The 46,212-nt window shown below is 65.6% G+C and carries 45 protein-coding genes and 1 pseudogene (1 of these 46 running past the window's edge); 24 read left to right on the top strand and 22 right to left on the bottom strand.

What is annotated here, in order from left to right:
* Nucleotides 1–98: 98 nt before the first annotated feature.
* The 4 genes from NG696_RS09545 to NG696_RS09530 all read right to left on the bottom strand — a co-directional run bounded on the left by NG696_RS09545 (nucleotide 99) and on the right by NG696_RS09530 (nucleotide 3,219).
* The gene (locus NG696_RS09545) at nucleotides 99–977 is read right to left on the bottom strand and encodes a 2-hydroxy-3-oxopropionate reductase (protein WP_252568407.1); all 879 of its coding nucleotides are present in this window, start codon (nucleotides 975–977) and stop codon (nucleotides 99–101) included.
* A 66-nt stretch (nucleotides 978–1,043) separates the two neighbouring features.
* Nucleotides 1,044–1,844: a hydroxypyruvate isomerase family protein gene (locus NG696_RS09540; RefSeq protein ID WP_252575277.1), complete on the bottom strand. Its 801-nt coding sequence runs from the start codon at nucleotides 1,842–1,844 to the stop codon at nucleotides 1,044–1,046.
* A gap of 120 nt (nucleotides 1,845–1,964) precedes the next feature.
* Nucleotides 1,965–2,441, bottom strand: coding sequence for a hypothetical protein (locus tag NG696_RS09535; protein WP_252575276.1), 477 nt, complete (start codon nucleotides 2,439–2,441; stop codon nucleotides 1,965–1,967).
* 136 nt (nucleotides 2,442–2,577) lie between these two features.
* Nucleotides 2,578–3,219, bottom strand: a complete 642-nt coding sequence (locus NG696_RS09530; protein WP_252575275.1) for an NADPH-dependent F420 reductase — start codon at nucleotides 3,217–3,219, stop codon at nucleotides 2,578–2,580.
* 65 nt (nucleotides 3,220–3,284) lie between these two features.
* On the opposite strand from NG696_RS09530, the gene NG696_RS09525 reads away from it, so the two are divergent.
* Both NG696_RS09525 and NG696_RS09520 read left to right on the top strand, forming a co-directional pair.
* Nucleotides 3,285–3,590 carry a DUF1905 domain-containing protein gene (locus tag NG696_RS09525; protein ID WP_252568403.1) on the top strand — a complete coding sequence of 102 codons (306 nt, stop codon included), beginning with the start codon at nucleotides 3,285–3,287 and terminating at the stop codon, nucleotides 3,588–3,590.
* Between the two features lie 70 nt (nucleotides 3,591–3,660).
* Nucleotides 3,661–4,761, top strand: a complete 1,101-nt coding sequence (locus NG696_RS09520) for an ATP-binding protein (RefSeq protein ID WP_252575274.1) — start codon at nucleotides 3,661–3,663, stop codon at nucleotides 4,759–4,761.
* Nucleotides 4,762–4,781: 20 nt separating this feature from the next.
* On the opposite strand, the gene NG696_RS09515 is transcribed toward NG696_RS09520, so the two are convergent.
* Nucleotides 4,782–5,357 carry an RDD family protein gene (locus tag NG696_RS09515; RefSeq protein WP_252575273.1) on the bottom strand — a complete coding sequence of 192 codons (576 nt, stop codon included), beginning with the start codon at nucleotides 5,355–5,357 and terminating at the stop codon, nucleotides 4,782–4,784.
* Between the two features lie 122 nt (nucleotides 5,358–5,479).
* Here NG696_RS09515 and NG696_RS09510 point away from each other — a divergent pair, with 122 nt between their 5' ends.
* Entirely contained in the window at nucleotides 5,480–6,412 is a 933-nt protein-coding gene (locus NG696_RS09510) for a threonine/serine dehydratase (RefSeq protein ID WP_252575272.1), read from the top strand.
* 4 nt (nucleotides 6,413–6,416) lie between these two features.
* On the opposite strand, the gene NG696_RS09505 is transcribed toward NG696_RS09510, so the two are convergent.
* Both NG696_RS09505 and NG696_RS09500 read right to left on the bottom strand, forming a co-directional pair.
* Entirely contained in the window at nucleotides 6,417–7,226 is an 810-nt protein-coding gene (locus tag NG696_RS09505) for a carbonic anhydrase (protein WP_252575271.1), read from the bottom strand.
* Nucleotides 7,227–7,342: 116 nt separating this feature from the next.
* On the bottom strand, nucleotides 7,343–8,248 hold the full coding sequence (locus NG696_RS09500) for a helix-turn-helix transcriptional regulator (RefSeq protein WP_252568398.1): 906 nt from the start codon (nucleotides 8,246–8,248) through the stop codon (nucleotides 7,343–7,345).
* Between the two features lie 182 nt (nucleotides 8,249–8,430).
* On the opposite strand from NG696_RS09500, the gene NG696_RS09495 reads away from it, so the two are divergent.
* Entirely contained in the window at nucleotides 8,431–9,276 is an 846-nt protein-coding gene (locus NG696_RS09495) for an aldo/keto reductase (RefSeq protein ID WP_252568684.1), read from the top strand.
* Nucleotides 9,277–9,621: 345 nt separating this feature from the next.
* On the opposite strand, the gene hutG is transcribed toward NG696_RS09495, so the two are convergent.
* From hutG to NG696_RS09465, 6 genes are all read right to left on the bottom strand, one after another.
* Nucleotides 9,622–10,572 carry a formimidoylglutamase gene (gene hutG / locus NG696_RS09490; RefSeq protein WP_252575270.1) on the bottom strand — a complete coding sequence of 317 codons (951 nt, stop codon included), beginning with the start codon at nucleotides 10,570–10,572 and terminating at the stop codon, nucleotides 9,622–9,624.
* The gene (locus NG696_RS09485; protein WP_252575269.1) at nucleotides 10,569–11,324 is read right to left on the bottom strand and encodes an IclR family transcriptional regulator; all 756 of its coding nucleotides are present in this window, start codon (nucleotides 11,322–11,324) and stop codon (nucleotides 10,569–10,571) included. The genes hutG and NG696_RS09485 overlap by 4 nt, the downstream gene beginning before the upstream one ends.
* Nucleotides 11,325–11,577: 253 nt before the next feature.
* Nucleotides 11,578–12,390 (bottom strand): bifunctional allantoicase/(S)-ureidoglycine aminohydrolase, encoded by an 813-nt coding sequence (locus NG696_RS09480; protein WP_252568683.1) that lies wholly within the window; start codon nucleotides 12,388–12,390, stop codon nucleotides 11,578–11,580.
* A 10-nt stretch (nucleotides 12,391–12,400) separates the two neighbouring features.
* Nucleotides 12,401–13,693: a DUF6986 family protein gene (locus NG696_RS09475; RefSeq protein WP_252575268.1), complete on the bottom strand. Its 1,293-nt coding sequence runs from the start codon at nucleotides 13,691–13,693 to the stop codon at nucleotides 12,401–12,403.
* Nucleotides 13,694–13,696: 3 nt separating this feature from the next.
* Nucleotides 13,697–15,295 (bottom strand): malate synthase A, encoded by a 1,599-nt coding sequence (aceB, locus tag NG696_RS09470; RefSeq protein WP_252568390.1) that lies wholly within the window; start codon nucleotides 15,293–15,295, stop codon nucleotides 13,697–13,699.
* Between the two features lie 16 nt (nucleotides 15,296–15,311).
* Nucleotides 15,312–16,712: an NAD-dependent malic enzyme gene (locus tag NG696_RS09465; RefSeq protein ID WP_252575267.1), complete on the bottom strand. Its 1,401-nt coding sequence runs from the start codon at nucleotides 16,710–16,712 to the stop codon at nucleotides 15,312–15,314.
* Between the two features lie 220 nt (nucleotides 16,713–16,932).
* Here NG696_RS09465 and NG696_RS09460 point away from each other — a divergent pair, with 220 nt between their 5' ends.
* The gene (locus NG696_RS09460; RefSeq protein WP_252568388.1) at nucleotides 16,933–17,688 is read left to right on the top strand and encodes an IclR family transcriptional regulator; all 756 of its coding nucleotides are present in this window, start codon (nucleotides 16,933–16,935) and stop codon (nucleotides 17,686–17,688) included.
* A gap of 137 nt (nucleotides 17,689–17,825) precedes the next feature.
* Here the strand turns inward: NG696_RS09460 and NG696_RS09455 are convergent, their stop codons facing one another.
* Both NG696_RS09455 and pucL read right to left on the bottom strand, forming a co-directional pair.
* On the bottom strand, nucleotides 17,826–19,319 hold the full coding sequence (locus NG696_RS09455; RefSeq protein WP_252575266.1) for a nucleobase:cation symporter-2 family protein: 1,494 nt from the start codon (nucleotides 19,317–19,319) through the stop codon (nucleotides 17,826–17,828).
* 175 nt (nucleotides 19,320–19,494) lie between these two features.
* Nucleotides 19,495–20,409 carry a factor-independent urate hydroxylase gene (gene pucL, locus NG696_RS09450; RefSeq protein ID WP_181037298.1) on the bottom strand — a complete coding sequence of 305 codons (915 nt, stop codon included), beginning with the start codon at nucleotides 20,407–20,409 and terminating at the stop codon, nucleotides 19,495–19,497.
* 371 nt (nucleotides 20,410–20,780) lie between these two features.
* On the opposite strand from pucL, the gene NG696_RS09445 reads away from it, so the two are divergent.
* Nucleotides 20,781–20,954 carry a hypothetical protein gene (locus tag NG696_RS09445; RefSeq protein WP_252568385.1) on the top strand — a complete coding sequence of 58 codons (174 nt, stop codon included), beginning with the start codon at nucleotides 20,781–20,783 and terminating at the stop codon, nucleotides 20,952–20,954.
* Between the two features lie 260 nt (nucleotides 20,955–21,214).
* Here the strand turns inward: NG696_RS09445 and NG696_RS09440 are convergent, their stop codons facing one another.
* Nucleotides 21,215–22,597: an 8-oxoguanine deaminase gene (locus tag NG696_RS09440; RefSeq protein ID WP_252575265.1), complete on the bottom strand. Its 1,383-nt coding sequence runs from the start codon at nucleotides 22,595–22,597 to the stop codon at nucleotides 21,215–21,217.
* Between the two features lie 363 nt (nucleotides 22,598–22,960).
* On the opposite strand from NG696_RS09440, the gene NG696_RS09435 reads away from it, so the two are divergent.
* From NG696_RS09435 to NG696_RS09400, 8 genes are all read left to right on the top strand, one after another.
* The gene (locus NG696_RS09435; RefSeq protein WP_252568382.1) at nucleotides 22,961–23,455 is read left to right on the top strand and encodes a nucleoside deaminase; all 495 of its coding nucleotides are present in this window, start codon (nucleotides 22,961–22,963) and stop codon (nucleotides 23,453–23,455) included.
* Between the two features lie 14 nt (nucleotides 23,456–23,469).
* Nucleotides 23,470–24,996 carry an NCS2 family permease gene (locus NG696_RS09430; protein ID WP_256472081.1) on the top strand — a complete coding sequence of 509 codons (1,527 nt, stop codon included), beginning with the start codon at nucleotides 23,470–23,472 and terminating at the stop codon, nucleotides 24,994–24,996.
* Nucleotides 24,997–25,292: 296 nt separating this feature from the next.
* Complete coding sequence (locus NG696_RS09425) at nucleotides 25,293–26,558, top strand: XdhC family protein (protein WP_252575263.1); 1,266 nt, start codon at nucleotides 25,293–25,295, stop codon at nucleotides 26,556–26,558.
* The gene (locus tag NG696_RS09420; RefSeq protein ID WP_252568379.1) at nucleotides 26,549–27,484 is read left to right on the top strand and encodes an FAD binding domain-containing protein; all 936 of its coding nucleotides are present in this window, start codon (nucleotides 26,549–26,551) and stop codon (nucleotides 27,482–27,484) included. Before NG696_RS09425 ends, NG696_RS09420 begins: the two co-directional genes overlap by 10 nt.
* 2 nt (nucleotides 27,485–27,486) lie before the next feature.
* The gene (locus tag NG696_RS09415; protein ID WP_252575262.1) at nucleotides 27,487–30,351 is read left to right on the top strand and encodes a molybdopterin-dependent oxidoreductase; all 2,865 of its coding nucleotides are present in this window, start codon (nucleotides 27,487–27,489) and stop codon (nucleotides 30,349–30,351) included.
* A gap of 197 nt (nucleotides 30,352–30,548) precedes the next feature.
* Nucleotides 30,549–32,117, top strand: a complete 1,569-nt coding sequence (locus NG696_RS09410) for an NCS1 family nucleobase:cation symporter-1 (protein WP_252575261.1) — start codon at nucleotides 30,549–30,551, stop codon at nucleotides 32,115–32,117.
* Nucleotides 32,118–32,144: 27 nt separating this feature from the next.
* Complete coding sequence (locus tag NG696_RS09405) at nucleotides 32,145–32,888, top strand: aspartate/glutamate racemase family protein (RefSeq protein WP_252575260.1); 744 nt, start codon at nucleotides 32,145–32,147, stop codon at nucleotides 32,886–32,888.
* Between the two features lie 27 nt (nucleotides 32,889–32,915).
* Complete coding sequence (locus NG696_RS09400; protein WP_252575259.1) at nucleotides 32,916–33,695, top strand: SDR family oxidoreductase; 780 nt, start codon at nucleotides 32,916–32,918, stop codon at nucleotides 33,693–33,695.
* Here the strand turns inward: NG696_RS09400 and NG696_RS09395 are convergent.
* A pseudogene (locus tag NG696_RS09395) lies at nucleotides 33,696–34,681 on the bottom strand (IS481 family transposase). It lies immediately after the preceding gene.
* Between the two features lie 114 nt (nucleotides 34,682–34,795).
* Complete coding sequence (locus NG696_RS09390; protein ID WP_104063510.1) at nucleotides 34,796–35,800, bottom strand: TerC/Alx family metal homeostasis membrane protein; 1,005 nt, start codon at nucleotides 35,798–35,800, stop codon at nucleotides 34,796–34,798.
* A gap of 102 nt (nucleotides 35,801–35,902) precedes the next feature.
* Here NG696_RS09390 and NG696_RS09385 point away from each other — a divergent pair, with 102 nt between their 5' ends.
* From NG696_RS09385 to NG696_RS09375, 3 genes are all read left to right on the top strand, one after another.
* Nucleotides 35,903–36,241: a helix-turn-helix transcriptional regulator gene (locus NG696_RS09385; RefSeq protein ID WP_104063511.1), complete on the top strand. Its 339-nt coding sequence runs from the start codon at nucleotides 35,903–35,905 to the stop codon at nucleotides 36,239–36,241.
* A 130-nt stretch (nucleotides 36,242–36,371) separates the two neighbouring features.
* Entirely contained in the window at nucleotides 36,372–36,842 is a 471-nt protein-coding gene (locus NG696_RS09380; RefSeq protein ID WP_252575258.1) for a hypothetical protein, read from the top strand.
* Nucleotides 36,832–37,314, top strand: a complete 483-nt coding sequence (locus NG696_RS09375) for a universal stress protein (protein WP_252568373.1) — start codon at nucleotides 36,832–36,834, stop codon at nucleotides 37,312–37,314. Before NG696_RS09380 ends, NG696_RS09375 begins: the two co-directional genes overlap by 11 nt.
* A 65-nt stretch (nucleotides 37,315–37,379) precedes the next feature.
* On the opposite strand, the gene NG696_RS09370 is transcribed toward NG696_RS09375, so the two are convergent.
* Both NG696_RS09370 and NG696_RS09365 read right to left on the bottom strand, forming a co-directional pair.
* On the bottom strand, nucleotides 37,380–37,682 hold the full coding sequence (locus tag NG696_RS09370; RefSeq protein ID WP_069952889.1) for a P-II family nitrogen regulator: 303 nt from the start codon (nucleotides 37,680–37,682) through the stop codon (nucleotides 37,380–37,382).
* 5 nt (nucleotides 37,683–37,687) lie between these two features.
* Nucleotides 37,688–38,632, bottom strand: a complete 945-nt coding sequence (locus NG696_RS09365) for a sodium-dependent bicarbonate transport family permease (protein WP_069952888.1) — start codon at nucleotides 38,630–38,632, stop codon at nucleotides 37,688–37,690.
* A gap of 352 nt (nucleotides 38,633–38,984) precedes the next feature.
* Here NG696_RS09365 and NG696_RS09360 point away from each other — a divergent pair, with 352 nt between their 5' ends.
* The 6 genes from NG696_RS09360 to NG696_RS09335 all read left to right on the top strand — a co-directional run bounded on the left by NG696_RS09360 (nucleotide 38,985) and on the right by NG696_RS09335 (nucleotide 44,247).
* Nucleotides 38,985–39,860 carry a DUF6671 family protein gene (locus tag NG696_RS09360; RefSeq protein WP_252568372.1) on the top strand — a complete coding sequence of 292 codons (876 nt, stop codon included), beginning with the start codon at nucleotides 38,985–38,987 and terminating at the stop codon, nucleotides 39,858–39,860.
* An 82-nt stretch (nucleotides 39,861–39,942) separates the two neighbouring features.
* Complete coding sequence (gene ilvD, locus NG696_RS09355) at nucleotides 39,943–41,646, top strand: dihydroxy-acid dehydratase (protein ID WP_069952887.1); 1,704 nt, start codon at nucleotides 39,943–39,945, stop codon at nucleotides 41,644–41,646.
* 436 nt (nucleotides 41,647–42,082) lie between these two features.
* Nucleotides 42,083–42,535 (top strand): hypothetical protein, encoded by a 453-nt coding sequence (locus NG696_RS09350; RefSeq protein ID WP_252575257.1) that lies wholly within the window; start codon nucleotides 42,083–42,085, stop codon nucleotides 42,533–42,535.
* On the top strand, nucleotides 42,532–43,320 hold the full coding sequence (locus tag NG696_RS09345; protein WP_252575256.1) for a Crp/Fnr family transcriptional regulator: 789 nt from the start codon (nucleotides 42,532–42,534) through the stop codon (nucleotides 43,318–43,320). The genes NG696_RS09350 and NG696_RS09345 overlap by 4 nt, the downstream gene beginning before the upstream one ends.
* Complete coding sequence (locus NG696_RS09340) at nucleotides 43,317–43,616, top strand: DUF427 domain-containing protein (protein ID WP_252570540.1); 300 nt, start codon at nucleotides 43,317–43,319, stop codon at nucleotides 43,614–43,616. The genes NG696_RS09345 and NG696_RS09340 overlap by 4 nt, the downstream gene beginning before the upstream one ends.
* Nucleotides 43,617–43,698: 82 nt before the next feature.
* The gene (locus NG696_RS09335) at nucleotides 43,699–44,247 is read left to right on the top strand and encodes a carboxymuconolactone decarboxylase family protein (protein WP_104060623.1); all 549 of its coding nucleotides are present in this window, start codon (nucleotides 43,699–43,701) and stop codon (nucleotides 44,245–44,247) included.
* A gap of 130 nt (nucleotides 44,248–44,377) precedes the next feature.
* On the opposite strand, the gene NG696_RS09330 is transcribed toward NG696_RS09335, so the two are convergent.
* Nucleotides 44,378–45,058 carry a haloacid dehalogenase type II gene (locus NG696_RS09330; protein ID WP_252570536.1) on the bottom strand — a complete coding sequence of 227 codons (681 nt, stop codon included), beginning with the start codon at nucleotides 45,056–45,058 and terminating at the stop codon, nucleotides 44,378–44,380.
* A gap of 269 nt (nucleotides 45,059–45,327) precedes the next feature.
* Nucleotides 45,328–45,717 (bottom strand): heavy metal-responsive transcriptional regulator, encoded by a 390-nt coding sequence (locus NG696_RS09325; protein ID WP_252570607.1) that lies wholly within the window; start codon nucleotides 45,715–45,717, stop codon nucleotides 45,328–45,330.
* A gap of 275 nt (nucleotides 45,718–45,992) precedes the next feature.
* On the opposite strand from NG696_RS09325, the gene merA reads away from it, so the two are divergent.
* Nucleotides 45,993–46,212, top strand: partial view of a mercury(II) reductase gene (merA, locus tag NG696_RS09320; protein ID WP_252575255.1) — the start only. 1,223 nt of this gene lie beyond the right edge of the window; the window shows 220 of its 1,443 coding nt (coding positions 1–220); the start codon lies at nucleotides 45,993–45,995; its stop codon lies off the right edge, out of view.

Here is a 46,212-nt window from a genome sequence, read left to right as displayed (position 1 = left end):
GCTACGTCTGCCGCGAAATTCATCCCATCCTCATCAAGATCCAACAACGCCACCAAACCCTTCAACAAGCCGCTTGACAACCATAGGAGCATCGAAACCTACTTGCGGCCGGAAAGCTGCAGGACCTGCTTGAAGAGGCCGGAGTGGTCGAGGCCGCCGTCGCCCTGGTTGACGGTGGCGGCGACGAGCTGTGCGACGACGGCGCCAAGCGGGACGGCGACGTTCGCTTCGCGGGCTGCGGAGGTGACGATGCCGAGGTCCTTGTGGTGGAGGGCCAGGCGGAAGCCGGGGTCGAAGTTGCGGTCCAGCATCTTCTGGCCCTTCTGGTCGAGGACCTTGGAACCGGCCAGGCCGCCGCCGAGGACCTTGAGGGCTGCGTCGGTGTCCACGCCGTAGGCCTCAAGGAAGGCGATCGCTTCGCCGAGGACCTGGATGTTGACGGCCACGATCAGCTGGTTGGCTGCCTTGACGGTCTGGCCGGAGCCGGAGGGGCCAACGTGGACGATGGTCTTGCCGACGGCGGTGAGGACCGGCTGTGCTGCCTCGAAGTCGGCTGCCTCGCCGCCCACCATGATGGAGAGAACGGCGTTGATGGCGCCCTGTTCGCCGCCGGAGACCGGGGCGTCGAGGGGGCGGATGCCGGCTTCTTTAGCATCGTCGGCGAGGCGCTTGGCAACGTCCGGGCGGATGCTGGACGCGTCGATCCAGAGGGTGCCCTTCTTCGCGTTGGCGAAGACGCCGTCCTTGCCGCTGACTACGCCCTCGACGTCGGGGGAATCCGGCACCATGGTGATGACGACGTCGGCGTCCTTGACGGCGTCGGCGATGCTCGTGGCACCCTGGCCGCCCTCGGAGACGAGCTTGTCGATCTTGTCCTGGCTGCGGTTGAAGCCGGTGACGGTGTGGCCGGCCTTGACGAGGTTGATGGCCATGGGCAGGCCCATGATTCCGAGTCCGATGACTGCAACGTTGCTCATTGTGGTTCCTTTACTGAAAGTCTGTGTGGTGAATCCGGGTGGGCCGGTGGTTGAGCTTGTCGAAACCTAGCGGCTGGCCCGCTGGCGGATGGCCCAGGCGAACGCGGTTTCTGCCGGTTCCTTGTATTCGAGGCCGATGTAGCCGTCGTAGCCGAGTTCGCGGCTGCGGGCGATCCATTCGCCGAGGGGAAGCTCGCCGGTTCCGGGAGCCCCGCGGCCGGGGTTGTCGGCAATCTGGATGTGGCCGAAGTCCTTGGCGTGGTTTTCGATGACGGCTGCGACGTCGTCCCCGTTGACTGCCAGGTGGTAGAAGTCTGCGAGGAGCTTGATGTTCTCTGCGCCGGATTCAGCCTTGACGCGGGCGATCACCTTGAGGGCGTCCGCTGCCGTGAGGAGCGGGTACTTGGCGGCGCCGCTGACGGGTTCGAGGAGGACGGCGCCGCCGATGCCTGCGACGCCGGCAGCTGCCGCGGCGAGGTTTTCGGCGCCGATGGCGTCCTGCTTCTCGGCCGATTCGCCGTCGACGCGGTTGCCGTAGAGGGCGTTGAAGGCCTTGCAGCCGAGGCGCTCGCCGATGCCGGCGACGACGTCGATGTTGTCTAGGAATTCGGTGGAACGTGCGGGCCAGGAGACCAGGCCGCGGTCGCCGCCGGGCATGTTGCCGGCGTTGAAGTTCAGGCCCGTGAGCTGGACGCCGGCATCCTTGATGGCGTTCTCAAACCCGGTGACCTGGGCGTCCGTGGGCACGGAGGTCTCGAAGGGCCACCAGAACTCGACGGCGTCAAAGCCGGCAGCCTTTGCGGCTGCGGGGCGCTCGAGCAGGGGAAGCTCCGTCAAGAGGATGGAGCAGTTCACTGTGTACGTCATCGTAGGTCCTTCCGAGGAGGGCTTTGATCTATCTTCCGCTTGCCTGGCTCTTCGTGAGTTTCCGCTTTGTGGAATTTAGATTCTGCTTTATGAAAAGTTTAGGGAAGGTGGGGGCGCGAGTCAAGGGGGTGTGTGGGCTGGGAGGGAGTGGGGGACGGCAAACTCTTCCCGACCGGGCATAAAGAACGGGCAGCTCCTGGCGTCGAGCACGGAAAACGCCTGCACTGTCACCGTGGCCTGCACCGCGAGAACGCCGCCGGCCGCACACCAGACAATTAGCCGCCGTCGGGCAGGGGGCCAACGCCGCACTGCCAGGCCGGCGGCCGCCCCTCCCACGGTCATCAGCGCAACGAGCGTGGTGAGTCCGTATTGGCTCAATGGCAGGAGCGACAGGGGCATCTGCTGCGGCAGCACTTCCGCGCCCCAAAGGTTCTGCAGAGGAAGCTGCGCGCCGGTGACCAGCCACGGGGCCAGCCCAAGCAAACCCGCCAGAAGCCCGATCAACAAGGCGAGTGCTACGTCCTTGCCGATGGCGTGGGGTGGCATTTCGGCGCCAGAGGCAGGCCGCGCGGCCTGGTTGTGGTTGAGGTGGCTCACGGAAATCCTTCGGTGTCAGGGATCAGCGTTGGGCCGCGTCGGGGCCGAGAGAACGTGGATCACCCTGAATAATACGTCGAATGGATTAATTACTGCGCGGCACAGGTCGGCACAGGCCGGCACCGCCCGCCAAACGTCAGACGGTCCGTGGCGCCTTGGCCAGGGTCTCGCTGAGTTCAGCAGCGTTCTGCCGCACCACATTCGCCGGACGGCCTGGCTCAGCGCGCCAGCTCTCGGAGAGCGGGCCGAGGTCCACCGTGTCGAAGCCGAACTCGTCATATAGCTTCGTCACGAGCTCGCTGGCCTCGGCGTAGTCGCTTGCGGTGGCCAGGGCGCGGCGGTTCGGGGTGCTGGCAGGCGTGCCGTCCGTGGTGATCTCGCTGTACCGGATGTGGTTGAAGCCCTTCGCCACCTTGGACGTGGGCAGGTGTTCCTGCACCAGCGCGGAGGACGTCGCTTCGCCGGCGTCGAGGGCCGGAACATGGCCGTCGCGCTTCCAGTAGTAGTTGCCGGTATCGATCACGATCTTCCCCGCGAGCGGCTCCACGGGGATGCTGCCGAGGCTCCTGAAAGGAATGGTCACGACGGCGAAATCGCCCGCCGCTGCCGCTTCGGCCGGCGTCGCGGCCCGGGCACGGGGTCCCAGTTCTGCCACGAGTGCGGCCAGCGTTTCGGGGCCGCGGGAATTGCTGATCACCACGTCGTAGCCGAGTTCCACCGCTTTGCGGGCAACCTCGCTGCCAATGTGTCCTGCTCCGATGATTCCGATGGTTGTCATATCGGGGGCAACACCGGCGCCCGTGGGGATATTTCGCCCCAATGGTCGCGTGCCATACTCAAAACGTGGCGCTGGAGTATTCGTTCACGGCCAGGCTGTGGCTCTATCCCGGAGAAGCCGGGTGGTACTTCCTCACACTCCCGGAGAAGCTTGCCGCGGAGATCCGGGAGGACACAGCACCGTTTCGTCGAGGCTTCGGCTCAGTCAAGGTCACGGCAGTCATCTCCGGGGCCGGCTGGTCCACGTCGCTCTTCCTGGACAGCAAGAGCGGCTCCTACGTGCTGCCCGTCAAAAAGGCCATCAGGACCACGGTCGGCATTGGTGTGGGCGATCAGGTTCACATTCACCTTGAGGTGTCCGAGCCAGCGTGAGCCGCGGACGAGTCGGGTAGTGTGAAATTCACAAGATTCACAAGATACACAGACATTCACAGGAGCCCTGATGGAGAACCCTTTTCGGCCGACCGCGGGAGCGACTCCGCCTGACCTCATCGGCCGCGGGGGAGTGCTCGACGAGTTTGCCTACGGGCTGCGTATCGGATCAGGGGCGCCAGGTCTTCTGACAATCTTTACCGGTGCCAGGGGCATCGGCAAGACCGTGATGCTGGGTGCGGCAGAAGACTTGGCACTGAACAACGGCTGGGCAGTAGTTTCCGAAACGGCCACGGGAGGATTTGTGGGGCGGATCGGAGAGTCGATGCGCCTGCTCACGAACGATCTGGGGGATGGGCCTACAGGCCGCCGGGTCACGGCGTTGTCCGTTGCCGGATTCTCCGTCACGACCCAGCTCGCGCCCGAAGAGCAAGTCGACTGGCGCGCCCGCGGTGCAGCGCTTCTGCGTCTGCTGGCTCAACGCGGGACCGGACTGGTCATTACCGTCGACGAAATCCATGCAGCAGATCGGGCAGAGTTGTCCCGGCTCGCCGCAGACGTGCAGCACTTCATCCGTGAAGGCCTTCCCATTGGCCTCATCTTCGCCGGGTTGCCCGCTGCGGTGTCGGACTTGCTCAACGAAGGCGTGGCTACCTTCCTCCGGCGTGCTGACCGCATCGATCTCCACGCGGCTTCCATCACCGAAGTGGAGCGCTCATTCTCTGAAACGTTCGCTGAGGCCCGGATCCCGTTGAGCGCCAATCTTGCAAGGGAAGCGGCAGAGGCGACCGGCGGGTATTCATTTCTGATCCAGCTAGTCGGCTACCACTTGTGGCAGGAGTCGGAAAGGGCTTCCGACGATCTGGATGCCGAGGCCGTGGCTCGGGCCGTGGCCGCCGCCCGACGCCGGAACGAACGTGTGGTCATCGAAGCGGCACTTTCAACCACGTCCGGCAGGGACCGGGATTTTCTGCAGGCTATGGCCGAAGACCGCCGTGCGTCGTCGACCACGGACATCGGCGCACGCACCGGAATGCGGCCAAACGCGGTAGGCAATTACCGCGCGCGCCTCATGGATGCCGGACTCATCGAACCCGCCGGGCACGGGCTCGTGGACTTCGCCATCCCAGGTCTCCGCGAATACCTGACATCGCACCCCATTGCTCGCTGATTCAGTTCCTGCTGGTGCCGTCAGAGCACCACCGTCCCGGCCGCGCGATCGTGCGGTCCACGGCCTGTGAACACCACCATGGCGATGTAAACCAATGCCGCGGCAGTTGAAGCCTGCAGCCCCAGAAAAACCCACACGGGCGGCGCGGCTTCATAGCCATGCTGGTAGAACGTCCACATCATCTGCCACACGAAGAAATGGGCTGCCTCCCACGGCAGCAGCTTCACCACAGTGCGGACCAGGATCCGGCGGCGGGAAGGCGCCGCACCGTCGATGCCCACCACCGTCAGGCCCATCCGGCGCTTGCCCCAGGTTGCGTGGTGCGGGCCCGACTCGCAGCGATACAGGTACGCACCAACAACGAAGGTCAGCAGAAAGAAGTACAGCACCTGGCTGCCGAGCGGCCCAAGCGTTCCCAGGGTGTCCGGCAGGGATCCCAACACGAGGTAGGCCAGGAACGAGAGCAGCCCGAGGAACGCCATCCACGCCAGGATGACGCCGTAGTCCAGAAGCAAAGCGAGGAGCCGCCGCCCTACCCCGGCCGGCTTGAGGTCCCCCGTTCCGGCCGCCGCTGGAGCCCCTGAAGAACGTGTCATGGAATCACCCTGTACCTTGCCTCGTGTTTGGGGGGATTCTATCGCCGGATGCCCGGCGAAGGTCTATGCGGGCGATAGCCTGAACGTTGAACCCAGCCCCACCCCGGAACGAGGATTTCCCCATGATCACACGCACCGACGTCGGCGAAGCCGCTGCCCGGATTGCAGGGAGGATCCGCGTCACGCCGCTGTTGGAAGCTGACAAGGGGAGCATCCCCGGCGAGGTGTGGCTCAAGTGCGAGTTCATGCAGCACACCGGCACGTTCAAGGCCCGGGGCGCTTTCAACCGGGTCCTGGCCTGCCGGGAGCGCGGCGAACTGAAGGACGACGTGGGCATCGTGGTGGCCTCCGGCGGCAACGCCGGCCTCGCGAACGCGTTCGCCGCGGCCCACGTCGGCGTGCCCGCCACCGTGTTTGTGCCTGAGACCGCCCCGGCCGTGAAGGTCAAGAAGCTCTGGGCCATCGGCGCCAACGTGGTCCAGCGCGGGGCCGAATACTCCGAGGCGTACAACGCCGCGATGGCCTACGCCGCCGAGACGGGCGCGGTCTACTGCCATGCCTACGACCAGCCCGAGATCGCAGCCGGCGCCGGCACCATCGGAACCGAACTGCTGGAGCAGTTGGGCGACGTGGACACCGTGGTGGTGGCTGTGGGCGGCGGCGGGCTCATGGCGGGGGTTGCGGCCGCCGTGGAGGGCCGGGCCAAAGTGGTGGGCGTCGAGTCCGAATCCACGCCCACCCTGCACGCCGCGCTCGCGGCCGGGACCCCCGTGGACGTGGCCGTCTCCGGGATCGCCGCCGACTCCCTGGGGGCCCGGCAGATCGGCCGGATCGGCTTCGACGTGGCCGTCCGTACCGGCGTCCGCGCCGTGCTGGTCTCCGACGAGGACATCGTGGCCGCCCGGTCCCTGCTGTGGGAGCAGTACCGCATCATCGTGGAGCACGGCGCGGCCACGGCCTTCGCCGCCCTGCACTCCGGCGCCTACGTCCCGGCGGCCGGGGAACGCGTGGCCGTGATCCTCTGCGGCGCCAACACGGACCCCGCCACCGTCTGAGGTTCTACTGGTCCGCCGCGACGACGTCCCTCCCGTTGAGCGGCTGGACCGGCCGGCTGTTGCCCGAGTGCGCCGCGCGAAGTGTGGCAAGCTGTCCGGCTCCCAGCTCAACGGGGGTCTCGAGGAGCAGCCAGCGCACGCCTTCCGAGCAGGGCGGAGTGGTCAGGCTGCCGTCGTACGCGAAATGATCCAGCGACGCCGGGAACAGTGCCGGGAAATCCACGACGCCGGCCGGCACCTTCTGCCCACCGGCTGCGGCCGGCACGCCGTCCGTGAACGGCGCCCACGCCGCATTGGTAGCCCCCACCGTGGCGAGGATCCCGACGACGGCCAGCCCGCCGTCATCGGCCTGGTGGACGAAGTGAAACTCGGCATCGTAGCGGGCGCCGTCCAGCGTGTGCTCGGACGGGGCATGGAAGTGCAGCTGCTTGAAGGCGTACTTCTTGCCGCCAACCGTGATGCCCTGGGCCGTGAGGGCGCGCAGTTCGGTGGTGTGGCCGTTGTCGGTGATCTCGCCTTCGGAGGCGGAATAGTCGACGGCGAGGGGCGCCGAGGAAAGGCCCGAACCGCCGCCGACGTCGATGGGGGACTGGGCGGTGCCCGAAGAGCAGGAGCCGAAGTCGGAGCTCAGGGTGCCCCAGTGTTCAGGGCCCTCGGCGCCGTCATAGGACCAGGTATGGGGAGCTGCGGAGGCGGACGTGCTGCAGCCGGTGACAAGTGCCAGCAGCCCAGGCTGGATCCAACTATCAAAGACTTCCTGGTCATTACTGTGGCGCTGCGCATTTCCATCCTTCGGGTCGTCGTAGGTCCGCACCGGAGAGCCCGGTGCGGACCTACGACGACTACCACGGGGGCCGGTGGCAGGTCTTGTCACAGACGCTACGCGCAGGATGTGACACCGTGGGGGCCGTCACCCAGGCCTTCTGGAAGTCAGGGCCCCTTGGCGGCGCCGGAAGCGTCCGTGTCTTCTGTTGCCCGCTGGGCTTCCGCAGCGGCCGGCACTTCGGCGCCGAAGCTGCCGAGCAGGGTCAGGGAATCGGCCGACGGCGAGTCCGGCTTCGCTGAATACACCCTCAGCACCTGGTCTGAATCGTCGGGAAGCGTCAGGTCTTCGAAGTTCAGTTCCAGGTCCCCGACGACGGGATGGTGCAGCCGAACGCTGCCTGCGGACCCCGTGGCCAGCCGGTGTCCGGCCCACCATTGGCGGAAGCGTTCGCTGTGCACTGCGAGTTCGCCGACGAGTTGATTGGCCTGGGGGTCGTTGGGGTGCCGGCCGATATCCGCGCGCAGGGTCCCGACGGCTTCGGCCGCCACGGTCTCCCAGTCCCGGAAGAGATCGTGGGAGCGCGGATCGAGGAAGATCCAGCGGGTGAGGTTCCGCTCCGCCGCCGGCATAGCCGGGAATTCCGCAAGCAGAAGGAACGCCAGGCGGTTGCCGGCCAGAACATCTGTGCGGCGGCCCAGGATCAGGGCGGGAACGTTGCCCACGGCGTCCAGGAGTTGGCGGAGAGCCGGCCGAACAACCTGTTCCGGAATGGGTGAATGCTGGGACTTCGCGCAGTTCTCCAGAAGGTCGAACATGTGCGCCTGCTCGCCAGGATCCAGGCGCAGGGCCCTCGCCACTGAATCCATCACCGCCCGGGACGGGTGGATGTTCCGGCCTTGTTCGAGCCGGGTGTAGTAGTCGGTGCTCACGTCCGCAAGGCGCGCGATTTCCTCGCGTCGCAGCCCGGGGACGCGCCTGCCACCGGTGGTCGCGGCTATCCCGGCCTGCTCCGGCGTCAGCCGCGACCGCATTGCCTTCAGGAACTTTCCAAACTCCGCGCTCTGACCCATGCCTTCCATTGTCCAAGCCGGCGTCCCCGCTTTCCAGTGACGAAGGTAGGACTGCCAGTCCTAGGAAAAGGAGGGAATGGCATACCTGCTGACACGGCCTGCCGGCGTGCCTAGCGTTGAATGCATAACCCGCCCGTGCAGGGCTGTTCGAGCAAACAACACAACCACGGGAAGAACTGATGATGTCCCAGCCACAGGAAATTACCATCCCCACCGTGACCCTCAACAACGGCGTCCAGATCCCGCAACTTGGCTTCGGCGTATTCCAGGTCCCGCCGGAAGAAACGCAGCGCATCGTCGAGGACGCCCTCGAAGCCGGCTACCGCCACATCGACACTGCCGCGGCGTACCGGAACGAGGCCGGCGTCGGGGCAGCCATTGCCGCTTCGGGCATACCCCGCGGGGAACTCTTCATCACCACCAAGCTGCGCAACGGTGAACAAGGAATGGCCCACCAAGCCTTCCAGAACAGCCGCCAAGCCCTGGGCCTGGACTACCTGGACTTCTACCTGATCCATTGGCCCGTGCCCGCACAGGGACTCTTCACGGAGGCTTGGAAGGCCATGGAAAAGCTGTACGCAAACAACCAGATCCGCGCCATCGGGGTTTCGAACTTCCTGGCTGACCACCTGGACACGCTCCTGCCGGCGGCGGATATTGTCCCGGCCGTCAACCAGATCGAAATCCACCCCGCCTTCCAGCAGCAGGAACTGGCGGCCAAGAACCGCGACCTGGGCATTGCGGTGGAGGCGTACAGCCCGTTGGGGCAGGGCGCCGATCTGGCAGCGGCCAACGTGAAGTCCTTGGCCGCCAAGTACGGTGTCACACCTGCCCAGATTGTGCTCGCGTGGCATCTCAGCCAGGGCACCATCGTCATCCCGAAGTCGGTCCAGGCCGCACGCATGCGGGAAAACCTGGGCGCTGCCGCCGTGTCGCTAACGCCGGCGGAGGTAGCCGAAATCACGGAAATGGAGTCGGGCGCCCGCACCGGCGGGGATCCCGCCGTCGCCGCGCACAGCCAAATGTAGCCAATCCGCGCCAGGGAAGTGCAAACCAAGAGAGCCAGAGCCCCACCGAACAACCGCGCGCACAAGTTCAGTGCCTGCCATAAATGACAAGAAGAGAACCATCGATAATTCGCTGATGATGGCTTGGGTAGTCGTCCACCTCATAAACAACGACAGCCGCAGCGCCTTGCCGGATGCACCCGTTGTGGCACCACGACAGGCCGGACGCGCACGCAGGAGACTGGCCCGCTTCCAGCGGCGGCTGGCCAGTCTCCTGCACGAAGCCGCGTGGGCAATTGAACCTGAACCGCGGACGGCTACTGAGCCCTGACCGTGAGTTTCTGGGGAGGGGAGGCGGGCTTCCGGCTACGCATGCCGGTGCCCGGAGCGCTCTGCGGCGATCGTGTGGATGAGCCGTGCGGCCGTGCGGGCCGTGCGGGAGTCGATGTCTAACCGGGGGTTCAGTTCGACGACGTCGACGACGGCGAGCTTGGGGGAGCGGGCCAGCTGGCGGCATACGTCCAGCACGACGGAGAGCGGAACCCCGTACGACGCCGGTGCGCTGACACCGGGGGCGACGCACGCGGGAAGGACGTCGAGGTCGATGGTCAGGTAAACGACGTCCACGGAGTCGATGAAGTCCTGCGTGAACTGCCGGACCTGCTCAGTCCTGGACTCGGTGCATTCCTCGTCCAGGAGGTACGTGACGCCGAGCTCCCGGGCTGTCTGGAACAGGGCCTCGGTGTTACCGGGCTGGCTGATGCCCACCACCGTGTAGTTGAACCCGTGGCCCAAGGCTTGCTCGGCCTCGGCCACCTGCCGGAACGGCGTGCCAGAGGACGGGATGGCCTCCGCTCGGAGATCGAAATGCGCGTCCAGGTTGATGATGCCGATCCGGCGTCCATCGGTGACCTGGCTGGCGCGGAGGCCCGTGTAGGTGCCAAAGGCGGTTTCGTGGCCGCCGCCCAGGATGACGGGCAGGTGGCCCGCGTCCAGGGCCTGGCGGACGGCCGCGCCGAGGCGCTCCTGGCCGTCCTCGAGGTTTCCGTCCACCACGCTGGTGTCGCCAAGGTCGTGGACCAGGAGATCCGCCGGCGCCGCCATGGGTGCCAGGGCGGAACGGATGCTTGCGGGACCGTCGACGGCGCCCACGCGGCCCTTGTTCCGGCGGACGCCTTCATCGCTACGGAATCCAAGGATGGCGATTCCCGTGGTGCCGGCCTGGGCCGTGTTTACTGCGTGGTGCCAGCGCCGGTGTTCTGGGCCGGGGCCGTCGTCGCGGCCCGTCCACGTGTGCTGGGTGGTGGGGTTGGTCATCGGGATCCTTCTCCGTGTCCGAGCGCCAGTGCGGCGTCTCGGGTGCTTGCTATGAGTTGCTTTTCGTGCCGGACCGCCCGGTCCGCCGGGGCCATGGTGCTGACGGCACCCAAAAGCCGGCCGCCGTCGTCGAACACGGGGAAACTGACGCCCCAGACGCCCGCATCCACCGCCCCGTAGCTGAGGCCGAAGCCGCGGCCCTGGACGATCTGGAGTTCGTGGTTCAGGTTGTCTGCGTCCTCGGAGCTGAGCCCGAGGCCGGCCACGATCCTGCTTTGCTCCTGGGGGTCCAGGTGCGCCAGCAGGGCCATGGCGCTGGCGCCCTTCAGCAGGGGGAGCGAGCGGCCCGGCGAATAACTGCAGCGCAGCATCTGGGAGCCTTCGATGGCATCAACGCACAGTGCCTCCGCACCGCGGACCACCAGGTAGGCGGCCAGCTCCTGGGTTTCATCCGAGAGCAGCTGTAGCTGCTCCGAGATGCGGCCCTTGACCATGGCTTCCTGTTGGAAGTTGGCGGCGAGGCGCAGGGTTTCCGGGCCGGCGCTGTACTGCCCGCGGCGCCTGGTCTGCGCCACCAGCCCGGACTGCACCAGCAGTGTCAGGTGCCGGTACACGGCGCTGGCGGGGATGCCCGTTGTTTTGCTGATCTGGGCTGCAGTCAGGGTCCGGTGCCGCGCGAATTCGAGCAGGATGTCGACGAACCGCGAGGCGTTGCCTTCCGGTGTCACGGAACGGCTCGGATCTGTATGCATGACACCGACGNGTTGCCTTCCGGTGTCACGGAACGGCTCGGATCTGTATGCATGACACCGACGTTAGTGGCTGGCATCACGGATGGCATCAAATAGTTCCCATGGAGCGGGAATTTACTTTCCGCCGGGTGGGAATCAACCGCTAACGCCAAATCGCCGGTACCATGCCGGGTCGCCGCAAAATTTGCAGCGACCCGGCATGGTACCGGCGATTTCGGCGGCCAGCCGGTAAGAGGCGGCCGGTAAAGGCAGCCTAGGTCAGCTTGATCTGGCGGTTCATGTCCTTGTAGAGCAGGTAGCGGAACTCGCCCGGGCCGCCCGCGTAGCAGGCCTGCGGGCAGAAGGCGCGCAGCCACATGAAGTCGCCGGCCTCCACCTCAACCCAGTCGTTGTTGAGCAGGTACATGGCCTTACCCTCCAGGACGTACAGGCCGTGCTCCATGACGTGGGTCTCCGGGAACGGGATGACCCCGCCCGGCTGGAACGTCACAATGTTCACCTGCATGTCGTGGGCCAGGTCGCTGGAATCCGTGAAGCGGGTGGTCTTCCAGACGCCGTTGGTGTCCGGCATCGCAGTGGGTTCCACCTCCGCGTCACTGGTGACGAAGGACTTGGCCTCGTAACCCTCCAGCCGCTCGTAGGCCTTGCGGATCCATTGGAAGGAGACGATGTCGTCGGAGACGTTCTCCAGGCCCCAGGTGGCACCGGCGGCCAGGTAGGCGTAGCCGCCTTCCTCCAGCTGGTGCAGTTCGCCGTCGAGGGTCAGGTTGACCTTGCCCTTGGTGACAAAGACAACGCCCTCAACGCCGGGCTCAAACTCGGCCTTGGGGGCACCGCCGCCGGGGCCGATCTCCACGATCAGTTGCGAGAACGTGGTGGCAAACCCGGAGATCGGGCGGGCCAGGATCCAGGAGCGGGTGTTGGAGAAACCCGGCAGGGTGCTGGTCACGATGTCGGTCATAACGCCCTTGGGGATGACCGTGTAGGCCTCCGTGACGATGGCCCGCTCCGTGGTGAGGTGGGTCTGCGGCGGCAGGCCGCCTTGGGGGTAGTAGTACTTGCCCATCATGGGTTCCTTACTTCGAAGTGGAGTGTGCCAGCCGCGGGTGCGCCAGCGCGGTCAGCTGGGAAAGTTCGACGCCGGCGAGCGCCTGGACCTCTTCGGTCCCCACTGCGCCGCACTGGACGCCGCGCAGGGCGAAGGCGGCCAGGGCCCGGGCGGTGGCGGGTTCGTCCATGACCCCGCCTTCGGTGCCGTCTGCGTTGTCTCGTTCCACGTAGGTGCGCAGGCGTGCCGCTGCGGCCGGAAGCCCCTCGCGGTAGAAAGCGTACGTGGCGGCGAAACGGCTGGGCAGCTGGGCGGCGTGCAGGTCCCAGCCCTGGTAGTAGCCACGCTCCAGCGAGCGGCGTACGAGCCGTCCGTGCAGCTTCCAGGCATCTTCGACGGCGTCGCCCACCGGGATGATGTTGGTGGAACCGTCGGAGAGGCGGATGCCCGTGCCGGCGACGGCCAGCTGCATGACTTCCTTGGCGTAGTCCGCCACCGGGTGCTCCATGGACTGGTACTCGGCCGAGATCTGCAGCGAGGCGGAGTAGTCGTACGTGCCGTAGTGCAGGGCGCTGATGCGTCCCGGAACCACGTGCGGCAACTGCGCCACCGGGGAGGTGCCGTCCGGTCCGAGGATCAGCTGCGGCGTCTCCACCTGTACCTCGAAGCGGAGCCGGCCGACGGGAAGCCCGTGGACTTGCTCCAGCCGGGACACGGCGAAGTCCATCGCCTGGACCTGGGCCACGGTGGTGACCTTGGGCAGGGTCAGGATGAGGCCCTCGGGCAGCTCGCCTGCGGAGGCCAGCGTCGAAACGAACAAGTCCAATGTCTTCAGGCCGCGGGCCCGGGTGGGCGCCTCGAAGCACTTGAAGCGGATGCCAATGAACGGCGGCGCGGTGCCGGCGGCGACTGCCGCTGCCACCGTGTTGGCGGCCCCAACCGCTGCCAGGTCCTCTGCCTCATCGCCGCGGTCGCCGAAGCCGTCCTCGAAATCGAGGCGCAGGTCCTCGATCGGTTCCGTGTGCAGCTTGGCGCCGACCCGTGCGGCGACGGCGGCAGCGAGCTCCGGCTCCTGGCCCAGCAACGCCCCGAGCTTCTCGAGCCCGCCGTGCGCCTCTGCCGTCGTGAGCGCCTCGGCACCCCAGTCGGCAGCGAACGACGGCGTGAAACGGTCCGCCGGCACGTACACGGTGTGCACGGGCTGGCGAGTGCCGTCGTCGCCCGGGTAATTACGTTCCAGCAGCTGGTCCGTGGCGGCCAGCTGTGTGTCGATGGCGGCAAGGTCCGCCGCGGAGAGCGACGGCGTGGGGGAAACCGCCATGACTCAGCCCACCAGTTCGTAGGCCGGAGTGGTGAGGAAATCCGTGTAGTCCTCGGACAGGCAGATCTCGGCGATCAGCTTGCTGGCCGGCTGGTAGTACAGGCGGAAGGCCTCGTCGCCGAATTCGGTCCGGAGCCGTTCCGTTTCCTCGCCCAGGATCTTTTCGACCAGTTCGCGGGTGACGGTGTTTCCCGTGTCGGCGAGGATGGACTTGTTGCGGATCTGCTGCCATACCTGCGAGCGGGAGATCTCGGCGGTGGCGGCGTCCTCCATGAGGTTGTGGATGGCCACGGCGCCGTTGCCGGAGAGCCAGACGGCGGTATAGGCGACGGCGACATACAGGTTCAGCCGCAGCCCGCCTTCGGTGACCTGGCCGTCAGCCGAGGCGATGTCGATCAGCTGGTCAGCGGTGACCGAAACTTCGGGGCGCTGCTTGTCCAGCTGGTTGGGGCGCTCGCCGAGCGCGGCGTCGAACACCTCGCGGCAGGTGGGGACGAGGTCCGGGTGGGCCACCCAGGAGCCGTCGAACCCGTCGTTGGCCTCACGGGTCTTGTCCGCGCGGACCTTGGCGAAGGCGGCCTCGGTGACCTCGGGGTGCCGGCGGTTGGGGATGACGGCAGCCATGCCGCCCATGGCGAAGGCGCCGCGCTTGTGGCAGGTCTTCACCAGCAGCTCGGTGTAGGCGCGCATAAACGGAGCCGTCATGACCACGGAGGCGCGGTCCGGGAGCACAAACTCCTCGCCGGCGTCGCGGAAGTACTTGATGATGCTGAACAGGTAGTCCCAGCGGCCGGCGTTCAGGCCCGAGGCGTGGTCCCGGAGTTCGTAGAGGAACTCGTCCATTTCGAACGCGGCCGGGATGGTTTCGATCAGCATGGTGGCGCGGACGCTGCCCTGCGGGATGCCGAGGAAGTCCTGCGCGAACACGAAGACCTCGTTCCAGAGGCGCGCCTCGAGGTGCGATTCCATCTTGGGCAGGTAGTAGTACGGGCCGTGGCCGTTGAGCAGCAGCTGCTTGGCGGTGTGGAAGAAGTGCAGGCCGAAGTCCACCAGCGCACCCACGGCGGGTTCGCCGTCGATCAGCAGGTGCCTTTCCGGCATGTGCCAGCCGCGCGGACGGGCCACCACAACAGCCAGCGGCGCGTCGGTGCGGAGCGTATATTCCTTGCCTTCGGGCGAGGTGTAGGCCAAGGTGCCGGTTGCGGCGTCGCGCAGGTTCAGGATGGCGTCGATGACGTTGGCCCAGGTGGGCGTGCTGGCGTCCTCGAGGTCCGCCAGCCACACCTTGGCGCCGGAGTTCAGGGCGTTGATGGCCATTTTGGCCGGGGTGGCCGGGCCGGTCATCTCGACGCGGCGGTCCTGCAGCGCGGCGGGCGCCTCGGCGACCTTCCAGTCGCCGTCGCGGATTTCCCGGGTCTCCGGGAGGAAGTCCAGGCGGCTGGTGCGGGCGACGCCGTCGCGCTTGGCCTGGCGGGCCTCGAGCAGCTCGTTGCGCGTGCCGGCGAAGCGCCGGTGCAGTTCCTCGACGAAGGCCAGGGCCTTGGGGGTGAGGATCTCTTCGGCACGGGCGACCGGCTGGCGGTCAGTAACAGTGATAGCCATATTCGTAAGTCCTTTTCTAGAGAGCGCGGGCGGCGTTTGAGTGCGCAGCTGCCGCTACCGCTGCGGCCACATCGGCGGCGACATGAGGATCGAAGACGCTGGGGATAATGTAGCTCGCGTTGAGCTCGTCGTCAGCTACCCGGTTGGCAATGGCGTCTGCGGCGGCCACCAGCATCTCCGGCGTGATGTCGCTCGCGCCGGCGTCGAGCAGGCCCCGGAAGAAGCCCGGGAAGGCCAGCACGTTGTTGATCTGGTTGGGGAAATCGCTGCGGCCCGTGGCCACCACAGCGGCGTGCTTGGACGCAATGACAGGGTCGATCTCCGGGGTCGGGTTGGCCATGGCGAAGACGATCGCATTCTCAGCCATAGCGGCGACCTGCTCTTCGCCGATCACGTGCGGAGCGCTGACACCGATGAAGACGTCGGCCCCGGCCATGGCTTCGTGCAAGGTTCCGGAGAAGCCTTCCTCGTTGGTGTTCGCGGCAATCCAGGCGCGGTGCTCGTCGTCGTACTGCTCGCCCGAGTGGATGGCTCCGGAGCGGCCGGCGGCAACGATGTGCTGGGCGCCCTGGGCCTTGAGGAGCTGGATGATGGCCGAGCCGGCGGCGCCGACGCCCGAGACAACAATGCGGACCTCGGAGAGCTTCTTGTCCACCACCCGCAGGGCGTTGTGGAGAGCTGCCAGGGTGACGATGGCAGTGCCGTGCTGGTCGTCATGGAAGACGGGGATGTCGAGTTCATCGCGCAGGCGCTTCTCAATTTCAAAGCAGCGCGGTGCTGCGATGTCCTCAAGGTTGATGCCGCCGTAGACGGGGGCCATGGCCTTGGCGATCATGATGATTTCCTCGGTGTCCTGGGTGTCCAGGCAGACCGGCCAGGCGTCAACGTTGGCGAACTGCTTGAACAGGGCGGCCTTGCCTTCCATAACGGGCAGGGCCGCGGCCGGGCCAATGTTGCCCAGGCCCAGGACGGCCGAACCGTCGGTGAGGACGGCGATGGTGTTGCGCTTGACGGTCAGGTTGCGGGCGGCCGACGGGTCCTCCGCGATGGCGAGGCAGACGCGGGCGACGCCGGGCGTGTAGGCGCGGGACAGATCGTCGCGGTTGCGCAGGGCTACCTTGGGGACCACCTCGAGCTTCCCGCCGAGGTGCATGAGGAAGGTGCGGTCCGAGACGTGCTGGACCGTGACGCCGTCGAGCGCGTTCAGGGCGTCCTTGACGCGGGCGGCGTGGTCGTCGTCGGTGGTGTTGCAGGTGACGTCCACAACCAGGGTGTCGTGGTGGGATTCCGTGACGTCAAGCGCCGTGATGGCTGCGCCGGCCGCGCCGACGGCGGCAGCGAGCTCACTCGTGGCGGTGAAGCTCGACGGCGCCGCGACGCGCAGGGTGATCGAATTTCCGGGGCTCGGGTTCGCCATTGAATTTCCTCCTCGTTGGGTCCGTTCCCGGACCGCTCGTGCAACCGAATGTTTTCGTATTATGGATATTATTATCTGCAAAGTGGAAATGCAACCCCCTGGCGGTCATGTTGGGGGACATCGCCCGGGGCCTGGTTGTGCTGTATGTTGAGTGTTCTAAGCAACTCTTTTCACGATGTGGATAAGAGATGTCAGAATCTGAGCCATAGGAGACAACGGAATGGCTGAAAAAGCCTCCGGAGGCGTGCAGTCCGTCGAGCGCGTCTTCGAACTGCTGGAACTCATCACAGACGCGGGCGGTGACGTGACGCTCAGCGAGCTCTCCTCCTCCACGGATCTGCCCCTGCCCACCATCCACCGCCTGCTGCGCACTTTGGTCTCGCTTGGCTACATCCGCCAGCTGCCCAACCGCCGTTACGCACTGGGTCCCCGGCTGATCCGGCTTGGCGAAGCCGCCAGCAAGCAGCTTGGAGCCGTGGCCCGCCCGCAGCTGAAGAACCTCGTGGACCGCCTCGGCGAAACCTCCAACATGGCCGTGCTGGACTCGGACATGGTCATCTACGTGGCCCAGGTGCCGTCCATGCACTCCATGCGCATGTTCACCGAGGTGGGCCGCCGCGCCCACACGCACGACACCGGCGTTGGCAAGGCGATCCTGGCCCAGCTCGACGACGAGGTGGTGCGCGGCATCGTGGCCCGCACCGGCATGCCCACCCCCACGGCCAAGAGCATCGGCGACATTGAAGCCCTCCTTGCCGATCTCAAGCTGATCCGTGAACGCGGCTACTCCATTGACGAGGAAGAGCAGGAGCTCGGCGTGCGCTGCTTCGCGATGGCCGTGCCCAACGCACCCACGCCTGCCGCCATCTCGGTGTCGGGGCCGATCAGCCGCGTGGACCAGAGTTTTGCAGACCGCGCCGTGCCGCTGCTGCGCCAGGCCGCGATGGCGATCTCGGCGGAGCTCAACCAGAACTGACGCTTCCACCCAAAATAGCGCGACCCACAACAGCGCGCTCATAGCGCGAACGGACACTTGAGGCCCTGGAATCTGCGGATTCCGGGGCCTCAAGTGTCCGTTCGGCCGGGAGATGGTTGGTGGGGAGGTTGGTTTGCCTAGTGGTCAGACTTCGACGACGACTCCACCGGGACTTCCTTGCCCTCTGCGTCGATGAGCTTGCCGCCCTCGTAACGGTCGCCGTCGGCCAGGCACTTCAGGTCAGCCTCTGTGACCACCCGCGCGGTGCCGGCCACAAACACTGACTGGTTGTCCGAGTTGCCGGCCTTGAGGTGGTTGAAGAGCAGGTTCAGCAGGATGGCCATGATGGCGGCCGAGCTGATGCCCGAGTGGAAGATCGTGGCGAACCACGTCGGGAACTGGTCGTAGAATTTTGGGGCCGCAATCGGGATCATGCCAAAGCCAATGGATGCCGCGACGATGACCAGGTTCATGTTGTTCTTGTACTCCACCTTGGCGAGCGTGCGGATGCCGCTGGCGGCCACCGTTCCAAAGAGTACGACGCCGGCGCCGCCCAGGACGGGGGTGGGAACCGCTGCGACCACCCGGCCGAGGATGGGCAGCAAGCCCAGGATCACCAGGATGAGCCCGCCGGCGCTCACCACGAAGCGGCTCTTGATGCCTGTGATGGCTACGAGGCCGACATTCTGGGCAAAGGCGCTCTGGGTGAAGGAGCCGAAGAGCGGTGAGATGGCACTGGAGAGCATATCCGCCCGCAGGCCGTCGCCGATGCGCCGGGAATCGACCTTGGTCCCCACGATCTCGCCGACGGCGATGATGTCCGCCGAGGTTTCGGTCAGGGTGACCAGAATGACGATCAGCATGGAGATGATGGCCGCGATCTCAAAGGTCGGGAGGCCAAAGGCGAACGGTGTGGGAAAAGCAACCACCTCACCCTGGCCCACCTTGGAGAAATCCGCCATGCCGGTGAACAGCGCGATCACGGTGCCGATCACCATAGCCAGCAGGATGGAGAGTCGGGAGATGGCGGCGTTACCGACCTTGCTCAGCAGCAGGACGATGCCCATGGTGGCGGCCGCGAGGCCGATGTTTGCCACACTCCCGTAGTTCTCGGCCTTGGCGTTGCCGCCCATGGCCCAGTTGGCGGCGACGGGCATGAGGGTCAGGCCGATCGTGGTGATGACCGTGCCCGTGACCACGGGTGGGAAGAACTTGATGATTTTGGAGAAGAGCGGCGTGATGGCAAGGCCGATCAGGGACGCCACAATGACCGAGCCGAAGACGGCCTGGATACCGCCGCCGCCCTGCACGATCGCCACCATCGTGGACACGCCGGCGAACGAGACACCCTGTACCAGCGGCAGTTGCGATCCAAAGAACGGGATGCCCACGGTCTGCAGGATGGTGGCGAGGCCGCCGACAAACAGGCAGGCCGCGATGAGCAGGCCGATGTCCGTCGCGGACATGCCGGCCGCGGCTCCGATGATGAGCGGCGGGGCGATGATGCCGCCATACATGGTCAAAACGTGCTGGAAGCCGTACGCGAACGTGCTTCCGATGGAGAGGCGCTTGTCCTCGGGGCGGGCCGCGGAACTAGTCGACGCGGGCCGGGAATTCTTCTTGCTGTTCATGGCAGACTTTCTTGGTTCATGGCAGACGCCTTCGTCTGGCTAACAATGTCTGGCTAACAATTTGGAGCTGTGGGGCCGGTGGATTTCGACAAGCTCAATCACCGGAGACGGGCCCAACCACCGGGGGGGTGGTCCGGTGGTCCGGTGGTTGAGCCCGTCGAGACCCGGTAGTGGATCAGCAGAAGCCGGCGATGCCGTTCCAGGCGGCGGGGGCCGTGCCTGAGTTTTCGCGCTGGACCGTGGCCTCGATCAGGCCGTAGGGTCGGTCCGCGGCGAAGAAGACCTCATTGGGGTTGTCGAGCCCGAACGGGCTGAGGTCAACCAGGAAGTGGTGCTTGTTGGGCATCGAGAACTTGATCTCGTCCACTTCGCCGTGTGCTTCCAGGACCTTCTTGCCCATGTCGAACAGGGTCTGCTGCAGGGCGTGGGAGTAGTTCTCCGTGAAGCCCTCGAGCAGCAGGGCCTTGATGTCCTCGTAGCTCTTGTTGAAGTCCGTGGCCGTGTGGTCCAGGCCCGTGCTGTAGCGCCAGCGGGCGGAAACATCCGTGGCCAGGATGCGGTCCGTGGTCTCGGGCAGGGTGGTGTACTTGTCTCGCGGGTAGCCCACAAAGCCGGACTGGGTGGTCTTCAGGACGGTCAGGTCCTTGAGCCCGGAGATCAGATGCGTGGTGTTGCCGTCCCGGACCACGACGGCGGTACGGACTTCCTGCCCGTTCCGGACAAAGCTGTGGTCGTGTTCGGAGCCGTGCGACTGGATGCGGTCCCAGGTGTAGGACTCGGCTTCCCAGCGGCCGCCCGTAACCCAGTCGAAGCCTGACGTGAAGTGCTCGCTGAGGCGAAGAAGGAAGGCTTCGGGGGAGCCAACGCCCGCCCTGGCGAAGGCGTAGATGGTGTTCTTCTGGGTGTCCGTGGCGACGACGTGGGCGTTGTCGCCTTTGAGGTGCGCAGCCTCGAAATCGCCGCGCAGCTGCGAGGTGACGTTCAGGTCTTCGATCTGGTGGCGGTCGGTGTCGCGGGTGACTTTGACGACGCGGACTTCTGCCTTGCCGTACTGGTTGTCGCCGAGGACGATTTTGTTGCTCATGGTCATATCCCAACTTCTACGAGGTGGAACCTTCAAGGTCCACCAACGAAATTAAGCGCGTATTTCCAACGCGTTTCTGGTGGAGCCGACCCAACAAAAAAGAGCCGGCATCCATTGATGCCAGCTCATTACGACCCTGCCTGCTGCTCCCAGGTTACGTGACCTGCGCCACGAAGTGAAAAAAGCGTAGCCCACTCTTGCCAGTGGTGTACATCACTTCCCGGGGATTGTTATGTACTTTCCGATTGTGACCGGCCGGGGTGCGTCCCTGCGGCCGAGGTCTTGACGCCGATCCCAGACCCTCATAGAATTTCCACATAACAATAAAAGTTTTCCGAAGTACGGAAAAGCTAAGCAGCAAGAACGAGGAGGAACAGATGGACCCGAAGGATAAGAACAACGTCGTGGATTTCCCGGCACCCGGCCAGGAGCTGTACCTGCCGTTCGGCGCCACCGATCCCGACTTCTACATTCCGGCCGACTGTGACCGTGCAGGCGGGTTCTCCCGCTGGATGCGCGCGCTCCCGGTATTCGGCCGGCAGCGTCCCTAAGAGCTCCATCCTCGAAGGGACGCCGGACTCTGCGCAACAGAGCCAACGGGCGGGTGGCACCTGGGGAGGTGCCGCCCGCCTTTTCGTGCCCCGTGGTCTGCGCCGCCGGGCCCTGGCTGTGCGCCGTGGAACGCGCGAAAGGCCCCATGATGCGCAGATGCACTGTCCCTACCGATATTCCGGTAGCGACAGGGCATCTGCGCGTCGCCAGCCATTTTCCGCGTCGTCGGGAACGGACGGAGCCCGCAGCTTGCCCGGGCCTACCCGTTGATCAGCTTCCGCGCCGCTGCCGAGTGCTCCGCGATGAGCCCGGCCACGTCCAGGCCGGGGATCTGACCGTCCACCACGCGCCATTCGCCGCCCACCATCACGCGGTCTGCGCGATCCGCCCCGCACAGCAGCAGCGCCGCCACCGCGTCGTGGCTGCCGGAGAAGCGCAGGTCGTCGAGGCGGAAGAGTGCCAGGTCGGCCTGCATCCCCGGCGCCAGTTGACCAATATCGGAGCGTCCCAGCACGGCTGCCGAGCCCCGCGTCGCCCAGCCGAGAGCGCGCTCCACCGGCACGTCCGCCCCGTAGCGCAGCCGCTGCAGGTACAGCGCCTGCCGGGCCTCGAGGATCATGTTGGAGGCATCGTTCGACGCCGATCCGTCCACTCCCAGCCCCACCGGGACCCCGGCTGCCTCAAGTTCCAGAACACGTGCGGTGCCTGACGCGAGCCGCATGTTCGACGTCGGGCAGTGCGCGACGGCGGTGCCCGCGGCGCCGAGCCGGGCGATCTCGTCGTCGTTGAAGTGGATGCCGTGACCCAGCCAGGTGCGGTTGCCCAGCCAGCCGACACTCTCCAGATAGTCCACGGTGCGCAGGCCAAACATCGAGAGGCAGAAGTCTTCCTCGTCGATGGTTTCGGCGAGGTGCGTGTGCAGCCGGACGTCAAGCCGTTCTGCCATGGCTGCGCTCTCCGCCATGATCTCCTTGGTCACCGAGAACGGCGAACACGGGGCCAGCGCAATCTGGATGAAGGCGCCGTCGCCGCGCTCGTGGTACTTCGAAATGAGGCGTTCGCTGTCCGCCAGGATGACCTCCGGCCGCTGCACCGTGGACTGTGGCGGCAGGCCGCCGTCGTCCGTTCCCAAAGTCATAGAGCCGCGCGTGAGGGTGGCCCGCATGCCGAGTTCGCGCACGACGCCGACCTCCACGTCGATCGCGTCCTCGAGTCCCGCGGGAAACAGGTAGTGGTGGTCGGCTGCCGTGGTGCAGCCGGAGAGCAGCAGCTCGGCCAAGGCCACCTTCACCGCGAGTTCCAGGCTGTCCGGTGTCAGGCGTGCCCAGACCGGGTAGAGGTTGTGTAGCCAGGGGAACAGCGGGGCGTTGGCCACCGGACCCCAGGCGCGCGTGAGGGTTTGGTAGAAGTGGTGATGCGTGTTGATCAGGCCCGGCATCAGGACATGCGCGGAGGCGTCAAACGTCGAGTCGCAGGGCGCCGACGGCTGGCCGCCGGCCGGAACCAGCTCGGTGATGATGCCGCGGCTAATCACAATGCCGCCGCTGGCATCGAGCCCGTTGGCGGTGAAAACGGCGAGCGGGTTCCTGATCCAGAGGCTGGACGGGGATAGGGCCGGGGACGGGGAATGCGGGTGGGCCATGGATGGCTCCTTGTCTGGTCGGCAACAAATGCGTTCCAGCTCAGTGATGCCCTGTCTGCTGATCCAGGATGCCGGTTGCCCATGGGTAGCCGGTGGCAATCAGTGTAGGACGCACGCGGAAGCGCGTCAATGTGACCCGCTTGAAACCTGAATTTCACATCACGAAATTAAGTTTCCAGAAACTATGGTGCTGATCACAGGTCCGGTGCTAATCTCGATCTTGCCAAAGGCGGGCACCCGGACTCCGGGAAGCTATCTACCAGGCGAACCTTCAAAAGCACATGCTGAAGCCTGGTAGCCATATCACTGGCGCGTCCCCGTCTCAGGGTTACTGGGCTTCCTTGCCACTAAGGAAGTCGCAAAATGAGCACAACCGTCACGGCCGAACATTTCCTGGCCGCATCCATAAACCTGGCAACAGCCAACGTCCTGAACAGCGGCGGCCCGTTCGGCGCCGTCGTTGTCACCGCAGATGGCCACGCCTTCGAAGGCGTCAACCGGGTCACCGCCACAAACGACCCCACGGCCCACGCCGAGGTCACCGCCATCCGCAATGCCTGCCGCGAACTCGGCACCTTCGATCTCAGCGGAGCCACCCTCTACACGAGCTGCGAGCCCTGCCCCATGTGCCTGGCCTCGGCCCTCTGGGCCCGGATCGGCAACGTGGTCTTCGCCGCAGACCGGCACGACGCCGCCTCCGTGGGCTTCGACGACGCGGTCTTCTACGAGTACTTCGAGAACGAGGACCGGGATGTACTGATGCCCGTCGCCAAGCTGGAACTGGGCGACCCCCAGGCCCCCGCCATCCTGGAACCGTTCAACACCTGGAACACGCTCGATTCCAGGATTGACTACTAGGGCCGGTGGCTGACATGACAATCCTGGACCCCGCAGAAATGCGACCGGCAGCTGAAGAGCAGGCTGCGCCCGCAGGCGCAGGGCACACAGCGGCACCCCGGCCCCCGGCGTCGAAATCCCTTCTGGATGGTTTCTTCCAGATCACCAAGCGTGGCTCCACGCTGGCCCGCGAATTCCGCGGCGGCATTGTCACGTTCTTCACGATGGCCTACATCGTGATCCTCAACCCGCTGATCCTGGGCGGTTTCTCGGCCGAGAACGCCCCCACCGACGTCGCCGGCGGCTGGCTCCCGGCAGCACAGGTGGGCGCCGTCACCGGACTCACCGCCGGCGTCATGACCATTGTGTTCGGCCTCGTCGCCAACCTGCCGTTCGGGCTCGCGGCGGGCCTGGGCATCAACTCGTTCCTGGCCGTGGCCGTCATCCAGGACGTCACCTGGCCCGAAGCCATGGGCCTGGTTGTCATCAACGGCATCCTGATTGTCCTCTTCGGCGCCACGGGTGCCCGGACGGCGATCTTCAAGGCAGTCCCCAAGGAACTCAAGGCCGCCATCACCGTTGGCATCGGCCTGTTCATCGCCTTCATCGGCTTCGTCGACTCCGGTTTCGTCCGCCCAACCAAAGGCGGCCCACCGGTCCAGCTCGGCAATGACGGCTCCATCACCTCCATCCCCACCCTCGTCTTCATCGTCGGGCTGCTGGTCATGGGCATCCTCGTGGCCCGCAAGATCCAGGGCGGCCTCCTGATCGGCATCGTCGCCACCACCGTCCTCGCCGCCGTCGTCGAGGCCGTTATGAACATCGGGGCCGGCAGCGCCGACAACCCCGGTGGCTGGCACCTCAACGTGCCCGTGCTCGCTGGCCAGCTGGTCTCCGTCCCGGATCTCAGCCTGGTGGGGCAGTTCGACCTCTTCGGCTCGTTCTCAAGGATCGGCGGCCTGGCGGCCACCATGCTGGTCTTCACCCTGGTGTTCACCAACTTCTTCGACGCCATGGGCACCATGACCGGCCTCGCCAAGAGCGCTGGCGTGGCACACAAGGACGGCACCTTCCCCAAGCTGAAGTCGGCCTTCATCGTCGAAGGCCTCGGCGCAGTGGCCGGTGGCGCGACGTCCGGGTCTTCGAACACCGTTTACATCGATTCCGCCGCGGGAATCGGCGAAGGTGCCCGTACTGGCCTGGCCTCCGTGGTCACCGGTGTGCTGTTCCTGGGCTCGATGTTCTTTACGCCGCTGACCTCGGTGGTGCCGCTCGAAGTGGCGGCTGCCGCCCTGGTGGTAGTGGGCGCCATGATGATGGCACAGATCCGCGAGATCAAGTTCAGCAAGTTCTCGATCGCACTGCCGGCCTTCCTGACCATCATCACCATGCCGCTGACCTACTCGATCGCCAACGGCATCGGCGTCGGATTCATCTCCTTCGCGGTCATCAGTGCGGCGTCCGGCCGGGTCAGGAAGGTCCATCCGCTCATGTGGGTGGTCACCGCGGGCTTCATCATCTACTTCGCCCGCGGGCCGATCAACGCCCTGCTGGGCGCGTAGGCCCCCGGCGTAACCGCCCATTCGGGCGCCTCAAACGCGGTCCATCCGCACCCACCGCATCGAGTAGGCGTCCGCCGCCGTGGTCCGCAGCACCGGAACCCACGACGGCGGGCGGCGGTGGAGTGCGGCTGCTCCGTCACGGACCGGGGTGGGATTAGAGGCCCCGCCCCGGTCCCCTCAAACAACTCCCCTGACTTTCCCTCTACACCAGCAAGGAATGAGATTATGAGGCAAGACCGCGCACTGTTCCGGACAGGCTTCCCGTCCGGAACCTCAGTGGTAAAGGACGTGTTGCCATGCTGGACCTAATACCTTCACTGGGAGGCTGGCGGCCCGCGGTCTCCGGCCAGCGTTGCGCCGTCGCCACCATCGTGGCCGCGGGAGGCTCCGTGCCCCGGCCGCTCGGCACCTCCATGCTTGTGTCGGAACACGGGGACGTCCTCGGCAGTCTCTCCGGCGGCTGCGTGGAGGGCGCCGTGGTGGACGCCGCCCTTGAGGCCATGCGCGACGGCGGCATCCGCCTTGAGTCGTTCGGCTACAGTGCCGAGGACGCGTTCGCCGTCGGACTCTCCTGTGGAGGAGAACTGGAAGTACACATCCAGCCGCTCGGTGTTGGCTCCCCTGAACTATCTGTATTGCGCGGTTTTGGTGACGCTGGCCGCAACGTGGCCGAAGGCCCCGCAGCCCGGGGGCTTGCCGCCCTGGCACTGATCCGCAGGCTCGATGCCGGCGGAGGCGTGGTGGTCGTCGACGATCCTGTGAGGTTCCGCGCCATGGAGTCGCCGGAACTCGCAATGCTGGTGGGCGACCATCCCGCTACTGTTTTTGCGGCGGCAGCCCAACTCGAACCACTGCTCCAAGGCGGCCGCGCGGGCCTTATCCGGCTTGCACCTCCCGCCGGCTGCACCGGCGGCTCGGAGGCGACACAGCCCGAACCCATCACGCTGTTTGTGGAAAGCCGGCTCCCCGCCGCGCGTATGCTCATTTTCGGCGCCAACGACTTCGGCGCCGCGCTGCTCCCGGCCGGGAAGCTCCTCGGCTACGACGTCACGCTCTGCGACGCCCGCCCCGCGTTCTCCCGGCAAAGCCGCTTCCTCGCCGCCAACCAGGTGGTCACGGACTGGCCGCACCGCTACCTTGCCGCAGAAGCAGCCGCAGGCCGGGTGGACGGCCGCACCGTGGTGTGCGTGCTGACCCACGACCCCAAGTTCGACATCCCGCTGCTGGAAACCGCGCTCGGCCTGGGCCTCGCCTATGTGGGCGCAATGGGTTCGCGGCGAAGCCACCGCCAGCGCATCGACGCGCTGCTCGCGTACGGCACGCCGGCCGAGGCACTGGAGCGGCTGCATTCGCCCATCGGACTCGACCTTGGGGCTGTCACGCCTGCCGAGGTCGCGGTGTCCATTACGGCCGAGATCATCGCCTCCCGTGGCCGGGCCGGACGAGGCAGCACCACGCCGGCGCCGCTCAAGGCATCCTCGCTCAAGGACGGCAGCGGCCCCATCCACCCCACATCGACACCCCGCACGCACGAAGCCCGCCAGGAGAACCCATGGACATGAACACCATCGAGGCCGTCGTCCCCACGACGGACCCCGCCGACTGGCGCGACGGCGATGCCTGGCTGGCCGGTGGCACGGTCCTGTTCTCCTACGGGAGTACTGTTTTGAAGCGGCTGCTGGACCTGGGCGAAGCGGGTTGGCCGGCCGTAACCGTGAGCGACGCCGGGATCGAGCTGGCCGCGACATGCACCGTCGCGGAGCTCTACGCACTGCCGGATTCGGAGGCCGTCGCCGGCAGGAAGTGGCCGGGCCTGGACTTGTTCCGGCCGTGCTGCGACTCCTTCGTGGCATCCTTCAAGATCTGGAACATGTCCACGGTGGGCGGCAACCTGTGCACCTCGCTGCCGGCCGGGCCCATGATCTCGCTCTGCGCCGGGCTGGACGCCACCGCCACCATCCTCGGCCCCGGCGGCAGCAGCCGCACGGTCCCGGTGGCCACGTTCATCACCGGGGACGGGCAAAACAGCCTGGCACCCGGGGAGCTCCTGCGCAGCATCCACCTGCCGGCGTCGGCCCTGTCCTCGAAAGTGGCCTTCCGGCGGCTTTCGCTCAGCAACCTCGGCCGTTCCGGGGTGCTGCTGATCGGACGGCGCGACGCCGACGGCGGCCTGGTCATCACCGTCACCGCCGCGACCAAACGCCCCGTGCAGCTGCGGTTCGCCGCCGCCAAGATGGCCGGCCCCGCGGCCCTGGCGGCCGCCGTCGGGAAGGCCATCCCGGCGGAGCTGTACCACGATGACATCCACGGGCTGCCCGAATGGCGCCGGGACATGACCCTCCGGCTCGCCGAGGAGATCCGTGCGGAACTGCTGGAAGAACGGCTCACCGTGTCGGGAGATTTCTGGACCGGCCAGCCGCACGCCTTGTCGCCGCAGCCAAGCGCGCAACCCGAAACAACACAGAACAAGCAGCAGAAGGAGGCCTGAGCATGGCAATCGAAATCAACGGCACCGCCACCCCGGCCACACCCCGCCCCGGCCAGTGCCTGCGCACGTTCCTGCGCGAACAGGGCACCTTCGGGGTCAAAAAGGGCTGCGACGGCGGCGACTGCGGTGCCTGCACCGTCCACGTGAATGGCACCCCCGTACACAGCTGCATCTACCCGGCCGTCCGCGCCGACGGCAAGGCCGTCACCACCATCGAAGGCCTCGCCCAGGGCGGTGCACTGCACCCCGTGCAGGAGCAGTTCCTGGCCGAACAGGGCTTCCAATGCGGCTTCTGCACCGCCGGCATGATGATGACCGCAGCCACCTTCGACGACGAACAGAAGTCCAACCTGCCCCGCAGCCTCAAAGGCAACCTCTGCCGCTGCACCGGCTACCGTTCCATCGCGGACGCAGTGTGCGGGACCCGCGACAAGCACAATCACGACGGCGGCGCGGCAGCTGGCGCGGCCCGTCCGGCTTCCGCGGCCGGAACCACCGCCGCCGGAACCACCGCCGCCGGAACCACCGCCGCCGGCACCACGGCAGCCCGGGCGGGGCAGCTCGGCGACAACGTGCCCGCCCCGGCGGGCCTCGCCGTCGTCACCGGCACCGCCCGCTACACACTCGATGTCCCCGCCGACGAGCTAGAAGGCCTGCTGCACCTGAAGCTGCTGCGCTCACCCCACGCGCACGCCCGGATTGTCTCCATCGACCGGACGGCCGCGCTCCAGGTGCCCGGCGTCGTCGCGGTCTTCACCCACGAGGACGCCCCGGCGCAGCACTTCTCCACCGCCCAGCACGAGCTCTACACGGACGATCCCGACGACACCCGCGTCCTCGATGACGTGGTGCGGTTCATCGGCCAGCGCGTGGCCGCCGTCGTGGCCGAATCGGTGGGTGCAGCCGAGGCCGGGGCCCGCGCCCTGCACGTGGAATACGAGGTGCTGGACACCGTCTTCAGCCCGCAGGACGCCATGCTTCCCGGCGCTCCGGCCCTGCACGGGGACAAGGACGCGGTGAAGGCCAGGATCTCGCGCCCGCGGCAGAACGTGGTGGCCGAGCTGCACTCGGAACTGGGCAGCGTGGCGGACGGTTTCGCCGCTGCCGACTTCGTCCACGAGCACACCTACCGGACGCAGCGCGTGCAGCACGTCGCCCTGGAAACGCACTCCTCCATCGCCTGGCTCGACGACGAAGACCGCCTGGTCGTCCGGACCTCCAGCCAGGTCCCGTTCCTGGTCAGGCGCACGCTGGGCCGCGTGTTCGATCTGTCGGAGGACCGGATCCGCGTGTTGGCCGGCCGCGTGGGCGGCGGCTTCGGCGGCAAGCAGGAAGTGCTCACCGAGGACCTCGTTGCCCTCGCAACGCTCACGCTGCGCCGGCCCGTGCAGGTGGAGTTCACGCGCACGGAGCAGTTCACCGCTACCACCACTCGGCACCCCTTCACCATCAAACTCAAGGCGGGCGCCAGCAAGGACGGGCTCCTCACCGCCCTGCAGCTGGACGTGGTCACCAACACCGGCGCCTACGGCAACCACGCCCCCGGCGTGATGTTCCACGGCTGCGGCGAATCGCTGGCCGTGTACAAGTGCGCCAACAAGAAAGTGGACGCGCATGCCGTCTACACCGACACCGTGCCGGCCGGGGCCTTCCGCGGCTACGGGCTCAGCCAGGTGATCTTCGCGATTGAGTCGGCCATCGATGAGCTGGCTGTTGGCATCGGCATGGATCCCCTGGAATTCCGGCGCCGGAACATGGTGCGCGAAGGCGATGACATGCTCTCCACCAACCCCGAGCCCGAGGAGGACGTCCACTACGGCAGCTACGGCCTGGACCAGTGCATCTCCCTGGTGCGTGATGCCCTGGACCGCGGCAAACAGCGCTACCGCGACGCCGGCCTCGACGACCTCGGTCCGGACTGGGTCACCGGCGAAGGTTCCGCGCTGTCCATGATCGACACCGTCCCGCCCCGCGGCCACTTCGCCCACACCCGCGTGAGCCTGCTCCCGGACGGCACGTTCGCGGCCGACGTCGGGACCGCCGAATTCGGCAACGGCACCACCACGGTGCACGCGCAGCTGGCCGCGACGGCGCTCGCCACCACAGCGGGCAAGGTGGCCGTGCGGCAGTCCGATACCGACCTGGTGGAGCACGACACCGGTGCGTTCGGTTCGGCCGGGACGGTGGTGGCCGGCAAGGCCACCCTGATGGCGGCTACCGAGCTGGCCTCACGGATCGTCACCGTCGCCGCGGCGCTTACCGGTGTTCCGGAGACCGAGTGCGTGCTCGACGACGGCGGCGTGGACTGTGCCGGACGGCGGGTTCCGCTCGCAGACATCCACGACGCCGCGCGGCACCAGGGCGTGCAGCTCGCCGTCGAGGGCAACTGGGACGGGACCCCGCGATCGGTCGCGTTCAACGTCCACGGGTTCCGGGTGGCGGTCAACACCGGCACGGGGGAGCTACGGATCCTGCAGAGCGTGCAGGCAGCCGACGCCGGCGTGGTGGTCAACCCGCGGCAGTGCCGCGGCCAGATCGAGGGAGGCATCGCGCAGGCGCTGGGCGCTGCACTGTATGAGGAGGTCCGGGTGGACGACGCCGGCCGGGTCACCACGGACATCCTGCGGCAGTACCACATCCCGTCCTTCGCGGACGTGCCGCGCAGCGAGGTCTACTTCGCCTCCACCAACGACCAGGTGGGCCCGCTCGGGGCGAAGTCCATGAGCGAAAGCCCGTTCAACCCGGTGGCCCCGGCCCTGGCCAATGCGATCCGGAACGCCACGGGGGTCCGGTTCGCGGAGCTGCCGATCGGCCGAGACAAGATCTATATGGGTTTGAAGGAAGGAGGTCCAGTTCGGTCCCGCTGACACCATTGCTGACCGTTTGTGACCGGGCGTGATTCGGCGACCCCTTGACTGATGCGTGACCTAGGTCATACCGTTATTTCACTACTCGATACCCATCTTCCGCATTATGGAAATTGCAATGACGCTCCTGCCGGTAGTTTCCGGCGCGAATCCCACTGCGGAATGCATGGACGACCTCTTCAAGAAGTGAGATAACGATGCAAAAACCACCGTTGACCGACGTCGACTCGGAACCCGAGACAGCAGTTGACTTGGGCAAAGCGGCCCACCCCTCTATGGGTGTCGACGCGCTTTGTGATTCAGCCACCGCCGTCTCAGGCCAGGCCATCAGCCCCACCTTGTACAACGTAGACCTTGCCCCCACCAAGCGTGAAGGCCGCCGGTGGACCGGCTATAGCATCTTCACGCTCTGGGCCAACGACGTCCACAGCCTCGGCAACTATGCCTTCGCCATCGGCCTCTTCGCCCTTGGGCTTGGAGGCTGGCAGATCCTCCTTGCCTTGGGCATCGGAGCCGTACTGCTCTTTGCCCTGCTCAACTTCTCCGGCTTCATGGGGGTCAAGACCGGTGTACCGTTCCCTGTCATGAGCCGGATCAGCTTCGGTATCCGCGGTGCCCAGATCTCCAGCCTGCTCCGCGGCGCCGTCGCCATCGCCTGGTTTGGGATCCAGACGTACCTGGCCTCGGTGGTCCTCCGCGTAATGCTCGTGGCCATGGTGCCCTCCCTCAAGGAGCTGGATGGCAACTCCATCATGGGCCTGTCCACACTCGGCTGGATTGCCTTCGTTGCACTGTGGATCGTCCAGCTGGTCATCGTCAGTTTCGGCATGGAAATGATCCGCAAGTATGAGGCCTTCGCCGGGCCCATCATCCTGGTGACCATGGCTGCCATCGCCATCTGGATCTTCGCGGAAGCCGGCGGCTCCATCGCCTGGGCACCGGACAATGCGCTCGAAGGCGCCGACATGTGGCGCACCATCTTTGCCGGCGGCGCACTGTGGGTCTCCATCTACGGAACCTTCGTCCTGAACTTCTGCGACTTCACCCGCTCGGCGGTCTCCAAAAAGGCCGTGGTCCGCGGAAACTTCTGGGGCATCCCCATCAACATGCTCGTCTTCGGTGCCATCGTGGTCGTCATGGCAGGCGGCCAGTTCAAAATCAGCGGCAAGATCATCGAGAGCCCCTCGGACATCGTCCAGACCATCCCGAACACGCTCTTCCTTGTCCTGGCCTGCCTGGCCCTGCTGATCCTGACCATCGCCGTGAACCTGATGGCCAACTTCGTGGCCCCCGTCTATGCACTGACGAACCTGTTCCCCAAGCACCTGAACTTCCGCAAGGCGGCCTGGGTCAGCGGTACGATCGGCCTCATCATCCTTCCATGGAACCTCTACAACAACCCCCTGGTCATTGTGTACTTCCTCGGCGGACTGGGCGCGCTGCTGGGGCCGCTGTTCGGCGTGGTCATGGCAGACTACTGGCTGCTTCGCCGCGGCAAGGTCAACGTGCCGGAGCTCTACATCGAGTCACCCACGGGAGCCTACTACTACAAAAAGGGTTACAACCCCAAAGCGATCATGGCACTGATACCGGCTGCCACCGTCGCCCTCGTGATCGCTTTTGTCCCGGCCTTCGAGGGAGCCGCCCCGTTCTCCTGGTTCTTCGCAGCAGGCATCGCGGCAGTGGTGTACTACCTGATTGCGGATCGCACGCAGCAGTTCGACGACGTCGACGGCGAGCCCATCGCCATCGTCAGCACCCACTAACCAACTGTCCCGAAAGGGGAAAGCACCATGCGCATCCTTGTGGCCAACGTCAACACCACACAGTCCATGACCGACTCCATCGCCGCCTCGGCCCGTAGTGTGGCGGCACCCGGAACGGAAATCATTGGAATCACGCCCCGCTTCGGTGCCGATTCCTGCGAGGGGAACTTCGAAAGCTACCTCGCGGCCATCGCCGTGATGGACGCCGTGGTCAACTACCCGGAACCGTACGACGCCGTCATCCAGGCCGGCTACGGCGAGCACGGCCGCGAAGGGCTCCAGGAGCTCCTGGACGTTCCGGTGGTGGACATCACCGAGGCGGCCGCGAGCACCGCGATGTTCCTGGGCCACAAGTACTCCGTGATCACCACCCTGGACCGGGCCGTGCCGCTGATCGAGGACCGGCTGAAGCTGGCCGGCCTCGACGCCCGGTGCGCCTCGGTCCGGGCCAGCGGCATGGCCGTCCTTGAACTGGAGGAGGAGCCGGAGCGCGCGGTGGAAGCCATCATCGAACAGGCGCTGCTGGCTGTCCGCGAGGACAAGGCGGAAGTTATTGTCCTGGGCTGCGGCGGCATGGCCGGTCTGGACGAGGAAATCCGGAAGCGTGCCGGAGTCCCCGTGGTGGACGGCGTGGCGGCTGCCGTCACCATCGCTGAATCGCTGGTCCGGCTTCGGCTGAGCACCTCAAAGGTCCGGACCTACGCCACCCCGCGGCCCAAGACAGTCATAGGCTGGCCCATAACGGCAGCGGAAGTGCCCGCTGCACCTTAGCCCGCCATCAAAACAAGGAGCGACCCCATGACTGCAACCCACCGGCCCGTACAACCCCACCGGCCGGCGCCGGTCGCCGTCGTGACCGGTGCAGGCTCCGGGATTGGCAGGGCGGTGGCGCGGCTCATGCTGGCCGACGGGTACCGCGTGGTGTTGGCCGGCCGCCGTGAGGCTCCGCTGCTGGAGTCCGCGGCCGGCCACCGCCAGGCGCTGACGGTGCCCTGCGACGTGACAATGCCCGACGACGTCGAGCGCCTTTTCGCTGCGGCTCTCGGAAAGTGGGGGAGAGTTGACGTCCTGTTCAACAACGCGGGCGTGTTCGGCCCGGCCGCGTCGGTGGATGAAATCAGCGCGGCCGACTGGGACGCGGTGGTGGCGGTGAACCTGACCGGCTCCATGCTCTGCGCCGCCACTGCCGTACGGGCCATGAAATCCCAGGAGCCGCAGGGTGGCCGCATCATCAACAACGGGTCCATTGCAGCGCATTCGCCGCGGCCCCGGACGGTGGCCTATACGGTCACCAAGCACGCCATGACGGGTCTGACCAAGAGCATCGAGCTGGACGGCAGGGACTTCGGCATCACCTGCGGCCAGATCGACATCGGCAACACGGCCACGGACATTATGGGCACCATCGGCGTGGACTCCGGCGCCCTGCAGGCTGACGGCAGCCGCAGGGTGGAGCCCACGTTCCCGGTGCAGGACGCCGCGCGTGCCGTGCTCCTGATGGCAGGCATGCCGCCGTCGGCCAGTGTGGGCTCGGTGGTGATCACGGCCGCAGGGATGCCGTTCATCGGCCGGGGGTAGCTAGATGTACTGACCGGACACGTTGATCAATCGTGAGAAGGGCGGCTGGCTGCCGCATGCGGTGTGGGGTCGGTGAGGGTTGTAGTAGTGCAGCCAGCCATGTAGCTCCCCACGACGCTCAGCCTTGGAGGTATAGCAGCGGGCGTAGGCCCAGCCGTCGGCCAGTGTGCGGTGGAAGCGCTCGATCTTGCCGTTCGTCTGTGGGCGATACGGGCGGGTGCGCTTGTGCTTGATTTCAAGTTCGGCGCAGGTGTCCCGCCACACGTGTGAGCGGTAGGCGCCACCGTTGTCAGACAGAACGCGCTCGACGGTGATGCCCCGCTGGTTGAACCACTCGACAGCGCGAACGAGCACCGCTGTGGCAGTTTGGGCGGTTTCGTCATCATGGATTTCGGCGTAGGCGACGCGGGAATGGTCGTCGATGACGGTGTGGACGTAGGCGTAGCCCAGAAGTGGGTCACTGTGTTTGTTGCGCGGCTTGCCGGGTGTCTTGGCGCGGTTCTTCTCGCCTTGTCGGCGGCCAACGTAGCGCCAGCCTCCGCCGTCGGGGATGTTGCCGAGCTTTTTCACATCTACATGGATCATGGAGCCGGGGTGGTCATGCTCGTATCGACGGATCGGTTCACCGGTAGCACGGTCGACATGCGACAGGTGGTTCAGGTGAACCGAGGTGAGGATGCGGTGAACCGTCGACGGGGCAATCCCAAACGGAAAGCCAACTGAACGGGCCCCTCGGGGAGACGCAAACGAAGGGTGATGCATCGACGACTGGTCTTCGCGCTGGTTTTGTTCGGCGAGTGGTGTGGCCGCGAGGATCGGTCCTGCATCGACTGGCCTACTCGGTACCGCTCGACCCATCTCTTGACCGTGGGCCACGAGACCTGGAATCGGGCGGCAACTTCGCTGATCGGCCAACCGTCATCGACGACGAGGCGGGCGACCTTTAGCCGGTGGCGCGGTGTGAGGGCAGCGTTTGGGTGGGTCATGAATTCCCTCGGAGACGGAAAGGGGCCAGCCGGATTCGGCTGCTCGAGCAGGGCACGTAGTGTCAGCCGGCCGCTAAACTGTTCCGCCGATGACCAACAAGTTCATGTGCCTGGTCAGCCGGTCCGGTCTGAATCGGACGGGTCCGCCGCTGTCAGCGAGCCGGAGTGGGCGCGTGCGGTGGGGTCCCTGCGGACCTTGATCAGGCTTGCGACTGTGGTCACTGTCAGGATGACTGCGATGACGATGAGGCTGATGTTGGTGCTGATCTCCGGCACGCGGCCATCGATGCCGTGCCCCCAGTGCAGAACAAGTTTCACGCCGATGAATGCCAGAATAAGCGCCAGACCTGTGGAGAGGTAGACCAGGCGGTCCAGAAGCCCCTTAACGAGGAAGAACAGGGCCCGCAGCCCTAGCAGGGCGAAGGCATTGGCGGTGAAGACAATATACGGTTCGGCGGTAATACCGAAAATAGCCGGGATTGAGTCGAGCGCGAACAGCAGGTCGGTGCTGCCGATTGCGAGCAGCACAATAAACAGGGGCGTCACTGCCCTACGGCCGGCGCTGCGCGTGAACATCCGCCCGCCCTCGTAGTCCTTTGTGACGGTCAGCGCGCGGCGGGCCACACGGACCAGCACGTTGTCATGGACATCCGGGTCGGCGTTGCGGTGCCGGTAAAGCTGCACAGCCGTCACAATCAGGATCAGGCCGAAGATCAGGAACATGAAGGAGAACAGCTGGAGCAGTGCTGCGCCCAGGGCGATGAAGATCGCCCGCAGGACCAGGGCCAGTGCTATGCCGAAAATCAGGACTTTCTGCTGGTACTTCTCGGGGACGGCGAAGGTCGACATGATGATCACGAAGACGAAGAGGTTATCGATGGAGAGGCTTTTCTCGACGATATAACCCGCGAAGTATTCTGCGCCGAAGTCCCAGCCCACCTGCATTGCGAAGACCAGTCCGAAGGCAATGGCCACGGCAATATAGAGAATCGATGAAATTGCGGCCTCGCGGAACTTCACGACGTGCGGCCGTGCGGCAGCCAGTCCAAGATCCAGGGCGAGCAGCCCGAGAATAAGTCCGATGGTGATAGTCCAGCGAAGTACACTGACTTCGAGCATTGGTGGCCTTTCTTGTCATCAACTGAAACTGGCTGATTGCTTTCCCTGCGCTCCCGGCCGCCGACCGGGCGCCTGCGGGTCCGATGGACTATTGTCCTTGAAATGGCAACCAAGGATTTTGACTCAGGGACACCCGCCGGGGCCGCCGCCGAGACGCAGTGGACGTTCCTCACCAACCATGCCCACGTCCTGCTCACTATCGCCCGCGATCCGCAGATCCGGATGCGCGACGTCGCCACCCGGGTGGGCGTTACGGAGCGTGCTGCGCAAAAGATAACTGCTGACCTTGTGGAGGCCGGCTATATCACCAGAACCCGTGCCGGACGGCGCAACAGCTACACCGTCGCCACCGGTCGTCCTCTCCGCCATCCCCTCGATGCCGGCCACGAACTGGACGAACTCCTCGCGGTCCTCGTCCCGGAATCCACCTCCCAACCCTAGACACATGAACTACAGTTCGCTAATCTGAGTTCAGTAGTTGAATCATACGCTACCTGCATCAGGTGGCGGGATGGCCGGCCGGAGTGTCTTCGGCACGGCCGAGCTGAGTCGGTCTGGAAGGAGCTCGCTCTTGAATAATCGAGAGGCACATGTCAGACCGCCACCTCCAGCCGGTGTTCCCGCCACCACTGCGGATTCCGCAGGGCCGGTGCATCTCGTCGTCGTGGCCGAGTCCGACGCCGCAGACATTCTGGTCGCGGCGGCCGCACAGGCGCGCAGCGCCGGTGCCCGCCTGCTGATCGCTCTCGCCCGGCCCCGTTTGGGCTTCACAACCGACGCCGCCCTGGTCCGGTCCGTCATCGCACGCAGGCAACAGGAGGTGCTCCGATTGGAGCGCCTCGCGCACCAGGCCCTGGACCACACCGGAGTCACATTTGAAACTGTCCTGATGACCTACCGGGGCGGCGGCTCTGAGTCCGGGCGGACCCGTCGCATTGCCTCAGCAGTGAATCGCCTGGCCCTCGGCCGCGGGGCCATCGCCTGCCGGCAACCGGCGTTGTTGCGACCTCCGACAGCATGGAGAACCATCAGTGAGCCATGAAAAGTCGGTTGATGGACTGAATCCGGCACCGGGCAACAGCATCGTCGTAGGGCACGATGGATCTGACGGTGCAGATTATGCATTGGCCACGGCTCTTGGGCTCGCGGACGAGCTGCAGGTCGCTGTCGTCATCGTCCTCGTGCGGGCCTGGTCTCTCTCCACTGCCCCGCGGCCGCCCGATTGGGAGTTCGGGTACGTGTCGTCGTTTGATGAGTACGCAGCGGCCGTATATGAGGAGCTCGTGCAGGATGCACGCATCACCCTCGACAAATACCCCATGGTCCCCATTAGCTACAGAGCCGTTCACTCCAGCGCAGCCAAGAGCCTCATTGACATCTCACGAAACGCCCGCATGCTGGTTGTCGGATCGCGCGGTCACGGCGGTCTCGCCGGGATGTTGCTCGGCTCCGTAAGTGACCAGTGCGTCCGGCATGCGGCCTGCCCCGTCCTGGTGGTGCGTCCTCGGAGCTGAAGCCACGGCACTCGGGGCATCCATTGACTCCTTTGCATCGGTCCGGCGCGAGCGCCCGATCAGGGTCAGAATTTCTCCGGGCGCAAAACGTCGACGTCACTCACGAACAGAATCATGGCGTAGTCCTCGTAATAGTGCTCCTGAAGGTAGGCGGAAATTGCGCTGGCCGTCTCTTCGTCGCACACCACCTCAATGCGGATGTTACTGTTCGCCTCCCAGCCGGCACTGCGGACGCCCCGGTGGCCTTTGCCGCGGGCATCGGTGATGGTGTATCCGTGAGCATTGAGCCGGTCGATCTCACGGGTGAGAGTGGCCTCAAGGGCTGCTTCGGTGACGACGGTCAATAGCTTGCGTGTATGCCTTTGCATCGGTTTCATCCTTTCGCGAAAGTATGTGCCCACACGGCCAGTGCATGGTAGATCGGGATACCAAACAGTACATTGAACGGGAATGTGATCCCCAGCGAGGCTGCCAGCGACAGGGTGGGATTGGCCTCGGGTACGGAGATGCGCATGGCCGCCGGGACCGCGATGTACGAAGCACTCGCCGCCAGTGTCGCAAGAACGGCCGTACCGCCTATGGAGAGGCCCAGGACCCACCCTAGCCCGGTCCCCACCAGGGCGGAAAAGAGCGGCATGCCAATTCCAAAGGCCATCAGGAATGGCCCGTACCGGCGCAGGCTTCCTACCTGTGTCGCGGTGATCAGCCCCATCTCCAGAAGAAAAAGGGCCAGGATCCCCTTGAAGAGATCGAAGAACAACGGCTCGATCGACGACAGCCCGTCCGGCCCGGCTGCCCAGCCGATGAGCAGCCCGCCCAGTAGCAGCACAATGCTCTTGCCCAGGAAAACCTCGTGGGCGACCGACCTCCACCGGGTTTCGCGTGAGAGGCCCCGCGCGAGGACAATTCCCACAATGATGGCCGGCACTTCCAGGAGCACCAGAAGCAGGGGCATGTGCTCTTCGAACGCGATCTGGCGGCTGCCGAGATAGGCGACCACCACGGCATAGGTGCCTACGCTCACCGAGCCGTAGTGGGCGGCGAGGGAAGCTGCATCCGCGCGTTTGAAGCGGCCCAGGTAGCGCAGCACGGGGAAGGCCGCCAGTGAAAGGAAAAAGCCCAGCGCCACCACGGCCAGCATTTGCGGCAGCAGGCTGCCGAAAGGCTGCCTGGCCAGTTCGATACCGCCCTTGAGGCCGATGGCCAGCAACAGCACGATGCTAACGAACTCGTAGATCGCAGCCGGTAGCCGCAACTCCGAACGCAGCAGGCCCGCCGTGGCGCCAAGCAGGAAGAAAAGGATGATGGGATCGATCATGCGGTGACTCTCTTGTTCGTTTCCGGCTGTTGTGAAACCGGAGCGCGGTCAACGGCCCGTACCTGGCATCGTTTGGCTGTAATCCGTTCGACGCCACCGGTATGCCGGCAGTGCCATTAATACACGCTATATGATTCATGAGACAAACTTCATGTATTCTGGCACGTAACATCTGCGGTTGCGGGACGGCCACAGGGACTTTTCCACCTCATCGCGTGCACATGACAGGTGTGCTGTGAAAACGTCGGCATGGGGTGAGGAGAATTGCAGGAGCAGCAGCCGTCACCGGATGTGCCACTCATCCCGCAAACCTGCGGTTCCCAGTCGTTCCCCCTGGAGTGAAAGGTCAGTTGTGATCAGCACTGAGTCCGGCAATTCAACCCCGCCTTCCGTCTATTCCGGTGAACGGATTTCTCTGCTTACCCAGCATGGCAAGGAGCGGGTGATCGTCCCGGTGCTCGAGCGTGCGCTCGGCTGCCGGCTCGAACACGTCACGGGCTACGACACGGATCTGCTCGGTACTTTCACCCGCGAGGTCCCCCGCGCCGGCTCACAGCTCGAGGCTGCGCGCAAGAAGGCGCAGGTGGGCATGGAATTGTCGGGTTTGCCGCTGGGTATCGCCAACGAGGGCTCGTTTGGCCCGGATCCGGCCATGGGGATGTTCCCCTGGAACATCGAACTCATGATCTGGATCGACAGTGAGCGCGAACTGGAGGTCGTTGGAACAGCCGAAGGCAAGACGAACTTCTTCCACCTGCTGACCGCGGACTGGGCGGAGGCCCAAACGTTCGCCCGCGAATCGAAGTTCCCCGAACACCACCTGGTCGTTCGCCCGGACGGCGAGCACGACCCCCGCATGCATAAAGGAATCGCCGCCTGGCCCGAGCTGGAGCTCGCCTTTTCGAGGGCGCTGGCCCGATCGGCCAACGGCAAGGTTTTTCTCGAGACCGACATGCGCGCCAATGCCAATCCGACGCGCATGGAAACCATCCGTCTCGCGGCCGAAAACCTCGCACAGAAACTTCGCTCCAGATGTCCGTCCTGCGACACCCCGGGATTCTGGAAAGTGGAGCGAGTGGCAGGACTCCCGTGCACGGGCTGCGGCGAGCCAACGAGCGAGACCCGCGCCGAGATTCATGGATGCCTCACCTGCGGGCACCGCTCCACCCGCGACGTAACTGACCCACCACGCGCCGACCCGCGTTTTTGCAACTGCTGCAACCCCTAACACTGCCCATAACCTCGACGCGTCCCATTGCCCAACGCGTTCAGAGCGATACGTAGCTTCAAATCAACACCGGAGGAAAGATATGCAACCATCACATTTAGTGGACCTCAAGCCCCGCAGCCGGGTGGTTACCGACGGCATTCATGCGGCCCCCGCGCGTGGCATGCTCCGCGCTGTGGGTATGGGGGACGATGACTTCGCCAAACCCCAGATCGGCGTGGCAAGCTCCTGGAACGAAATCACTCCCTGCAACCTCTCCCTGAACCGTCTCGCCCAGAGCGCCAAGGAAGGTGTCTTCTCCGCCGGCGGGTTCCCGATGCAGTTCGGCACCATCTCCGTCTCGGACGGCATCTCCATGGGCCATGACGGCATGCACTTCTCCCTGGTCTCCCGCGAAGTCATTGCCGACTCCGTGGAAACCGTGATGCAGGCCGAGCGCATCGACGGCTCGGTCCTCCTGGCCGGCTGTGATAAGTCCCTGCCGGGCATGCTCATGGCAGCCGCCCGCCTGGACCTGGCCAGCGTGTTCGTCTATGCCGGTTCCATCATGCCGGGCTGGGTCAAGCTGGAGGACGGCTCAGAAAAGGAAGTCACCCTCATCGACGCCTTCGAGGCCGTGGGCGCCTGCGCCGCCGGCAAGATGAGCAGGGGTGACCTTGACCGCATCGAGCGCGCCATCTGCCCCGGCGAAGGCGCGTGCGGCGGCATGTACACCGCGAACACCATGGCCTGCGTCGGCGAGGCCCTGGGCATGTCCCTCCCCGGCTCCGCCGCCCCGCCCTCGGCAGACCGCCGTCGTGATCAGTTTGCGCGCAAGTCCGGCGAAGCCGTGGTCAACCTGCTGCGCCTCGGCATCACCGCCCGCGACATCATGACCAAAAAGGCCTTCGAGAACGCCATTGCTGTCACCATGGCCTTCGGCGGTTCCACGAACGCGGTCCTGCACCTGCTGGCCATCGCCCGCGAAGCTGAGGTTGAGCTGACGCTTGAGGACTTCAACCGCATCGGCGACAGGATCCCGCACCTGGGCGACCTGAAGCCGTTCGGCCGCTACGTCATGACCGACGTCGACAAGATCGGCGGCGTGCCGGTCATCATGCGCGCACTGCTCGACGCCGGCCTGTTGCACGGCGACTGCCTCACGGTCACCGGCAAGACCGTCGCCGAAAACCTCGCCGCGATCAACCCGCCGGACCTGGACGGCAAGATCCTCCGTGCCATGGACAACCCCATCCACAAAACCGGCGGCATCACCATCCTGCACGGCTCCATGGCGCCCGAAGGTGCTGTGGTCAAGAGCGCAGGCTTCGACGCCGACGTCTTCGAAGGCACCGCCCGCGTCTTCGAGCGCGAACAGGGCGCACTCGACGCGCTGGACAACGGCGCCATCCACAAGGGCGACGTGGTGGTCATCCGCTACGAAGGCCCCAAGGGCGGCCCCGGCATGCGCGAAATGCTCGCCATCACCGGCGCCATCAAGGGCGCAGGCCTCGGCAAGGACGTCCTTCTTCTCACGGACGGGCGCTTCTCGGGTGGCACCACGGGCCTGTGCATCGGCCACGTCGCCCCTGAAGCTGTCGACGGCGGCCCCATCGCCTTCGTCAAGGACGGGGACCGCATCCGTGTGGACATCGCAGCACGGACCTTCGACCTGCTGGTGGACGAAGCTGAGCTCGAGTCCCGCAAGATCGGCTGGGAGCCACTGCCGGCCAAGTTCACCAAGGGCGTGCTCGCAAAGTACGCCAAACTCGTGCACAGCGCCTCCACCGGCGCATACTGCGGGTAAAGCACTAGCACCCATTTACAGATCCACGGACGGTGACTACGTTGAGAATCACCCCAGCTGGAGACGCGTGCAGAGGACTTCTGAAATTCCGCGCAGACCACTTCGGAAAATGACATTGGCGGATTCCCGCAGCACGGGGCGCCTTCGGGTCCCTCGCAGGAATCGCCGCCATTCTCGATTCAAAGTGTTCTTGAAATCCTTCGTTTGTAAGAACGACGACGCACTACTACTCGGGTGCCAGCGGACTGATGGGTCTGGCGGGAAGGGTGAGTGGAACCAGGCTCAGCTGCGCCCGATTCAGGTCCTTGGCTTCGCCGGGGCGAAGGCGCGGCTCCTGATGTTTATCTGCTGTGTAGCGCAGATTACTGAACGGCAGCACGGACCGGCCATACGTTGAAGACGTCAGCAAAGAACTCTTCGATGGAAGGTCGCCATCATGGCTTCTGCACCAGCTCTTTCACATCACACCTCCGACACCGGCATCGGCCGGCGCGTTCTCGCCGGGGCCGCCGGGGGCATCGCCGGCGGCATCGTGTTCGGGATTCTCATGGCGATGATGGGCATGCTGCCCGTCATCGCGTCCATGGTCGGCTCCAACTCGGCCGTGGTCGGGTTCGGCGTCCATCTGATGATTTCGGTACTGATCGGGCTGGGCCTGACGGTCCTGTTCGGCAACCGGTTCCTAACCGCGTATGGCCGCGGCGCCCTCGTCGGGCTCGGTTACGGGCCCACGTGGTGGGTCCTTGGGCCGCTGATGATCATGCCGGTCATGGTGGGCATGCCCCTGTTCGCCATTGACCTCACCGCGCTGATGAGCCTGATGGGCCACCTGATCTATGGCGTTATTCTGGGACTGGTGGCGGTCCGCGTCCTCAAGAGCCGGGCATGACCGATACCTGCCGGGTCGATGTGGCGGCCACCGTCTCCGGGGACCTGCGACCGTGGGCCCCGCGGCAACGAGAGGCCGACCCGCTGATGGCAGGACCCGCTGACCCCTTCAGTTGTTTGAATGAAGTTGATCTGTTCGCTGACCTGAGCGCGCAGGAGATCGAGGCCATGGACCTCATGGCCCCGGCCCGGCTGTTCCGCCGCGGGGAACTGCTGTTCAGCCAAAGCCAGCCCGTCAAGGCCCTGTTCATCCTCAAATCCGGCCGGGTGCGCATTTTCCGGGTCGCCGAGGACGGCAAAGCCCTGACGATGGCCATCCTGGAACCGGGCGCGGTATTCGGAGAGATGATGCTCGTGGGCCAGCGGATGTATGACAACTACGCCGAGGCCATCGAAGACTCGGCGATCTGCCAGCTCAGCGTGGATGAAGTCAAACGGTTCCTGCTCTCGGATCCCCGCATCGCCATCCGCATCTCCCGGCTCCTGGGCGAACAGGTCGCCCGCCTCGAAGAGCGCCTGACCGACTTGGCGCTGCGGCCGCTGGCCGCTCAGGTGGCGTCCACCCTTCTCAAACTCGGTGACGCCGCGGGGCCGCCGCGCTTCGGGCAGGCCCGGACCATCCACCTGACCCACGAACAGCTCGCCGGTCTCCTGGGCGCCTCCCGGGAGGCCACCAGCAAGATCATGGGTGAGCTCACAGCCAAAAAAGCCATCCGCCAGGGCCGCGGGCGCATCGTCATCCAGGACCGCGACATCCTGCACAAAACCGCCCGGAGCACCTCATGATCACCGCCGCCTTCCACGGCCAGGTGATCGCCCGCTCAGAGCAAACAGTCTATCTGGAAGGCAACCACTACTTCCCCCGGGAATCCCTAGTGCCGGACGCGCTTGAAGACAGTTGGGTCCGGACCCTTTGTTTCTGGAAGGGTGTTGCCTTCTACCACCACGTCCGCGCAGGGGGCCACCGGTCACCGAACGCCGCTTGGTCCTATCCCCGGCCGACACCCCTGGCCCGGATGATCAAAGGCCACGTCGCCTTCGCTCCCGGCGGGGGCGTCATCGTCAGCGACGACCATCCCTGACCGTGCCCCTGCGCATCGGTTGGCTTCTTCCCCGCCCAAAGTTTTGTCCTGTCAATCAATCCAGAGATAAGTGAGTACCCGCATGCCACGCATTCCCGCCCACACCCTAGTCACAGCACCTGAAGCCTCCCAAGGGATCGCCCGGAAACTGGAGCAGAAAATGGGCAAGCTGCTGAACATCCACGCCGGCATGGCAGACTCCCCGGTCGTGATCGCCTCCTACGAGGGGATCTCCGCCGCCATCGCGGCACACGGCAGCTTCGACGCCCGCACCCGCGAAGCGATCGCCCTGGCCGTCGGAAACCAGAACGGCTGTGACTACTGTCAGGCCGCCCACACCCTCTCGGCACGCCGGGCAGGGCTGGACGATGAGCAGATCCTCGCGGTCCGCACCGGTGAAGTGGATTTCGACGACAAACTCGCAGCGATCACCGGTGTCGCCCGTGAAGCCGCGGCCCGGACCGGGAACGTCTCCGACGCGACCTGGCAGGCCGCCCTTGACGCCGGATGGAGCGCCGAGGAACTCTCCGAGGCGTTCGCCCACATCGCGGCAAACCTGTTCACCAACTACTTCAACCACTACGCCGGCACGGAACTGGACCTTCCCGCAGTCCCGGAACTCACCGCCTGAGACCCGTGGAAGGTGGAAGGAGCATCGGTCCCTTCACCCGGTCTGCGGTTTCACCTTTAACCAGCAGGGGGCGGCAGGGCGCGGCGGTTACCCGCAGCCGGCCCCCTCCGGACGGCGGCCACGGTCGTCGTCAGTGCGCTGCTGCCAGGGCCGCGGGAAGGTCGGTCAGGGCGGTAACTGTGAATTCAGGAGCCTCAAAGTAGCCCGGGTAGCTACCCCCGGTCCTGTTCAGCCACGCCGTGCGCAACCCGGCACGGGCGGCGCCGTGGATATCCCACGGATGCACGGCGACCAGCAGCATGCCGGCCGGGTCGGCCCCGGAAGCAGCGGCGGCATATTCATAGGAGGCCCGGGCAGGCTTCCATGCGGGAGCGCCTTCGACCGAAAGCAGCGACTCAAACGCATCCCGGATCCCGACCTCGCTGAACAATTGCTCGGCGATCCGGGCCGAGCCGTTGCTTAGCGTAATCAGCCGGAACCCTGCAGCGGCGAGGGCTCTAATCCCCTCGGGGACATCGGAATGTACCCCGAGGCCGGCCAGGCCGCCCATGACATGGTCGACCGCCGCATCAAGAGGGCGGTTAAGCTCCACCCCGGTCAGAAGTCCCCGGAGTGCGCCAGCCCCGAGGGCGGCGAACGATCCGTTGTCTCCGCTGGCCGCCAGCGCGAAGCCGTCACGCAGCAGCGTGGCGAACCAGAGTTTCGCCAGCTCAGCCGGCGCCCCGACCTCGCTGAAGCGTTCCCCCATGGGCGACATATCTGACAGGGTTTCGTTGACATCAAAGACAACGACTGAGATGGCGGTGCTCATGGATTCTCCTTGTGGTCGCGTGTAGGTCTCCGGTGCAAGTCTGCCGCCATCCGGAAAGAAAAGAGAGGGAACCACTGGCCCGACTAACCGGGGCGTATCGGGGCCCGGTGTTCCCGGAAGCTGTCAGCGCAGGTATTCCGCCAATTTCCTTGTCGAAAAACTGCTTGGGCCGCGCACCGATCCCGGACGCCCTGTTTTCGCCGTCCCCGACGAGGTAGATGGCACTTGGGAATTCAGTAGCGAAGAACTGGCATTGGCCTTGGCTCTCGTTAGAGGTAGCTGCAGATGCGTTCGGGGTCGCAGGCTGCGGGGTCCCCCGCGGCCGCGGCGTCATGAAATTCGGCGACGGTTGTCCGCAGCGCGGTGAGTTCTGCGATCCGGGCGTCGAGGTCGCGGAGCTGTTTGGCCAACAGATCCTTCACGTGGATGCAGGGGGCCTGGCCGATGTCCCGGACGGCGAGGATGTCTCCGATCTGGGCCAGGGTCAGCCCGGCGGTGCGGCCGCGGCGGATGAATTCGAGCCGGCTGACCGTCTCGTGGGGGTAGTCGCGGTATCCGTTCGGGGCCCTGTCGGCGGCCGGCAACAGGCCGCGGTCCTCGTAGAACCGCAGTGTCTTGGCCGTCATGCCGGCGGCTGCGGCGGTTTCGCCAATACGCATCATGTACCTCTTGTCCCGGGGTTTCCCTCTTAACCTTCCAGTTTAGTGGAAGGTAAGGAGCAGCTAAAGGATCGGTTACCAACCGGGCCGGGGAAAGCCCCATCTTTTCCAAGCGCATTAGGCCCGGGTGAGGGCTCCGCGGTTCCGGGCCGGTGGCGGATGGGTCTCTTGACCTTCCCCCATGGTGGAAGGTGCAGACTGGGGTCACACCCATACACGAGGCAACGTCGCGGGCATTCCGGGGGCGGCGCTGCTGTACGACTTTGGAGGATTTCATGTCTGAACAGACACCTGATTTTGATCTGGCCATCATCGGCTCCGGCGGCGGGGCGTTCGCGGCCGCGATCCGGGCGACCAACCTGGGCAAACGGGTCCTGATGATCGAGCGTTCCACCGTCGGCGGCACGTGCGTGAACACCGGCTGTGTTCCCTCCAAAGCGCTCCTCGCGGCGGCCGAGGCCCGGCATGTTGCCCTGGACGCGTCCGGCCGGTTCC

It is taken from the genome of Pseudarthrobacter cellobiosi, assembly GCF_023913755.1.
Lineage (GTDB): Bacteria > Actinomycetota > Actinomycetes > Actinomycetales > Micrococcaceae > Arthrobacter > Arthrobacter cellobiosi.
This window is presented reverse-complemented; position numbering and strand designations above follow the sequence as displayed.

What these genes read in the sequence shown, in the direction of transcription:
- NG696_RS09545 (WP_252568407.1), bottom strand. Translation starts at nt 977, where the DNA reads ATGAGCAACGTTGCAGTCATCGGACTCGGAATCATGGGCCTGCCCATG.
- NG696_RS09540 (WP_252575277.1), bottom strand. Translation starts at nt 1,844, where the DNA reads ATGACGTACACAGTGAACTGCTCCATCCTCTTGACGGAGCTTCCCCTG.
- NG696_RS09530 (WP_252575275.1), bottom strand. Translation starts at nt 3,219, where the DNA reads ATGACAACCATCGGAATCATCGGAGCAGGACACATTGGCAGCGAGGTT.
- NG696_RS09520 (WP_252575274.1), top strand. Translation starts at nt 3,661, where the DNA reads ATGGAGAACCCTTTTCGGCCGACCGCGGGAGCGACTCCGCCTGACCTC.
- NG696_RS09515 (WP_252575273.1), bottom strand. Translation starts at nt 5,357, where the DNA reads ATGACACGTTCTTCAGGGGCTCCAGCGGCGGCCGGAACGGGGGACCTC.
- NG696_RS09510 (WP_252575272.1), top strand. Translation starts at nt 5,480, where the DNA reads ATGATCACACGCACCGACGTCGGCGAAGCCGCTGCCCGGATTGCAGGG.
- NG696_RS09500 (WP_252568398.1), bottom strand. Translation starts at nt 8,248, where the DNA reads ATGGGTCAGAGCGCGGAGTTTGGAAAGTTCCTGAAGGCAATGCGGTCG.
- NG696_RS09495 (WP_252568684.1), top strand. Translation starts at nt 8,431, where the DNA reads ATGTCCCAGCCACAGGAAATTACCATCCCCACCGTGACCCTCAACAAC.
- hutG (WP_252575270.1), bottom strand. Translation starts at nt 10,572, where the DNA reads ATGACCAACCCCACCACCCAGCACACGTGGACGGGCCGCGACGACGGC.
- NG696_RS09485 (WP_252575269.1), bottom strand. Translation starts at nt 11,324, where the DNA reads ATGCATACAGATCCGAGCCGTTCCGTGACACCGGAAGGCAACGCCTCG.
- NG696_RS09480 (WP_252568683.1), bottom strand. Translation starts at nt 12,390, where the DNA reads ATGGGCAAGTACTACTACCCCCAAGGCGGCCTGCCGCCGCAGACCCAC.
- NG696_RS09475 (WP_252575268.1), bottom strand. Translation starts at nt 13,693, where the DNA reads ATGGCGGTTTCCCCCACGCCGTCGCTCTCCGCGGCGGACCTTGCCGCC.
- aceB (WP_252568390.1), bottom strand. Translation starts at nt 15,295, where the DNA reads ATGGCTATCACTGTTACTGACCGCCAGCCGGTCGCCCGTGCCGAAGAG.
- NG696_RS09465 (WP_252575267.1), bottom strand. Translation starts at nt 16,712, where the DNA reads ATGGCGAACCCGAGCCCCGGAAATTCGATCACCCTGCGCGTCGCGGCG.
- NG696_RS09460 (WP_252568388.1), top strand. Translation starts at nt 16,933, where the DNA reads ATGGCTGAAAAAGCCTCCGGAGGCGTGCAGTCCGTCGAGCGCGTCTTC.
- NG696_RS09455 (WP_252575266.1), bottom strand. Translation starts at nt 19,319, where the DNA reads ATGAACAGCAAGAAGAATTCCCGGCCCGCGTCGACTAGTTCCGCGGCC.
- pucL (WP_181037298.1), bottom strand. Translation starts at nt 20,409, where the DNA reads ATGACCATGAGCAACAAAATCGTCCTCGGCGACAACCAGTACGGCAAG.
- NG696_RS09445 (WP_252568385.1), top strand. Translation starts at nt 20,781, where the DNA reads ATGGACCCGAAGGATAAGAACAACGTCGTGGATTTCCCGGCACCCGGC.
- NG696_RS09440 (WP_252575265.1), bottom strand. Translation starts at nt 22,597, where the DNA reads ATGGCCCACCCGCATTCCCCGTCCCCGGCCCTATCCCCGTCCAGCCTC.
- NG696_RS09435 (WP_252568382.1), top strand. Translation starts at nt 22,961, where the DNA reads ATGAGCACAACCGTCACGGCCGAACATTTCCTGGCCGCATCCATAAAC.
- NG696_RS09430 (WP_256472081.1), top strand. Translation starts at nt 23,470, where the DNA reads ATGACAATCCTGGACCCCGCAGAAATGCGACCGGCAGCTGAAGAGCAG.
- NG696_RS09425 (WP_252575263.1), top strand. Translation starts at nt 25,293, where the DNA reads ATGCTGGACCTAATACCTTCACTGGGAGGCTGGCGGCCCGCGGTCTCC.
- NG696_RS09420 (WP_252568379.1), top strand. Translation starts at nt 26,549, where the DNA reads ATGGACATGAACACCATCGAGGCCGTCGTCCCCACGACGGACCCCGCC.
- NG696_RS09415 (WP_252575262.1), top strand. Translation starts at nt 27,487, where the DNA reads ATGGCAATCGAAATCAACGGCACCGCCACCCCGGCCACACCCCGCCCC.
- NG696_RS09410 (WP_252575261.1), top strand. Translation starts at nt 30,549, where the DNA reads ATGCAAAAACCACCGTTGACCGACGTCGACTCGGAACCCGAGACAGCA.
- NG696_RS09405 (WP_252575260.1), top strand. Translation starts at nt 32,145, where the DNA reads ATGCGCATCCTTGTGGCCAACGTCAACACCACACAGTCCATGACCGAC.
- NG696_RS09400 (WP_252575259.1), top strand. Translation starts at nt 32,916, where the DNA reads ATGACTGCAACCCACCGGCCCGTACAACCCCACCGGCCGGCGCCGGTC.
- NG696_RS09390 (WP_104063510.1), bottom strand. Translation starts at nt 35,800, where the DNA reads ATGCTCGAAGTCAGTGTACTTCGCTGGACTATCACCATCGGACTTATT.
- NG696_RS09385 (WP_104063511.1), top strand. Translation starts at nt 35,903, where the DNA reads ATGGCAACCAAGGATTTTGACTCAGGGACACCCGCCGGGGCCGCCGCC.
- NG696_RS09370 (WP_069952889.1), bottom strand. Translation starts at nt 37,682, where the DNA reads ATGCAAAGGCATACACGCAAGCTATTGACCGTCGTCACCGAAGCAGCC.
- NG696_RS09365 (WP_069952888.1), bottom strand. Translation starts at nt 38,632, where the DNA reads ATGATCGATCCCATCATCCTTTTCTTCCTGCTTGGCGCCACGGCGGGC.
- ilvD (WP_069952887.1), top strand. Translation starts at nt 39,943, where the DNA reads ATGCAACCATCACATTTAGTGGACCTCAAGCCCCGCAGCCGGGTGGTT.
- NG696_RS09350 (WP_252575257.1), top strand. Translation starts at nt 42,083, where the DNA reads ATGGCTTCTGCACCAGCTCTTTCACATCACACCTCCGACACCGGCATC.
- NG696_RS09345 (WP_252575256.1), top strand. Translation starts at nt 42,532, where the DNA reads ATGACCGATACCTGCCGGGTCGATGTGGCGGCCACCGTCTCCGGGGAC.
- NG696_RS09340 (WP_252570540.1), top strand. Translation starts at nt 43,317, where the DNA reads ATGATCACCGCCGCCTTCCACGGCCAGGTGATCGCCCGCTCAGAGCAA.
- NG696_RS09335 (WP_104060623.1), top strand. Translation starts at nt 43,699, where the DNA reads ATGCCACGCATTCCCGCCCACACCCTAGTCACAGCACCTGAAGCCTCC.
- NG696_RS09330 (WP_252570536.1), bottom strand. Translation starts at nt 45,058, where the DNA reads ATGAGCACCGCCATCTCAGTCGTTGTCTTTGATGTCAACGAAACCCTG.
- NG696_RS09325 (WP_252570607.1), bottom strand. Translation starts at nt 45,717, where the DNA reads ATGCGTATTGGCGAAACCGCCGCAGCCGCCGGCATGACGGCCAAGACA.